Source organism: Streptomyces corchorusii (genome assembly GCF_001514055.1).
Taxonomy (GTDB): Bacteria; Actinomycetota; Actinomycetes; order Streptomycetales; family Streptomycetaceae; genus Streptomyces; species Streptomyces olivaceoviridis.
In genome coordinates this window covers 331,307-387,523 of record NZ_KQ948360.1, presented here as the reverse complement: position 1 = coordinate 387,523, position 56,217 = coordinate 331,307, and the positions used below count along the sequence as shown (strand labels likewise).

General features: G+C 72.2%; 51 protein-coding genes and 1 tRNA gene (2 of these 52 only partly in view). 24 read left to right on the top strand and 28 right to left on the bottom strand.

The genetic code is table 11. The features are described 5' to 3' along the window. Window positions 1-1,448, top strand: the 3' portion of a protein-coding gene (locus AQJ11_RS27260; protein ID WP_059264734.1) for an MFS transporter. The gene continues 49 nt to the left of window position 1, outside the view; only the last 1,448 of its 1,497 coding nucleotides appear in the window; the start codon falls outside the window, past its left edge; the stop codon is at window positions 1,446-1,448. Window positions 1,449-1,490: 42 nt separating this feature from the next. Here AQJ11_RS27260 and AQJ11_RS27255 read toward each other — a convergent pair whose 3' ends face one another. From AQJ11_RS27255 to AQJ11_RS27245, 3 genes are all read right to left on the bottom strand, one after another. After that, a complete protein-coding gene (locus tag AQJ11_RS27255) occupies window positions 1,491-2,378 on the bottom strand; it encodes a coiled-coil domain-containing protein (protein WP_015493267.1) in 888 nt (295 codons plus the stop codon). Between the two features lie 238 nt (window positions 2,379-2,616). Then, window positions 2,617-5,577 (bottom strand): SUKH-4 family immunity protein, encoded by a 2,961-nt coding sequence (locus tag AQJ11_RS27250; RefSeq protein ID WP_059264732.1) that lies wholly within the window; start codon window positions 5,575-5,577, stop codon window positions 2,617-2,619. A gap of 10 nt (window positions 5,578-5,587) precedes the next feature. Beyond that, complete coding sequence (locus tag AQJ11_RS27245) at window positions 5,588-6,628, bottom strand: SMI1/KNR4 family protein (protein WP_015493269.1); 1,041 nt, start codon at window positions 6,626-6,628, stop codon at window positions 5,588-5,590. A gap of 288 nt (window positions 6,629-6,916) precedes the next feature. Here AQJ11_RS27245 and AQJ11_RS27240 point away from each other — a divergent pair, with 288 nt between their 5' ends. Next, window positions 6,917-7,432: a YwqJ-related putative deaminase gene (locus AQJ11_RS27240; protein ID WP_041665256.1), complete on the top strand. Its 516-nt coding sequence runs from the start codon at window positions 6,917-6,919 to the stop codon at window positions 7,430-7,432. Window positions 7,433-7,490: 58 nt separating this feature from the next. After that, a complete protein-coding gene (locus AQJ11_RS27235) occupies window positions 7,491-7,985 on the top strand; it encodes an SUKH-3 domain-containing protein (RefSeq protein ID WP_014673188.1) in 495 nt (164 codons plus the stop codon). 108 nt (window positions 7,986-8,093) lie between these two features. Here AQJ11_RS27235 and AQJ11_RS27230 read toward each other — a convergent pair whose 3' ends face one another. Then, complete coding sequence (locus AQJ11_RS27230; RefSeq protein WP_041665257.1) at window positions 8,094-9,404, bottom strand: sensor histidine kinase; 1,311 nt, start codon at window positions 9,402-9,404, stop codon at window positions 8,094-8,096. A gap of 166 nt (window positions 9,405-9,570) precedes the next feature. On the opposite strand from AQJ11_RS27230, the gene AQJ11_RS27225 reads away from it, so the two are divergent. The 7 genes from AQJ11_RS27225 to AQJ11_RS27195 all read left to right on the top strand — a co-directional run bounded on the left by AQJ11_RS27225 (window position 9,571) and on the right by AQJ11_RS27195 (window position 15,315). Next, window positions 9,571-10,428: a helix-turn-helix domain-containing protein gene (locus tag AQJ11_RS27225; protein ID WP_059264730.1), complete on the top strand. Its 858-nt coding sequence runs from the start codon at window positions 9,571-9,573 to the stop codon at window positions 10,426-10,428. A gap of 29 nt (window positions 10,429-10,457) precedes the next feature. Continuing rightward, window positions 10,458-10,529, top strand: a tRNA-Gln gene (locus AQJ11_RS27220). A 116-nt stretch (window positions 10,530-10,645) separates the two neighbouring features. Further along, window positions 10,646-12,094, top strand: a complete 1,449-nt coding sequence (gene glmU / locus AQJ11_RS27215) for a bifunctional UDP-N-acetylglucosamine diphosphorylase/glucosamine-1-phosphate N-acetyltransferase GlmU (protein ID WP_078611754.1) — start codon at window positions 10,646-10,648, stop codon at window positions 12,092-12,094. Window positions 12,095-12,248: 154 nt separating this feature from the next. Beyond that, window positions 12,249-13,229, top strand: coding sequence for a ribose-phosphate diphosphokinase (locus AQJ11_RS27210; protein ID WP_014673192.1), 981 nt, complete (start codon window positions 12,249-12,251; stop codon window positions 13,227-13,229). 255 nt (window positions 13,230-13,484) lie between these two features. Then, window positions 13,485-14,078 carry a 50S ribosomal protein L25/general stress protein Ctc gene (locus AQJ11_RS27205; RefSeq protein WP_059264728.1) on the top strand — a complete coding sequence of 198 codons (594 nt, stop codon included), beginning with the start codon at window positions 13,485-13,487 and terminating at the stop codon, window positions 14,076-14,078. 75 nt (window positions 14,079-14,153) lie between these two features. Next, the gene (gene pth, locus AQJ11_RS27200) at window positions 14,154-14,756 is read left to right on the top strand and encodes an aminoacyl-tRNA hydrolase (RefSeq protein ID WP_041665259.1); all 603 of its coding nucleotides are present in this window, start codon (window positions 14,154-14,156) and stop codon (window positions 14,754-14,756) included. 52 nt (window positions 14,757-14,808) lie between these two features. Further along, entirely contained in the window at window positions 14,809-15,315 is a 507-nt protein-coding gene (locus AQJ11_RS27195; RefSeq protein WP_175252171.1) for a hypothetical protein, read from the top strand. 85 nt (window positions 15,316-15,400) lie between these two features. Here AQJ11_RS27195 and ppc read toward each other — a convergent pair whose 3' ends face one another. After that, entirely contained in the window at window positions 15,401-18,133 is a 2,733-nt protein-coding gene (gene ppc / locus AQJ11_RS27190) for a phosphoenolpyruvate carboxylase (protein ID WP_059264726.1), read from the bottom strand. A gap of 304 nt (window positions 18,134-18,437) precedes the next feature. Here ppc and AQJ11_RS27185 point away from each other — a divergent pair, with 304 nt between their 5' ends. Both AQJ11_RS27185 and AQJ11_RS27180 read left to right on the top strand, forming a co-directional pair. Then, entirely contained in the window at window positions 18,438-19,445 is a 1,008-nt protein-coding gene (locus AQJ11_RS27185; RefSeq protein ID WP_014673197.1) for an acyl-CoA desaturase, read from the top strand. Continuing rightward, window positions 19,442-20,119, top strand: coding sequence for a TetR/AcrR family transcriptional regulator (locus AQJ11_RS27180; RefSeq protein ID WP_014673198.1), 678 nt, complete (start codon window positions 19,442-19,444; stop codon window positions 20,117-20,119). Before AQJ11_RS27185 ends, AQJ11_RS27180 begins: the two co-directional genes overlap by 4 nt. Here AQJ11_RS27180 and AQJ11_RS27175 read toward each other — a convergent pair. Together AQJ11_RS27175 and AQJ11_RS27170 are read right to left on the bottom strand one after the other, a co-directional pair. Further along, window positions 20,104-20,487 carry a VOC family protein gene (locus AQJ11_RS27175; RefSeq protein ID WP_059264723.1) on the bottom strand — a complete coding sequence of 128 codons (384 nt, stop codon included), beginning with the start codon at window positions 20,485-20,487 and terminating at the stop codon, window positions 20,104-20,106. The genes AQJ11_RS27180 and AQJ11_RS27175 overlap by 16 nt on opposite strands. A gap of 2 nt (window positions 20,488-20,489) precedes the next feature. Continuing rightward, the gene (locus AQJ11_RS27170; protein WP_059264721.1) at window positions 20,490-21,302 is read right to left on the bottom strand and encodes a trans-aconitate 2-methyltransferase; all 813 of its coding nucleotides are present in this window, start codon (window positions 21,300-21,302) and stop codon (window positions 20,490-20,492) included. Between the two features lie 89 nt (window positions 21,303-21,391). Between AQJ11_RS27170 and tamR the strand changes: the two genes are divergently transcribed. Then, complete coding sequence (tamR, locus tag AQJ11_RS27165; RefSeq protein ID WP_014673201.1) at window positions 21,392-21,889, top strand: MarR family transcriptional regulator TamR; 498 nt, start codon at window positions 21,392-21,394, stop codon at window positions 21,887-21,889. On the opposite strand, the gene AQJ11_RS27160 is transcribed toward tamR, so the two are convergent. Then, on the bottom strand, window positions 21,848-22,615 hold the full coding sequence (locus tag AQJ11_RS27160; RefSeq protein WP_058080835.1) for a LuxR C-terminal-related transcriptional regulator: 768 nt from the start codon (window positions 22,613-22,615) through the stop codon (window positions 21,848-21,850). The two genes, tamR and AQJ11_RS27160, sit on opposite strands and share 42 nt — an antisense overlap. Before the next feature lie 310 nt (window positions 22,616-22,925). On the opposite strand from AQJ11_RS27160, the gene AQJ11_RS27155 reads away from it, so the two are divergent. Then, entirely contained in the window at window positions 22,926-23,381 is a 456-nt protein-coding gene (locus AQJ11_RS27155) for a GNAT family N-acetyltransferase (protein ID WP_203348936.1), read from the top strand. A gap of 6 nt (window positions 23,382-23,387) precedes the next feature. Here the strand turns inward: AQJ11_RS27155 and AQJ11_RS52160 are convergent, their stop codons facing one another. From AQJ11_RS52160 to galT, 4 genes are all read right to left on the bottom strand, one after another. Further along, window positions 23,388-23,855: a hypothetical protein gene (locus AQJ11_RS52160; protein ID WP_059264719.1), complete on the bottom strand. Its 468-nt coding sequence runs from the start codon at window positions 23,853-23,855 to the stop codon at window positions 23,388-23,390. Between the two features lie 172 nt (window positions 23,856-24,027). Then, window positions 24,028-25,182, bottom strand: coding sequence for a galactokinase (gene galK / locus AQJ11_RS27145; protein WP_059264717.1), 1,155 nt, complete (start codon window positions 25,180-25,182; stop codon window positions 24,028-24,030). Beyond that, entirely contained in the window at window positions 25,182-26,144 is a 963-nt protein-coding gene (galE, locus tag AQJ11_RS27140) for a UDP-glucose 4-epimerase GalE (RefSeq protein ID WP_014673207.1), read from the bottom strand. Before galE ends, galK begins: the two co-directional genes overlap by 1 nt. Next, window positions 26,141-27,202 (bottom strand): galactose-1-phosphate uridylyltransferase, encoded by a 1,062-nt coding sequence (gene galT / locus AQJ11_RS27135; protein ID WP_059264715.1) that lies wholly within the window; start codon window positions 27,200-27,202, stop codon window positions 26,141-26,143. Before galT ends, galE begins: the two co-directional genes overlap by 4 nt. Window positions 27,203-27,396: 194 nt before the next feature. Between galT and AQJ11_RS27130 the strand changes: the two genes are divergently transcribed. Together AQJ11_RS27130 and AQJ11_RS27125 are read left to right on the top strand one after the other, a co-directional pair. Continuing rightward, window positions 27,397-29,088 carry a sodium:solute symporter family protein gene (locus AQJ11_RS27130; protein ID WP_059264712.1) on the top strand — a complete coding sequence of 564 codons (1,692 nt, stop codon included), beginning with the start codon at window positions 27,397-27,399 and terminating at the stop codon, window positions 29,086-29,088. A 20-nt stretch (window positions 29,089-29,108) separates the two neighbouring features. Continuing rightward, complete coding sequence (locus AQJ11_RS27125) at window positions 29,109-29,462, top strand: hypothetical protein (protein ID WP_014673210.1); 354 nt, start codon at window positions 29,109-29,111, stop codon at window positions 29,460-29,462. Window positions 29,463-29,649: 187 nt separating this feature from the next. Here AQJ11_RS27125 and AQJ11_RS27120 read toward each other — a convergent pair whose 3' ends face one another. From AQJ11_RS27120 to AQJ11_RS27105, 4 genes are all read right to left on the bottom strand, one after another. Beyond that, window positions 29,650-30,336: a helix-turn-helix transcriptional regulator gene (locus AQJ11_RS27120; RefSeq protein WP_079082415.1), complete on the bottom strand. Its 687-nt coding sequence runs from the start codon at window positions 30,334-30,336 to the stop codon at window positions 29,650-29,652. Window positions 30,337-30,495: 159 nt separating this feature from the next. Next, window positions 30,496-32,301 (bottom strand): outer membrane protein assembly factor BamB family protein, encoded by a 1,806-nt coding sequence (locus AQJ11_RS27115; protein ID WP_059264708.1) that lies wholly within the window; start codon window positions 32,299-32,301, stop codon window positions 30,496-30,498. Window positions 32,302-32,404: 103 nt separating this feature from the next. Then, window positions 32,405-34,294, bottom strand: coding sequence for an outer membrane protein assembly factor BamB family protein (locus AQJ11_RS27110; RefSeq protein WP_059264705.1), 1,890 nt, complete (start codon window positions 34,292-34,294; stop codon window positions 32,405-32,407). Between the two features lie 235 nt (window positions 34,295-34,529). Continuing rightward, complete coding sequence (locus tag AQJ11_RS27105) at window positions 34,530-36,338, bottom strand: ABC-F family ATP-binding cassette domain-containing protein (RefSeq protein ID WP_059264703.1); 1,809 nt, start codon at window positions 36,336-36,338, stop codon at window positions 34,530-34,532. Between the two features lie 183 nt (window positions 36,339-36,521). Between AQJ11_RS27105 and AQJ11_RS27100 the strand changes: the two genes are divergently transcribed. Next, entirely contained in the window at window positions 36,522-37,115 is a 594-nt protein-coding gene (locus AQJ11_RS27100) for a Uma2 family endonuclease (protein ID WP_059264701.1), read from the top strand. Between the two features lie 6 nt (window positions 37,116-37,121). On the opposite strand, the gene AQJ11_RS27095 is transcribed toward AQJ11_RS27100, so the two are convergent. The 6 genes from AQJ11_RS27095 to rsmI form a co-directional block, all read right to left on the bottom strand. Further along, entirely contained in the window at window positions 37,122-38,015 is an 894-nt protein-coding gene (locus AQJ11_RS27095) for a 4-(cytidine 5'-diphospho)-2-C-methyl-D-erythritol kinase (RefSeq protein ID WP_059264699.1), read from the bottom strand. Beyond that, the gene (rsmA, locus tag AQJ11_RS27090; RefSeq protein ID WP_059264697.1) at window positions 38,012-38,881 is read right to left on the bottom strand and encodes a 16S rRNA (adenine(1518)-N(6)/adenine(1519)-N(6))-dimethyltransferase RsmA; all 870 of its coding nucleotides are present in this window, start codon (window positions 38,879-38,881) and stop codon (window positions 38,012-38,014) included. Before rsmA ends, AQJ11_RS27095 begins: the two co-directional genes overlap by 4 nt. A 48-nt stretch (window positions 38,882-38,929) precedes the next feature. Then, the gene (locus AQJ11_RS27085) at window positions 38,930-40,279 is read right to left on the bottom strand and encodes a resuscitation-promoting factor (protein WP_059264695.1); all 1,350 of its coding nucleotides are present in this window, start codon (window positions 40,277-40,279) and stop codon (window positions 38,930-38,932) included. Between the two features lie 176 nt (window positions 40,280-40,455). Next, entirely contained in the window at window positions 40,456-41,355 is a 900-nt protein-coding gene (locus AQJ11_RS27080) for a TatD family hydrolase (RefSeq protein WP_014673219.1), read from the bottom strand. A 47-nt stretch (window positions 41,356-41,402) separates the two neighbouring features. Beyond that, the gene (locus AQJ11_RS27075; protein WP_014673220.1) at window positions 41,403-41,816 is read right to left on the bottom strand and encodes a hypothetical protein; all 414 of its coding nucleotides are present in this window, start codon (window positions 41,814-41,816) and stop codon (window positions 41,403-41,405) included. 238 nt (window positions 41,817-42,054) lie between these two features. After that, window positions 42,055-42,903, bottom strand: a complete 849-nt coding sequence (gene rsmI, locus AQJ11_RS27070; protein WP_059264693.1) for a 16S rRNA (cytidine(1402)-2'-O)-methyltransferase — start codon at window positions 42,901-42,903, stop codon at window positions 42,055-42,057. 148 nt (window positions 42,904-43,051) lie between these two features. Between rsmI and AQJ11_RS27065 the strand changes: the two genes are divergently transcribed. Then, window positions 43,052-44,809 carry a dolichyl-phosphate-mannose--protein mannosyltransferase gene (locus tag AQJ11_RS27065; protein ID WP_014673222.1) on the top strand — a complete coding sequence of 586 codons (1,758 nt, stop codon included), beginning with the start codon at window positions 43,052-43,054 and terminating at the stop codon, window positions 44,807-44,809. Here AQJ11_RS27065 and AQJ11_RS27060 read toward each other — a convergent pair. Beyond that, entirely contained in the window at window positions 44,806-45,858 is a 1,053-nt protein-coding gene (locus tag AQJ11_RS27060) for an RICIN domain-containing protein (RefSeq protein WP_059264691.1), read from the bottom strand. The two genes, AQJ11_RS27065 and AQJ11_RS27060, sit on opposite strands and share 4 nt — an antisense overlap. Window positions 45,859-46,063: 205 nt before the next feature. Here AQJ11_RS27060 and AQJ11_RS27055 point away from each other — a divergent pair, with 205 nt between their 5' ends. After that, complete coding sequence (locus AQJ11_RS27055) at window positions 46,064-47,698, top strand: penicillin-binding transpeptidase domain-containing protein (protein ID WP_059264689.1); 1,635 nt, start codon at window positions 46,064-46,066, stop codon at window positions 47,696-47,698. Window positions 47,699-47,794: 96 nt separating this feature from the next. Then, window positions 47,795-49,462 (top strand): penicillin-binding transpeptidase domain-containing protein, encoded by a 1,668-nt coding sequence (locus AQJ11_RS27050; RefSeq protein ID WP_059264687.1) that lies wholly within the window; start codon window positions 47,795-47,797, stop codon window positions 49,460-49,462. 21 nt (window positions 49,463-49,483) lie between these two features. On the opposite strand, the gene AQJ11_RS27045 is transcribed toward AQJ11_RS27050, so the two are convergent. Beyond that, on the bottom strand, window positions 49,484-49,822 hold the full coding sequence (locus tag AQJ11_RS27045; protein ID WP_041665262.1) for an SsgA family sporulation/cell division regulator: 339 nt from the start codon (window positions 49,820-49,822) through the stop codon (window positions 49,484-49,486). Window positions 49,823-49,971: 149 nt separating this feature from the next. Here AQJ11_RS27045 and AQJ11_RS27040 point away from each other — a divergent pair, with 149 nt between their 5' ends. From AQJ11_RS27040 to AQJ11_RS27025, 4 genes are all read left to right on the top strand, one after another. Next, a complete protein-coding gene (locus AQJ11_RS27040) occupies window positions 49,972-51,015 on the top strand; it encodes an energy-coupling factor ABC transporter permease (RefSeq protein WP_059264685.1) in 1,044 nt (347 codons plus the stop codon). Window position 51,016: 1 nt separating this feature from the next. Beyond that, window positions 51,017-51,814, top strand: a complete 798-nt coding sequence (cbiQ, locus tag AQJ11_RS27035; RefSeq protein WP_208616623.1) for a cobalt ECF transporter T component CbiQ — start codon at window positions 51,017-51,019, stop codon at window positions 51,812-51,814. Continuing rightward, window positions 51,814-52,572: an energy-coupling factor ABC transporter ATP-binding protein gene (locus AQJ11_RS27030; RefSeq protein ID WP_058080857.1), complete on the top strand. Its 759-nt coding sequence runs from the start codon at window positions 51,814-51,816 to the stop codon at window positions 52,570-52,572. The genes cbiQ and AQJ11_RS27030 overlap by 1 nt, the downstream gene beginning before the upstream one ends. A 149-nt stretch (window positions 52,573-52,721) precedes the next feature. Continuing rightward, on the top strand, window positions 52,722-53,882 hold the full coding sequence (locus AQJ11_RS27025) for a serine hydrolase domain-containing protein (protein WP_059264683.1): 1,161 nt from the start codon (window positions 52,722-52,724) through the stop codon (window positions 53,880-53,882). Between the two features lie 34 nt (window positions 53,883-53,916). Here the strand turns inward: AQJ11_RS27025 and AQJ11_RS27020 are convergent, their stop codons facing one another. The 4 genes from AQJ11_RS27020 to AQJ11_RS27005 all read right to left on the bottom strand — a co-directional run. After that, window positions 53,917-54,192: a DUF1876 domain-containing protein gene (locus tag AQJ11_RS27020; RefSeq protein ID WP_014673231.1), complete on the bottom strand. Its 276-nt coding sequence runs from the start codon at window positions 54,190-54,192 to the stop codon at window positions 53,917-53,919. Window positions 54,193-54,432: 240 nt separating this feature from the next. Then, complete coding sequence (locus AQJ11_RS27015; RefSeq protein WP_014673232.1) at window positions 54,433-55,278, bottom strand: EamA family transporter; 846 nt, start codon at window positions 55,276-55,278, stop codon at window positions 54,433-54,435. Further along, entirely contained in the window at window positions 55,275-55,763 is a 489-nt protein-coding gene (locus AQJ11_RS27010; RefSeq protein ID WP_059264681.1) for a YbaK/EbsC family protein, read from the bottom strand. Before AQJ11_RS27010 ends, AQJ11_RS27015 begins: the two co-directional genes overlap by 4 nt. An 87-nt stretch (window positions 55,764-55,850) precedes the next feature. Further along, window positions 55,851-56,217: the end of an MMPL family transporter gene (locus tag AQJ11_RS27005; RefSeq protein ID WP_059264679.1), read on the bottom strand. It continues 1,835 nt past the right edge of the window; 367 of the gene's 2,202 nt are visible here — the last part of the coding sequence; the start codon falls outside the window, past its right edge; the stop codon is at window positions 55,851-55,853.

Here is a 56,217-nt window from a genome sequence, read left to right as displayed (position 1 = left end):
ACACCCGGCGGCGGGGCGCGGTGGTCGCCGCGCTCATGCTGACGATGGCACTGGCCGCGCTCGACTCCACCGTCGTCTCCACGGCCGTACCGCAGATCGTCGGCGACCTCGGCGGGTTCTCCGTCTTCTCGTGGCTGTTCTCCGGCTACCTGCTCGCCGTCACCGTCACCCTGCCCGTGTACGGCAAGCTGTCCGACACCTTCGGCCGCAAGCCGGTGCTGGTCGTGGGCGCGGCCGTGTTCCTGCTCGGCTCGCTGCTGTGCGCCCTCGCCTGGAACATGGGGGCGCTGATCGCCTTCCGGATCGTGCAGGGCCTGGGCGGCGGGGCGTTGCAGGGCACCGTGCAGACGCTGGCCGCCGATCTGTACCCGCTGGCGGAGCGCCCGAAGATCCAGTCCAAGCTCTCCACGGTGTGGGCGGTCTCCGCGGTGGCCGGTCCCGGGCTCGGCGGGGTGCTCGCCGCCTACGCCGACTGGCGCTGGATCTTCCTGGTCAACCTGCCGATCGGCGCCGCCGCCCTGTGGCTGATCGTGCGTCACCTGCACGAGCCGGAGCGGGAGGAGACGCGCCACGCGCGCGTGGACTGGGCCGGCGCGCTCGCGGTGTTCGCGTGCGGCGGGGTGCTGCTGACCGCGCTGGTGCAGGGCGGGGTGGCGTGGCCGTGGCTGTCGGCGCCGTCGCTGGCCCTGTTCGGCACCGGTCTGGCGCTGGTCGCCGTGGTGGTGCGGGTGGAGCGGCGCGCGGCGGCGCCCATCATCCCGGGCTGGGTGTGGCGGCGCCGGACGATCGCGGCCGTCAATCTGGCGCTGGGCGCGCTGGGGCTGCTGATGGTGGCGCCGAGCGTGTTCCTGCCGACGTACGCGCAGTCGGTGCTCGGGCTCGCACCGGTGGCCGCCGGGTTCGTGCTGTCGGTGTGGACGCTGAGCTGGCCGGTGTCCGCCGCGCTCAGCCAGCACGTCTACCGGCGGATCGGCTTCCGGGACACCGCGCTGCTCGGCATCGGCCTGGCGACGCTGATCCTGTTCGCGTTCCCGTTCCTGCCGTACCCCGGGTCGTGGTGGCAGCCGACGCTGCTGATGCTGCTGCTGGGCGGGGCGCTGGGACTGTTCCAGCTACCGCTGATCGTCGGGGTGCAGTCGACCGTGGGCTGGTCGGAGCGGGGCACCACGACCGCGTCGGTCCTGTTCTGCCGGCAGACCGGCCAGACCCTGGGCGCCTCCCTGTTCGGCGCCGTCGCCAACGGCGTGCTGGCCGCGCGGCTCGGCGGGGCGGGCGACCTGGACTCCGTCACGCGCGCGCTGGACGACGGTACGGCCCCCGAGGCGACCCGGCGGGCCATCGCCGGCGCGGTCCACGCGGTCTACCTCGGCGCGGCGGGCGCGGCGGCCCTGGCCTTCGTGGTGCTGCTGGTGGTGGCGCCCCGGCGGTTCCCGGTGCTCAAGGACTGAACCCGGGCGGGTGGACGCGGGCGCGCGCGCCCGGCCGGACGGCTACTCCAGGACCACCCTGCCGGTCAGCGAGACGAGGGTTTCGCGCACGGAGTCCATGTGCGCCTGCATCTCGTCCCACAGCTCGCCGTGCTCGCGCAGCACCCGTTCCGTCTCCCCGGCGATGCGCTCCTCCTGCGCGCGCGCCTCGGCGATGATCTCCGCGGCACGCGCGCTCGCCTCCTCCGGGGAGCGGCGCTCGTACTCCTCGGCCTCCGCGAGGGCACGCTCGCCCTCGGCCAGCGCGGCCTCGGCCCGGCTCGCCCGTTCGGCGTGCCCGGCGTCCAGCTCCGCCATCCGCTCGGCCTCCTCCCACTCGGCCCGGGCCCAGCGCGCCGCGTGCTCCCGGGACTGCTCGGCGAGCATGTCGTCCGTGCGCCGGCGCGCCTCACGCAACTCCGCGAGCGCCTCCATGCGCCCCGACTTCACCGCGCGCCGGGCGGCCACCCGGATGCCCTCGGCCTCGGCCTGCACGACGAGCAGCCACTGACGGGCGTCTTCGTCGGCCTCCGCGCGGACCGCGTCCGCCGCCTCCCGCGCCTCCTGGAGTACGCGCTCGGCGTCCGCCTCGGCCCGCGCGACCTCCTCCGCGGCCTCGCGCCGGGTGCGTTCCAGCAGGTCCGCCGCCTCGTCGAGCACGAACTGGTACAACTGCCGGGCGCCTTCCCCGAGCTCCTCGTACGTCTGCGGCGGGAGCTCGGCGACGGTCTCGCGCAACAGCGCGGCCTCCGCCCCCATCTCCCTGGCGAGCACGGTCAGCCGGGCGGCACGCTCCCAGGCGGCGTCCCGGTCCTCGGACAGCGCCTCCAGGTACGCCTCGACCTGGTCGGGACGGTAGCCACGCCCCCGGACGGTCATGAAGCCGTGCGGGGGCATCGATGCGCTGCTCACCCTGGGGACCCCTCTCCACCGGACCTGCACGACAGGATGATTTCGTGCATATCTTGATGGATGGGAAGTAAGGGTTCATAACGCGACACTCCGCAGACCCGTCACGCCACCGCTCCGAACGGCCCCCTCACGGCCAACGCGCCGGCCCCCGTACGGCTCTCACCGAGAACGCGCCGGGCCCCGCACGCACGCGTGCGGGGCCCGAATGCTCACACCCGGCGGCCGGGCGGCGACTGCGCTACAACAACCCGTCCCACATCTGCTCCAGCAGCACCGACCACCAGCTCTCCGGCGAACCGAGCGCCGCCGGGTCGAGGGCGGCCAGCTGCGCCTGGAAGTCGACGGTCCAGCGGCCCGCCTGCTCCTGGTTCAGCCCGTACCTGAGGCGCCACATCCGGCCCAGCAGCGCCAGACACCGGGTGAACTCCGGCAGCCCCGTGTTCACGAACTGCGGCGGCACCGGCGCACCGCCCGGCCCCGCCTCCACCGGCACGGCCACGATGTTCGCCGTCCCGTACTGCACACAGATCGCCTTGCCGAAGTCGGTGCCCATGACGAGGTACGACCCCGCGTCCGCCGCCGGCCGCACCCCGCGCTCCGCCGCCAGCTCCGCCAGCGTCGGCACCGGGCGGCCCGGCTGCGCCTGCGCCCAGAAGAACGGGCCCATGTCCAGCGGCAGCCCCGCCACGACCAGGGTGTGCGCCACGATCGGCGGCACGCCCTGCCGGGACACCGCCTGCTGCTCGAACCGGAAGATCCCCGGCCCGAACGCCCCGGCCAGCTCCTGCGCGATCCCCTCCGGGGGCACCGGCGGCGCCACCTGCACCGGCGGCAGCGGCGCCCGCACCGGCGCGGGCCGCGCGGGACCGTCCGCCACCTGGTGCAACTCGCCCTGGTGCGCCAGCAACTGCCGCATGCCCTGCTGCCGGCTCGCGTGGTCCGTGCCGTACGGCGCGATGCTCGCGATCCTCGCCTGCGGCCACTGCTCCCGGATCATCCGCGCGCAGTACGCCCCCGGCAGCTCGCACGACTCCAGCTCCGTGTGCAGCTCCAGCACCTGGTCCGGCGGCACGTTCATCGCCCGCAGCTCGTGGAAGATCTGCCACTCCGGATGCGGCGTCCCCGGCGCCGAACGCCGGATCAGCTGCTGCTCGGACCCGTCCTGCGCGCGGTACCGCAGCACGGCCTGGTAACCGGGCCCGACCGTCGGCTGCCCCTGCTGCGGATACCCGTACGCCGCCCCCTGCCCGGGCAAGGGCCCACCCGGCGGCATGCCGCCCGCAGGCATGGGGGGCTGGACGCCGGGGGCACTGGGGGGCATGCCGGGAGTGCCCGGAGCGCCGGGGGGCATGCCGGGGCCCGGAGCCATGGGCGGCTGGGCGCCGGGGGGCATGCCGGGACCCGGCGGCACGGGCGGCTGACCGCCCGGAGCGCCGGGAGGCATGGCGGAGGCGCCCGGTGCCGGGGGCACACCTGGGGCGCCGGGCGGGTTGGACGTGCCCGGGGCGCCCGGCACGCCGGGGGCGGGCGGCGGGGGTGCGCCCGGCCCGGCCACCGGCGGACCGGCCAGGACGGTCGCCGCGTGGTGCACGGCACCGTGAGCGGAGGGAGTTCCGGGGGTTCCGGGAGCGCTCGGAGGCTGCGGAGCGCCGGGGGCGGCCGGACGGCCGGGCGCAGCCGGGGGCTGGGGCGCGCCGGGAGTCCCCGGGACGCCGGACGGGTTCTGCATACCCCGAGCGCCCGGAGCCCCGGAGGCACCGGACGGGTTCGGCGCACCCGGCGCGCCCGGATGCTGCGGTGCCGGCCCGCCCAGCCGGCTCGGGTCGGCCAGGACCGTGGCCGCGTGGTGCACCCCACCCGGCGCCTGCGCCCCGTCCGCGTTCCCCTCGCCGCCCTGCGCCTCGGGGCCCTCCGGCCCGAGCGACGACACGAGCCGCGTCGGCACGTACCCGCCCGCGGGCGGGGGCGGCGTGGCCGCGCTCCCCGGCCGCGCGCCCGGCGTACCCGGCGTACCCGGCGGCGGAGGCGGCGCGCCCGTACCACCGCGCGCCTTCTTCGGCGGCGCCGCCTTGCTCGTCGCGGCGTCCGCGATCTCCCCCGCGTTCGGCGCGAGCCGACGCGCGGACTCACCCGGGGCCGCCGGAGGCTGCGGCGCCTGCGGATAGCCGTACGCCGGGGCACCCGGCGCACCGGCGGGCGCGGGGGGCGGAGGCGGAGTGCCCTGCGCCGGCGGGTAGGGCGGGGCACCCGCCGGGGGCGTACCCGGGGCCGGTGGAACGTGCGGATGGCCGTACGCCGGCGTGCCCGGCGGCGGTGGGGGCATGCTGCCCTGTCCGACGCCCGGCGCACCCGGCACATCGAGCGCCGGCGCGACCGCCGTCGGCGGCAACTGGCTGCCGCCCGACATCAGCGCGGTCGGCGCGTCCGGCGCGACCGCGGGCGGACGCGGCGCCTCGTCCGCGTCGCCCAACGGCGGAGCGAACACCGTCGCGGGCAGCGGCACGGAACGGTCGTCCTCACCGGACCCGGCGTTCGTGTCGGTACCGGCCCACGGCGTGGCCCCCGCGGGCACATCCGCTCCCACGGGCACCCCGGCCCGCGCCCCGGCCGGTCCCACCCCGCCGGAGGACGCCGCACCCGACGCCGCACCACCGGCCGTACCCCCGTCAGGGGCCAGGCCACCGGCCGTACCCCCGTCAGAGGCCGCGCCACCGGCCGCAACCCCGTCAGAGGCCAGGCCGGCAGCCGGAGCCGGACTCCGGTCGGGGGACGCCTCCGCGGCCGGGCCCGGCGAACCCGCGTCCTCCGTCCGCCGCTCCACCGGCCCCAGCTTGTCCGCCGCCTCCTGCAACCACTCCGGAGGAGTCAGCAGGAACGACGTCTGGTTCAGGTCCAACCGCGCGGGGGCAGGCGCCGGCACCGCGTCCCGCGGCTCGCCGGCACGGCCGTACTCCTCCTCGTACCGGCGGATCACCTCACCCACCGGCAGCGCGGGCCACAGCGTCGCCTCCCCGCTGTCCCGGGCGATGACCAGCCGCTGGCCGCCCGCGTCCGACCGCGGACCCTCCGCCCGGTCCTCGCCCCACACCACGAACCCCAGCTCGAACTCCCGCACCCGCACCTCACGGTGCTGGTACGCGGGCACGTCGCCGTTGATCCACTCCTCGGCGCGCTCCTGCGCCTGCGCGTACGTCACCATCGCTCGCAGCTCACTCCCCCACCGGGCCCGAAGACGCCGAGCCGGAAGACACCGGGACGACACGGGCGAAACCGCCGTCCACCATCAGATGGGCCACCGTCTCCAACTCCGGCGGGCTGCCGGCCAGCCGGGACAGGAACGCGTCGAAGTCATCGCCGCACGGCAGCAGCAGACGCTCCACCCGCTCCCCCGGCGACCACGACGGATCGACGTCCCGCACGTCGTCGTACGCGCAGAACCACACCGAACCGACCCGCTCGCCCCTCACCTTCACCGCGAGCAGCCCGCCCTGCACGAAGGTCACACCGAGGTAGTCCTTCGTCAGGTGGTCGCGCAGGCACTTGTTCACGTACACCAGATCATTGACCGCGGCCTCGTCCCGCACCGTGAAGAACGGCTGGTCCAGCAGCAGCCCCAACTCGGCGTCCAGCGCCGTGCCGACCGGCGCGCACCCGCCCGCCGCCTTCAGGAACGAACGGTAGGCGCCCGGCAGCCGGTAGCCGAGGTCCTCCTCGACGCCCTGCACCTGAGCCTCCGTCACCGCCACACCCGACTTCGGCAGCCCGAAATGCGCCGGCCGCGACTCCTGCAACGGCCGCGTACCGCGCTTGCCGTGGTCCACCGGCGCCGTCGCCACCCCGCCGTGATGCCGCAGCAACGCCTTCACCTCGACCGGCACCAGCTCCAGCCGCCGCGTACCCGCCACGTGATGCCACGTCCAGCCGTGCGGCGTCGCCACATCCGGCACCGTGTCCCACAGCGCGTGCCGCGCCGCCGCCAGCGCCGCGTTCGCCGACACGTAGTCCGTCAGCCGCAGTTCGTCGACCCCGAAACCCTCCGGCGGCTCCGCGATCTCCACCGCCACGCGCGCGTACGGCGAGAAATCCGGGTAACCCCGCTCGTCGACCCGTACCCCTCTCGGGTGACGTGCCGCCCGGACCGGATCCGGAAAGTGCACGACCTGCCCGGCGTAGGCCGCGTTCGGCGGCGCGGCTTGTCCACCGGCCTGGCCGCTGGGCGGCACACCCAGCCCGAGCCGACCTGTCGTCATGGCGGTTGCCCCCTGCGGCGTTCTCTCTGGCCTGAACGGCGGTGTCGATCGCGGATGGCGACAGCCTATGCGGTACGCCACCCCCGGTCACCGGCCCACCGCATCCCCACCCCGGCACCCCCCGGCCCCCACCGGCACCCCACGCCCCGCACCACCGTGACCAGCCGTCACCCCACCGTCACAGCCCGCCCGGACACGGGCGTGTCGCACCGCCCCAGCTTCCCCACCAGCCACGGCATTTGGCACCCTGTGTCCTTCGGGGGGATGCCCGGGGAGGGAAGAACGACCATGAATGCTCTGCGGACCGGAGGTACCGACGTGCGGGCCGGCGACCCTCGCATCGACTGGAGCAGCACCGACACACCCCCCGCCCCCACCCTCCGGCACCGACGCGACGGCATCCTGCCCGCCGTCGCCGCCGCCCTCTCCGTCCGCGGCGCCACCCTCACCGGCACCGCCGCCCGCAGCGACCAGCCCCCGGCCCTGCACCCCCTCGTCCAGGACTTCCTCGACACCCTCACCAGCGACCAGCGCGACCGCTTCACCGGCCGCTGCGCCGAGACCATCCTCATCTCCCGGCACATCGCCGCCGCCGACGCCGCCCGCAGCAAACGCGCCGCCCGCAGACCCATGACCAACGGCGAAGCCCGCAAAGCCCTCAAACACGCCAAACTCACCGCCCGCCGCATACGCGAGGACGGCGACCCCCTCCACGGCAGCTTCGCCGCCCCCTGCCGCGCCTGCACCGCCCTCAGCGCCCACTTCGGCGTCCGCATCGTCGACTCCACCGCGACCGGCGACTGACCCCCGGCGACCACCGGCACCACCGGAACCACCAGCACGCACGACGATCGAAGGGCAGATGCACCCCGACCGCACCTCCACCACCCGCTTCCCCGTACCCGTCGACGCCGCCCTGCGCGCCGCCGGCTGGCAACCCGGACGCTGGGACATAAAGCAGGCCGAGATCTGGGCCGACGCCCTGCGCGCACACACCTCACCCGCCGGACACCGGCACACCGTGTTCCCCGCCGCCGTCGAAGCCTGGGCCGAGTTCGGCGGCCTGAGCATCACCCCCGCCGGCCCCGGCCGCCAGATCGCCCCCGCCGGCCTCCACGTCGACCCCCTCCACGGCCTCCACCACGCCCGCACCCTCGGCGACCTCGGCCGCGCCCTCGGCACCGAACTCAGCCCCCTCGGCGAAGAGACCGACAACGCCGCCCTCGTCGCCATCGACGCCGAAGGCCGCGTCTACACCATCGACCACACCGGCGACTGGTACCTCGGCCCCGACATCGACCACGCCCTGGCCACCCTCATCACCGGCATCCAACCGATCCGCCTCACAGCCGGCTGACCCCACGGCACACGCAACGACCCACCGCCACCCCGGCACACCCCACCCCGCCGGCCGGCGCCCGGTCCACCGCCCGTGACCGCCCCGGTACGCCCCACCGCCGGCCCCCTACGCCGGAATCACCGCCGACACCCGGAAACCCCCCGCGTCCGTCGGACCCGACACGAACACCCCGCCCAGCGCCACGACCCGCTCCCGCATCCCCACCAGGCCGTTCCCACCCGACGGCAGCCCCACCGCCGACGCCGACGCCGGCTCCGGCGGCGGCCCGTTCTCCACCTGCATCGCGATCTCCGACACCCGGTGCGCCAACCGCACCCGCGTCTTCGCACCCGCCGCATGCTTGTGGACGTTCGTCAACGCCTCCTGCACCACCCGGTACGCCGTCTGCTCGACCTCCGCCGGATACGACCGCACCTCCCCCTCGACCGACAGATCCACCACCATCCCCGCCGCGGCCGACTGCCCGATCAACTCATCCAGCTCCGACAGGCACGGCCCCTCCACCGCCCCCTCCGCCTCGGCCACCCGGGACGCCGCCGCGGCAGCCGCCTCCCCCACCACCGCCAACGGCGCCGACGCCGCACGCCGCCCCGCGTCCTCCCCCGCCCGCAGCACCCCCAGCATCTCCCGCAACTCCGTCAACGCCTGCCGCCCCATGTCCCCGACCAGCGCGGCGTTCCGCACCGCCTTCTCCGGATCCTTCCGGGCCACCGCCTGCAACGCCGCCGCGTGCACCACCATCAGACTCACCCGGTGCGCGACCACGTCATGCATCTCCCGGGCGATCCGCGTCCGCTCCTCGTTGCGCGCCCACTCCGCCCGCTCCTCCGCCCGCTCCGCGAGCAACTGCAGCTCCCGCTCCAGACTGTCCGCCCGCTCCCGCAAGCTCTCCATCAACCGCCGCCGCGCCCCCACGTACAGCCCCAGCAACACCGGCGGAGCCGTCAGCCCCAACGCCGTCGTCACCGCCGCGAACGGCACGAACCAGTCACCCAGCGTCAGATCCCCGCGCGACATGCCCTGCCGCACCCGCACGAACGTCACCACCGCCGTCCCCAGCAGCGACATCCCCGTCAACGCCCCGATGATCCGCCGCGGCAGCTCACACGCGGCCAGCGTGTACAGACCGACCACGCCCATCAGGAAACCCATCTGGGCCGGCGTGATCGCGATCGCCACCAGCACCACCGCGATCGGCCACTTCCGGCGCACCAGCAGCACCGAACCGGCGACCAGACCGAACACGATCCCCACGGACGCCGGGATCCCCGCGTCCCGCGCGAACGGAATCCCCTCCGCCGCGCACTCCAGGGCGGACACCAGCGCGAGGCCCCCGTCGAACACCGCGCTGCGCCGCCTCACCCACCACCAAGGGCCGGTCAGCGCCCTTCCGTGGTCTTCCCCCGTCGTGGTCATGGCTCCAGCCTACGGGCGCCGGGTGCGGCATTTCCGGTGACTTTCGCCTACCTCCACACGCCACCCTTGGTAACCGAACGACCTCGAAACCACCCGCTATCCCTCGAACTGGTGAACCTCCGCCGTTCGACCCCGGAACCCGGCATTCCGTCCGGACGGTATGCGTATGGCACATTCACCAGGCAAATACGCCGACTTCGAGACCCTGCGAGAGCAGGCGATCACCCTCCGCCGCGCCGGCCACAGCCTCCGCCAGATCCGGGACGAGCTGAAGATCTACAACAACGACATCCTCAACCAACTGGTGAAGGGCGAACCGCCGCCGGAGTGGACGAAGCGCCCGAGGGCGAAGGACGACCTGCGAGCGCGGGCACGGGAGCTACGGCTCCAGGGCTGGACGTACGACCAGATCGAGGCGGAACTGGGCTGCTCGCGCAGCTCCGTGTCGCTGTGGGTGCGGGATCTGCCGAAGCCGGAGCGCCGACGAACCCCCGAGGGGGCGGCGGCCATCGCCCGCAAGGGCTGGGAGGAGAAGCTGCGCATCCGGGACGAGGAGCGGCAGCGGACGAAGGAAGAGGCCGAGCGGTCGGTCGGCGGGATGTCGACGCGCGAGCTGTTCCTGCTGGGCGTAGGTCTTTACTGGGCCGAGGGCACCAAGGACAAGCCGTACGACCGCCGCGAGAACGTCATCTTCGTCAACAGCGACCCTGGCATGATCAGGGTGTTTCTGGCGTGGCTCGACCTGCTCAAAGTGGAGCGGGAGCGCTTGCGGTTCACCGTGATGATCCACGAGAACGCCGATGTGGGCGGAGCCGAGCGCTACTGGGCCGACCTGGTCGACGCCGACGCCTCCATGTTCAACAAGACGACGCTCAAGAAGCACAACCCGAAGACGGTGCGCAAGAACACCGGTGACGGTTACCGCGGCTGCCTCGTGATCAAAGTCCTGAAGGGCGCCGACTTGTACCGTCGCATCGAGGGCTGGTGGTGCGGCATAGTAGGTGCCGCGACCTCAACGGACTGACGAAATGTCCGTTTAGGGAGCCTATACACTCCCCTGTGGTGTAATTGGCAACACGGGTCACTTTGGATGATTTGTTCCAGGTTCGAGTCCTGGCAGGGGAGCTTCACACCACTCGGGCCCTGACACCACCGTCAGGGCCCGCACTCATGTCCCCCTCAACCCGCCCCGGTATCCTGCGGCTGTCACCCCCACCCATCCACAGCCGAAGGGCAACCCCGTGAGCGCCATTCGCCCGGCAGCCGTCGTCGTTCTCGCAGCGGGTGAGGGCACCCGTATGAAGTCGGCCACACCGAAGGTCCTGCACGACATCTGCGGCCGTTCCCTGGTCGGACATGTGCTGGCCGCCGCCCGCGAGCTGGACCCGCAGGACCTCGTCGTCGTCGTGGGCCACGCCCGTGAGCAGGTCGGCGCGCACCTCGCCGAGATCGACCCGGCCACCAGGACCGCCGTGCAGGCGGAGCAGAACGGCACCGGGCACGCCGTGCGGATGGGGCTGGAGGAGCTGGGCGGGTCCGTCGACGGGACGGTCGTGGTCGTGTGCGGGGACACCCCGCTGCTCACCGCCGACACGCTCCGGCGGCTCACCGGGACGCACGAGGCCGATGGCAACGCCGTGACCGTGCTGACGGCCGAGGTCCCGGACGCGACCGGTTACGGCCGGATCGTGCGGGACGAGGCGACGGGTGCCGTCACCGCGATCGTGGAGCACAAGGACGCGTCCGAGGTCCAGCGGGAGATCCGGGAGATCAACAGCGGTGTGTTCGCGTTCGACGGGCAGTTGCTGGCGGACGCGCTGAAGAAGGTGCGGACGGACAACAGCCAGGGTGAGGAGTACCTCACGGACGTGCTGGGGATTCTGCGGGAGGCCGGGCACCGGGTGGGGGCTTCCGTGGCGGCCGACCACCGTGAGATCGCCGGGATCAACAACCGGGTGCAGCTCGCGGAGGCGCGGCGGATCCTGAACGACCGGCTGCTGGAGCGGGCGATGCTGGAGGGGGTGACGATCGTCGACCCGGCGACCACGTGGGTGGATGTGACCGTCACCTTCGAGCGGGACGCGGTGGTGCATCCGGGAACGCAGCTGACGGGGTCGACGCGGCTGGGTGAGGGTGCCGAGGTGGGGCCCAACAGCCGGCTGAAGGACACCGAGGTGGGCGCGGGGGCGCGGGTGGACAACACGGTGTCCGACGGGGCGGTCGTGGGGCCGCGGGCGTCCGTGGGGCCGTACGCGTATCTGCGGCCGGGGACCCGGCTGGGTGCGAAGGGCAAGATCGGGACGTACGTCGAGACGAAGAACGCGTCGATCGGGGAGGGCACCAAGGTGCCGCACCTGTCGTATGTCGGGGACGCGCGGATCGGTGACTACACGAACATCGGCGCGGCGAGCGTGTTCGTGAACTACGACGGTCAGGACAAGCATCACACGACGGTGGGGTCGCATTGCCGGACCGGTGCGGACAACATGTTTGTGGCTCCTGTCACGGTCGGGGACGGTGCCTACACCGCCGCCGGGTCGGTGATCACGAAGGACGTACCGCCGGGTTCGCTGGCCGTGGCCCGTGGTCAGCAGCGGAATATCGAGGGTTGGGTGGCCCGGAAGCGTCCGGGGAGCGCGGCGGCGAAGGCGGCCGAGGCGTCGTCCGGGCAGGGTGAGAACGAGGACTGACCGGAAACGCGTACGCCAAACACGGCGTACCGTGATAAGTGCACATCCGCACGTGTGCACCCCGCACCCTTACCAGCTGATTCGGCCTCTCATGCCCAGCCGAGAGGTCGCCGAGCAGCCGGCTGGCTGAGACAACCTCTGAGGAGACTGTGCTGTGACCGGGATCAAGACGACCGGCGAGAAGAAGATGATGTTCTTCTCCGGCCGCGCCCACCCCGAGCTTGCCGAGGAGGTCGCCCAGCAGCTGGGTGTCGGGGTCGTCCCGACGAAGGCCTTCGACTTCGCGAATGGTGAGATCTACGTCCGTTACCAGGAGTCGGCTCGTGGTGCGGACTGCTTCCTGATCCAGAGCCACACGGCTCCGATCAACAAGTGGATCATGGAGCAGCTGATCATGATCGATGCGCTGAAGCGTGCTTCGGCGCGGTCGATCACTGTGATCGTGCCGTTCTACGGTTACGCGCGGCAGGACAAGAAGCACCGGGGTCGTGAACCGATCTCGGCGCGTCTGATCGCGGATCTGATGAAGACGGCGGGTGCGGACCGCATCCTGACCGTGGATCTGCACACCGATCAGATCCAGGGTTTCTTCGACGGTCCGGTGGACCACTTGTTCGCGCTGCCGCTGCTGGCGGACTACGTGGGCGGGAAGGTGGACCGGGACAAGCTGACGGTCGTGTCGCCGGACGCGGGCCGGGTGCGGGTGGCGGACCGGTGGTGCGACCGGCTCGGTGCGCCGCTGGCGATCGTGCACAAGCGGCGTGACAAGGACGTGGCGAACCAGGTGACGGTCCACGAGGTCGTGGGTGAGGTCAAGGGTCGTGTGTGTGTCCTGGTGGACGACATGATCGACACGGGTGGCACGATCTGTGCGGCTGCTGACGCGTTGTTCGCGCACGGTGCGGAGGATGTCATCGTGACGGCGACGCACGGTGTGCTGTCGGGTCCGGCGGCCGATCGGCTGAAGAACTCGCGGGTGAGTGAGTTCGTGTTCACGAACACGCTGCCGACGCCGGGTGAGCTGGCGGCGGATCTGGACAAGATCAAGGTGCTGTCGATCGCTCCGACGATCGCGAGTGCGGTGCGTGAGGTGTTCGAGGACGGCTCGGTGACCAGCCTCTTCGACGAGCAGTGAGGTTTCTGCACTCCCTTCCGCACCTCCTTCCGCACCTCCTTCCGCACCTCCTTCCGCACCTCCTTGCGAGCCCCCTCGGGCGCCCGTAGGTGATCGTTTTGGGTATGGCCTCCCCTGCCGAGTAGACTGCTGCAGTTGCTCGGCGAGGGAGGCCGTACTCGTGTACGGCGGTCCGTTATCGACGCGCTCTTCGTAGCAGGCCGTTCGTGGCCGGGTGACCACGTCCGTTCCGAGTTCCTACGAGGAGTGATCCATATGTCCGAGGTGAAGCTCAGCGCCGAGACCCGCACCGAGTTCGGCAAGGGTGCGGCCCGCCGCATCCGCCGTGACAACAAGGTGCCGGTCGTTCTGTACGGCCACGGCTCCGACCCGCTGCACCTGACCCTGCCGGGCCACGACCTGCTGCTGGCGCTGCGTACGCCGAACGTCCTGATCTCCCTGGACATCGACGGCAAGTCCCACGAGCTGGCGATCCCGAAGGCCGTGCAGCGCGACCCGCTGAAGGGCTTCCTGGAGCACGTCGACCTGCTGCTGGTCAAGCGTGGCGAGAAGGTCACGGTCGAGATCCCGGTGCACGTCGAGGGCGAGCTGGCCCCGGGCGGCAACCTGCTGGAGCACGTCCTGGACGCGCTGCCGGTCGAGGCCGAGGCCACGCACATCCCGGAGCAGGTCACCGTCTCCGTCGAGGGTCTGGCGGCCGGTGCCTCCATCCACGCCAAGGACATCGCGCTGCCGAACGGCGCGTCCCTGGCCGTGGACGAGGACGCCGTGGTGATCCAGGTCCTGGCCGCGCAGGCCGAGGAGACCGAGGGCGAGGGCGCCGAGGGCGAGGAGGCGGCGGAGGCCTGATCCTCGCCGTCGTCATCATCTGTTCAGCCGCCGCCTCCCTCGCCGGGGGCGGCGGCTGGCGCGTATCAAGGAGACATGGACGTGACCACCGCCGCCAGTGATCCCTGGCTCATCGTCGGGCTCGGCAATCCCGGGCCGGAGTACGCCATGAACCGGCACAACGTCGGGTTCATGGTGGCCGACCTGCTCGCGGAGCGGATCGGGGGGAAATTCAAGCGGGCGGGCAAGGCGCAGGCGCAGGTGCTGGAGGGGCGGATCGGTCCGGCGGGGCCGGGGAGCCGTCGGGTGGTGCTGGCGAAGCCGATGTCGTACATGAACCTGTCCGGTGGTCCGGTGAACGCGCTGCGGGACTTCTACAAGGTTCCGCTGGGGAACGTCGTCGCGGTCCATGACGAGCTGGACATCGACTACGCGACGCTGCGGCTGAAGCTGGGCGGCGGTGACAACGGGCACAACGGTCTGAAGTCGATGACGAAGGCGATGGGTCCGGACTACCACCGGGTGCGGTGCGGGATCGGCCGGCCGCCGGGGCGGATGCAGGTGGCGGACTTCGTGCTGAAGGACTTCTCCTCGGCGGAGCGCAAGGAGCTGGACTGGTTCGTGGACCGTGCGGCGGACGCGGTGGAGTGTCTGGTGACGGAGGGTCTGGAGCGGGCGCAGAGCGCGTACAACTCCTGACTTGTCCGGGCTTGGTGCTGCGGGGAGTTGACCGGTCGTAGGGATATGGCCAATGATCCCGGCCATGCCTGCCTCAGCCAGTACCGCTCGTCAGACGTCCGTGTCCGCGTTGCGTTTCGGGCGGGTCGCGGCGATGGGTGCGCTCGCCGCGCTGATCCTGTTCGCCGGGGTGCGGGGGTCCTGGGGGACCGCCCAGCACGTGATGCTGGCGAAGGGGCGTGAGTCCGGCACGGTGAAGGTGACGCGGTGTGCCGGGGACACCTGTACGGGGCCGTTCACGCCGACGTCGGCGGGGGCGCGGCCACGCGCGCGTGTGGAGATCGAGAAGTCGGTGGCGGTGCGTACGGGGTCGACGTACGCGGTGGTGCTGAAGCCCGGTACCGCGGAGGCGGTGCGGTCCGGTGCGGCGGGCGTCCTGTACGCCTGGCTGCCGCTGGGCGGGGCGTTGCTGCTGGCCTCGGTGGTGGTGGCGGGCGGGATGCGGCTGGCCCGGGTGGCGTGGGTGCTGGGGCTGTCCGGCGCGGTGCTGCTGACGGCGGCGTTCGCGGCGTCGCAGTGACGTGCGCGGTGTCGCGGTGGGGTGAGCGAAGGAGGGTGCCCCCGGGGTCGTACGGCCTCGGGGGCACCCTCTGTTCCGCAGAGGGTCAGCCGGTGTTGCGCAGGCCCGCCGCCACGCCGTTGACGGTGAGGAGCAGGGCGCGGGAGAGCAGCGGGTCGGGGTCGGTGCCGGCCGCGGCGGCGTCGCGCTGCCGCTTGAGCAGGGCGACCTGGAGGTAGGAGATCGGGTCCAGGTAGGCGTCGCGGATGGCGAAGGTCTGCTTGAGGACCGGCTGGGCGTCCAGCAGTTCCTGCTCGCCGGTGATCCGCAGGACCTCGTGGACGGTCAGCTCGTGTTCGGCCTTGATGGTGTCGAAGACGTGCTTGAGCTCGTCGGGGACGAGGGTGTCGACGTAGTGCTGGGCGATCCGCAGGTCCGTCTTGGCGAGGGTCATCTCGACGTTGGAGATGAAGTTGCGGAAGAAGTGCCACTGTTCGTGCATCTCGCCGAGCACGCTGTCCAGACCGGTTTCCCGCAGCGCCTTGAGGCCGGAGCCGACGCCGAACCAGCCGGGCACGATCTGCCGGGACTGGGTCCAGCCGAACACCCACGGGATGGCGCGCAGGCCGTCGAGCGAGACGCCCGAGCCGGGGCGGCGGGAGGGCCGCGAGCCCAGGTGCAGCTCGGCGAGCTGGTCGACGGGCGTGGAGGCGAGGAAGTACGTCGGCAGGTCGGGGTCCTCGACCAGGCGGCGGTAGGCGGCGTGGGCGGCGTCGGAGACGACGTCCATGGCCGCGTCCCAGCGGGCGAGGGCCTCGTCGGACTGGCGGGGTGCGGTGTGCAGGGCGGAGGCCTGGAGGGTGGCCGCGACCGTCAGTTCCAGGTTCTCCCGGGCGAGGGAGGGGATGAGGTACTTGTCGGAGATGACCTCGCCCTGTTCGGTGACCTTGATCTCGCCCTCCAGGGTGCCCCAGGGCTGGGCGAGGATGGCGTCGTGGGAGGGGCCACCGCCGCGGCCGACGGTGCCGCCGCGGCCGTGGAAGAGGCGCAGGCGTACGCCGTAGCGGTGGGCGACGTCGCGCAGCCGGCGCTGGGCGCGGTGGATCTCCCACTGGCTGGTGGTGATGCCGCCGAACTTGGAGGAGTCGGAGTAGCCGAGCATGACCTCCTGGACGTCGCCGCGCAGCGCGACCAGGCGCCGGTAGGACGGGTCGGAGAGCATGTCCTCCAGGATGGTGTCGGCGGCCTTCAGCTCGTCGGTGGTCTCCAGGAGGGGGACGATGCCGATCTTGGCCCAGCCGGCGTGCAGGTCCAGCAGTCCGGCTTCGCGGGCGAGGACGGCGGCGGCGAAGACGTCGTCGGCGCCCTGGCACATGGAGATGATGTAGGACTCGACGACCTCGGGGCCGAAGACCTCCAGGGCCCTCTTGACGGTCTCGAAGACGCCGAGGGTCTTCTGCGCGGCGGCGTCGACGGGGGCCGGGGTGGGGGCGAGCGGCCTTCTGGAGCGCAGTTCCTTGGCGAGGAGCCGGGCGCGGTAGTCGCGGGGCATGTCGGCGTAGCGCCAGGACTCCTCGCCGAGCCGGTCGAAGAGCTGGCCGAGGGCGTGGTGGTGGGCGTCGGCGTGTTCGCGGACGTCCATGGTGGCGAGCTGGAGGCCGAAGGCGGCCAGGGTGCGGATGGTGCGGGCGAGGCGGCCGTCGGCGAACAGGCCGCCGCGGTGCTCGCGCAGGGAGGCCTGGATGATGCGCAGGTCCTTCAGCAGCTCGCCGGTGCCGAGGTAGTCGCGGCCCTCCTCGTGCGGGGTGCCCTTGGCGAGGCGCTGCTTGGTGTTCTCCAGCTTCTGCCGGATGCAGGTGGCCTTGAGCCGGTAGGGCTCCTCGGCGTTGAGGCGCTTGTAGCGGGGGCTGATCTCGGGGAGCAGCTCCAGGTCGGTCTTGAGGGAGTCGAGGAGCTCTTCGGTGGCGCCGGTGTAGCGGATGGAGTTGGAGAGCAGTCCGCGCAGCTCGTCGATCATCTCCAGGGCGTCGTTGATGCCGTGTTCGTGCTGGAGGATGAGGACGTCCCAGGTGACCTGGGGGGTGACGTTGGGGTTGCCGTCGCGGTCGCCGCCGATCCAGGTGCCGAAGGTGAGGGGGCGGGTGTCGTCGGGGAGCTTGACGCCGACGCGCTCCAGTTCGGCGGTCAGGTCCTCCAGGACGTCTCCGACGGCGTCGGCGTGCAGCTCGTCGAGGTAGTAGATCGCGTTGCGGGCCTCGTCGGCGGGTTCGGGGCGTACGACGCGCAGCTCGTCGGTCTGCCAGACGAGGTCGATGTTCTCGGCGAGGCGGACGTCGTGGCGGCGGCGGTCGGTGTCGAGGACGGGGGTGTCCAGGAGCGCGGCGATGCGCCGGAGCTTGTTGAGGACGGAGCGGCGCGCTGCCTCGGTGGGGTGCGCGGTGAAGACCGGGCGGACGTTGAGGTTCTGGACGGTCTGCCGCAGGTGCTCGGGGTCGGCGTCCTTGAGCCGGTCGGCCGTGCGGGCGAGCAGGCCGCCCTCGGCGGCGCGCCGGGCGCGCAGTTCGCGGCCCCGGTGCACCTGTTCGGTGATGTTGGCGAGGTGGAAGTAGGTGGAGAAGGCGCGGACCAGCTTGGCCGCGGTGTCCAGTTCGGTGCCGCGCAGCAGCTCGGCGGCGGCGTCACCGTCTTCGCGGGTGAGGCGGCGGACCTTCTCGACCAGTTCGAGGAGCTCGGGGCCTTCCTGCCGGACGAGGGTCTCCCCCAGGAGATCACCCAGCCGGCGGATGTCGGCGCGCAGCTCGCTGCTGGTCGTGGTGGTCTGGTCGTCGGCACTGCTCACAGGTGCGGCTCCTTGCAGTGTTGAAGCTCGTCTGGGAGGGAACCCGGCCGGCTGCCACACACGGCGGGTGCCGCATACGGGCCGGAGGGTCCGGGAAGGAAACTTCAGCGGACCGCGCTGTCCGACCGAGTCCAAGGATAGGTGGCCATGTGGACGCGCAGGCTCTGGGGCTCTTGCCGCCGCGCGACACGCTGCCATACTTACGATGCCGTAGGTTACGGAACCGTAGGGAAGCACCGTCGACTCCCGTACGGTCCCCGCGGCCCGGCATCTGCCTCGACCATCGACCCCACAGGGGACGCGCATGACCTCAAGTTCCGATGTGATCGACGAAGCCCGTAAGGCCACCGACACACCCCCTCCCTCCGCCACGCTGGGCGGCGAGCAGAAGCGTTCGATCGAGCAGATCACGCTGCTCCTGTTCATCACCGTGCCGTTCCTGGCACTGGTGGCGGCCGTGCCGCTGGCCTGGGGCTGGGGGGTGAGCTGGCTCGATCTGGGCCTGCTGGTCTTCTTCTACTTCCTGGGCTGCCACGGCATCACGATCGGTTTCCACCGGTACTTCACCCACGGTTCGTTCAAGGCGAAGCGGCCCCTGCGGATCGCGCTCGCGATCATGGGTTCGCTGGCGGTCGAGGGGCCGCTGGTGCGCTGGGTGGCCGATCACCGCAAGCACCACAAGTTCTCCGACGCGGAGGGCGACCCGCACTCCCCGTGGCGGTTCGGCGAGACGCTCCCGGCGCTGATGAAGGGCCTGTGGTGGGCGCACATCGGCTGGATGTTCGACGAGGAGCAGACCCCGCAGGACAAGTACGCGCCGGATCTGATCAAGGACCCGGCGATGCGGGCGATCTCCCGGCAGTTCGTGCTGTGGACGGCCGTGTCCCTGGGGCTGCCGCCGCTGATCGGCGGTCTGGCGACGATGTCCTGGTGGGGCGCGTTCACCGGGTTCTTCTGGGGTTCACTCGTCCGGGTGGCGCTGCTGCACCATGTGACGTGGTCGATCAACTCGATCTGCCACGCGGTCGGCAAGCGGCCGTTCAAGTCGCGGGACCGTTCGGGCAACGTGTGGTGGCTGGCGGTGCTGTCCTGCGGTGAGTCCTGGCACAACCTGCACCACGCCGACCCGACGTCGGCGCGGCACGGTGTGATGCGCGGCCAGATCGACTCCTCGGCCCGGTTCATCCGCATCTTCGAGCTGCTCGGGTGGGCGTACGACGTGCGCTGGCCGTCACGCTCGCGTATCGATTCGCGGCGTCACACCGGGGAAGGCGGCTCCCGGCGCCGGGGGGAGACGGCCGAGGCGGCATGATTGACGCCGTGGCGACCGACTCCAGCAGCACCTCAGGCAACGACAAGCAGCGGCGGACCCGCCGGACCCGTATGACCGGTGCCGAGCGCCGCCAGCAGTTGCTGGAGATCGGTCGCACCCTCTTCGCCGCCAAGGGTTTCGAGGGCACGTCGGTGGAGGAGATCGCGGCGAAGGCCGGGGTGTCCAAGCCGGTGGTGTACGAGCACTTCGGCGGCAAGGAGGGGCTGTACGCGGTGGTGGTGGACCGCGAGATGCGGCGCCTGCTGGACATGGTCACCAGTTCGCTGACGGCCGGCCACCCGCGTGAGCTGTGCGAGCAGGCGGCGTTCGCCCTCCTGGACTACATCGAGGAGTACACGGACGGTTTCCGCATCCTGGTCCGCGACTCCCCGATCCCGCAGTCCACGGGCTCCTTCGCGTCCCTCATCTCGGACATCGCCACCCAGGTGGAGGACATCCTGGGCCGCGAGTTCAAGTCGCGCGGCTTCGATCCCAAGCTCGCCCCCCTCTACGCCCAGGCGCTGGTCGGCATGGTCGCGCTGACCGGCCAGTGGTGGCTGGACGTGCGCCGCCCGAAGAAGGCGGAGGTGGCGGCCCATCTGGTGAACCTGGCGTGGCACGGCCTGGACGGCCTGGAGCAGAAGCCGCGCCTGATCGGTCACCGCAAGAGCTGAGCGGCCTGGGGGGCCGGCTCCAGGAACTCCAGGCGGTTGCCGACGGGGTCCTCGCAGAAGAAGCGCCGGTGGCCGGGGAGGCCGTCGTCCCAGGTGACCTCGGCGCCCTGCGCGGCGAGGCGGGCCGCGTACGCCTCGATGTCCCGCACCCGCAGCCCGGGGTGGGCCTTCTCCGCGGGCCGGAAGCCGTGCTGGATCCCTAGATGGAGCCGGACGGAGCCCGCCTCGAACCAGCATCCGCCGCGCGCGGCGAGCGCCGGCGGCTTGGGGACCTCGGTCATGCCGAGGACGCCGGCGTAGTACGAGCGCAGCGTGTCCTCCGACCCGAAGGGGGCCGCCAACTGCACATGATCGATCGCCACCAGCACGCTCAACCCTCCTTCACGGCCACGGCGAACAGCCGGCGGAAGGGCAGCACCGTGCCGTACGGCGCGCTCGGGTAGGCCTTCCGCAGCAGGTCCCGGTACTCGGTCAGGAACGCCTCGCGCGCCTCGGGGTCGTCGGCGAGGGCGGTCAGCGCGGGCCTGAGGCCGGTGCCCTTCACCCAGTCCAGGACCGGGTCGTCGCCCTCCAGGACGTGGAGGTACGTCGTCTGCCAGACGTCGGCCGTGCAGCCGAGGCGCGCCAGCCGGTCCAGGTAGGCGCCGGGGGCGTGCACGGAGTCCGTGCGGCGCAGGACGTCGGCGAGGCGGTCCCGCCAGCGGGGGGTGGCGGCGAGGTCGCGCATGAGGGCGTGCAGCGGGGCGTCGATGTTGTCCGGGACCTGGAAGGCGAAGGTGCCGCCGGGGCGCAGGGCGGCGATCCAGTCGGCGAAGCGGTCGGCGTGGCCCGGCACCCACTGGAGGGTGGCGTTGGAGACGATCAGGTCGTACGGCTCCGTGGGCGTCCAGGTCCGCACGTCGGCGTGGGCGAAGTCGAGCCGGCCGCCCTGGGCCGTGGGTCCCTCATGGTCGACGTGGGCCTTGTCGAGCATCTCGGGCGAGTTGTCGTAGCCGGTGATGCGGGCGGTGGGCCAGCGGTCGGCGAGCAGGGCGGTGACGTTGCCGGGGCCGCAGCCGAGGTCGGCGATGCGGGGTGCGTCGCCCGGCAGGCGCGGGATGCGGGCGAGGAGGTCGGCGAAGGGCCGGGCCCGGTGCCCGGCGTGGCGGAGGTACTGGGCGGGGTCCCAGCTGGGCGTCGTCATACCCTCCACTCTCCCCGCCCGTTTCTCTCGATGTCAAGAGACTCGACATCAAGAGACTTCACATCGACACAACCACTACACTGATCTCTATGGAGGACGAGGTCGATCGGCTGGTCGCAGCGTGGCGCCGGGAGCGTCCGGACCTCGACGTGGAGCCGCTGGAAGTGCTCAGCCGGGTGAGCCGACTCGCCCGGCACCTCGACCGCGCCCGCCGGCTCGCCTTCGCCGAGCACCAGCTGGAGCCCTGGGAGTTCGACGTGCTGACCGCGCTGCGGCGCGCGGGCACGCCGTACCAGCTCTCCCCCGGCCAGCTGCTCACCCAGACACTGGTCACCTCGGGCACGATGACCAACCGCATCGACCGGCTGGCGAAGAAGGGCCTGGTCGAGCGGCTGCCCGACCCCAGCGACCGGCGGGGCGTGCTGGTCCGGCTGACCGACGAGGGCCGCGACCGCGCGGACCAGGCGCTGGCGGGCCTGCTGGAGCAGGAGCGGGCGATCCTCGCCGAGCTGTCCCGCGCCCAGCGCGCCGAACTGGCCGGTCTGCTACGCCAGCTGACCGCCCCGTTCGACAACATCCCCGGCTAGGTCCACCGGCCCCACCCCGGCCCGCCGGGCCAGCGCGACGGCGGCCAGCGTGGAGTGGACGCCCAGCTTGCCGAGGACGTTCTGCATATGGGTGCGGACGGTGTGCGGGGAGAGGAACAGCCGCTCGGCGACGGCCTTGCGGCCGAGCCCCGCGACCATGCAGCGCAGCACCTCCCGCTCGCGCGGGGTGAGGGACTCCACCAGCCGCTCGCTCTCGGTGCGGTGCTTGCGCGCCGCCGTCAGCTCCTTCAGCACGCCGGTGAGCAGCGCGGGCGGCAGGTGCGTCTCGTCGCGCAGCACCCCCCGGATCACCGTCAGCAGCCGGGACAGCGAGCAGTCCTTGGCGACCCAGCCGGACGCCCCCGCCTGGAGCGCGAGGGCCGCGCGGCGCGGGTCGTCCTTCTCGGCGAGGACGACGATCCGTACGGCGGGGTGGGCGGCCCGGACCCCGGTGACGAGCGAGATCCCGTCGACCAGCCCCTCCTCGTCGCCCTCGTGCACCGGCACGGCCGGGCGGGCGCCGGGCAGCCGGCCGCCCAGGTCGGCGTCGACCAGCAGGACGTCGTAGCGCCGGCCCTCGCCGGCCGCGCGCTCCAGGCAGCGCAGCGCGGCCGGACCGCTGCCGGCGGCGAAGACGTCGACGTCGGGCTCGGCGGCCAGGGCGGCGGCGAGCGACTCGGCGAAGATGCGGTGGTCGTCCACGACCAGGACTCGGATGCGAACCACGTAACCCCCTTCCCCAGGCTCCGCGCGGAGCAGGGGATACCCAAGGTCCGGAAAGCTCCGGAACTGGTCGGTCCGGAAAGGCCCGGAAAGGATCCGGAGAACGACGACCGGCGCGGGTACGACACCCGCGGAGAGGGGACGCGCGCCGCACGGCCGCCGCCGTTGCGAACACTGCTACCCCCACCGCGGGCGCCGTACCCGCCTGTCTCGCCCCCTGAGCGGCACCGGCCCCCACCGGTGCTGCTCCACAGAGTACGGATGGGAGCACGCGACGGAAGGCGAATCGCAGAACTGGCCGTCCGGCGCGTTTATGGTGTGCCGCATGTTTCGTATTGAGGCGGAAGTCGACAAAGAGCGACGTGATCTGCTCCGCGCACGGCTGCGGGACACCAACACGGCGGCGTCCCCGGTCCTGGCCGCACTGCGCGGCACGCCCGCCGAACGCGAAGCGCCCCTGCACCTGTGGGCACTGGACACCGCGGGCGACCTGGCGGGCGGCCTGGTCGGCCACACCTGGACGACCTGGCTGCACGTCACCTACCTGTGGGTGGACGCCGCACACCGCGGCGCGGGCCTCGGCACCCGCCTGCTGGCGGAGGCGGAACGCATCGCCGCGACCGACCGCGGCTGCACGGCGTCCCGCCTGGAGACCTGGAGCTTCCAGGCCCCGGAGTTCTACCGGAAACAGGGCTACGAGGTGGTGTGCGTGATCCCCGACTACCCGCCGGGGATCACGGAGTACACACTGACGAAGCGACTGGTCTGACGGGGCTCACTCCACCGCTGCGGGCGGGGGCGGGGGCGGAGGCGGATAGGGCGGTCGGGGCGGAACCCGGGGGCCGGGCGGGCCCGACGGCGCGGGCGGCGGCGGCTGAGGTTCCATCGAGCGCCGGGGGCGGGGTGCCGTGGACCTGGGAGTCAGGGGCGGAGCCGGGGCCGGCGGAGGCGGGGGCGGCAGTTCCTCGCCCCCGAGCACCGGGCCGCCCGCTCGCAGCCGCTCGACGGTCCGCTGGGCCCGGCGGCGGGCCCGGGGGTCGTCGTCGCGCCGGAAGAGCAGCCGCACGCTGAGCGGGGTGCGATACCCGAACGCGAGGCCAGCGCCGCGCGACTCCTCCGTGGCGATCAGCCGGTAGCCGAGCGCGTGCGCGATCTCCTCGGCCCGAGCCTTCACGGACACCGGGCCCCGGATCTCGACGTGCCCCCGGCCGTCGAAGCGTGAGCGGATCTCGTCGTCCTTCATCAGCGGCCCCCGTAGCGCGGCAGTCGGGCGGGAAAGCCCCCCGACCTGCACCTTACCGGTCATGCCAAATCCGAGGCGGAGGAGGGCACTTCGCCTTCGGGAGCACGGGGTCGGCGATGACGCCGGCCCCGTACACGGTGACCGTGTACGGGGCCGGTCGGGACGACGGGCGTCAGCTCAGCCGCCGGGCCCCCGCCGAAGGGACCGCCTCGAAGACGCGCGGGGTCTTGAAGTCCGCCGCCGCGAAGGCCTCTTCGACCGCCTTGGTCAGGGTGTCGACGTCGGCCGCCTCCGCCAGGACGATCGCCGAGCCGCCGAAGCCGCCGCCGGTCATGCGGGCGCCCAGGGCGCCGGCGGCGAGGGCCGTGTCGACGACCAGGTCCAGCTCCGGGCAGGAGATGCGGAAGTCGTCGCGCAGGGAGGCGTGGCCCTCGGTGAGGACCGGGCCGATGGCGCGGGTGTCGCCGGCGCGCAGCAGGGCGACGGTGCGTTCGACCCGTTCGTCCTCCGTGACCACGTGGCGGACCAGACGGATGACCTCCTCCTCGTCGCCGAGGCGGGCGAGGGCCGCGTCCAGGCCGTCGTAGGGGATGTCCCGCAGGGCGTCGACGCCGAGCAGGGCCGCGCCCTTCTCGCAGCCGGCCCGGCGCTTGCCGTACTCGCCGCCGCTGTGGGCGTGCTTGACCCGGGTGTCGACCACCAGCAGGCGCAGGCCCTCGGCCACGAGGTCGAAGGGGATCTGCTGTTGGGACAGGTCACGGGTGTCCAGGAACAGCGCGTGGCCCTGCTCGCAGCAGGCCGACGCCGTCTGGTCCATGATCCCGGTCGGCGCGCCGACGTAGACGTTCTCGGCGCGCTGGCACAGGCGGGCCAGCTTCCAGCGCTGGAGGCCGAGGTCGTACAGGTCGTTCAGCGCCAGGGCGATCACGACCTCCAGCGCGGCCGACGAGGACAGGCCCGCGCCCGTCGGGACCGTCGAGGACAGGTGGACGTCGGCGCCGGTCACCTCGTGACCCGCCTCGCGCAGCGCCCAGACGACGCCCGCCGGGTACGCCGTCCACTCCCGGTCGGTCTGCGGGGCGAGGGCGTCCAGCCGCAGCTCCACGACCCCGCCCTCGACGTCCTCGGAGTGCAGGCGCAGGACGCCGTCGTCACGGCGGGAGACCGCGGCGACCGCCTGGTGCGGCAGCGCGAACGGCATGACGAAGCCGTCGTTGTAGTCGGTGTGCTCACCGATGAGGTTGACCCGGCCGGGCGCCGCCCACACGCCCTCCGGCCCGGCCCCGTACAGCTCGGCGAAACGCTCCGCGACCTGCTGTGCACCCACTAGTGCTCCCTTGTGATGCTCTGCGCGAACTCCCACGCGTCCGCGACGATGCCCGCGAGATCCGCGCGGGTCGGGTTCCAGCCCAGTTTCTCGCGGGCGGTGTCCGCGGAGGCCACCAGGACCGCCGGGTCGCCGCCCCGGCGCGGGGCCACCACCTCGGGGATCGGGTGGCCGGTGACCTCGCGGACGGTCTCGATGACCTGGCGGACGGAGAAGCCGTTGCCGTTGCCGAGGTTGCAGATCAGGTGCTCGCCCGGGGTGGCGGCCCGGACGGCCAGCAGATGGGCCTCGGCCAGGTCGGCGACGTGGATGTAGTCGCGGACGCAGGTGCCGTCGGCGGTCGGGTAGTCGTCGCCGAAGACCGAGATCGCGTCGCGGCGGCCCTGGGCGACCTGGAGGACCAGCGGGATCAGGTGCGACTCGGGGTCGTGCCGCTCGCCGTACGCGCCGTACGCGCCCGCCACGTTGAAGTAGCGCAGGGAGACCGCCGCCAGGCCGTGCGCGTGCGCCTCGCCGGTGATCATGTGGTCGACGGCGAGCTTGGAGGCGCCGTAGGGGCTGGTGGGCCGGGTCGGCGCGGTCTCCGGGATCGGGGTCTGCTCCGGCTCGCCGTAGGTCGCGGCGGTGGAGGAGAAGACCAGCTTGCGGACACCGGCCTCGCGCATCGCGGCGAGCAGGGCCATGCTGCCGCCGACGTTGTTGTCCCAGTACTTCTCGGGCTTCACCACCGACTCGCCGACCTGGGAGAACGCGGCGAAGTGCAGCACGCCGTCGAAGGAGGGGTCGAGCCACTTGCCGGCGTCGCGGACGTCGCCCTCGACGAAGGCCGCGCCGGCCGGGACGCCCGCGCGGAAGCCGGTGGAGAGGTTGTCGAGGACGGTGACCTCGTGGCCGGCCTCCAGCAGGTGCTGGGCCACGACACTGCCGACGTATCCCGCGCCACCCGTCACCAGGTACTTCATGAACTCGCTACCTCTCGCAGTCGCTCGGCCGCGCGCTCCGGCGGCACGTCGTTGATGAACACGCTCATGCCGGACTCGGAACCCGCGAGGAACTTCAGCTTGCCGGAAGTACGGCGGATGGTGAAAAGCTCTAGGTGGAGCGCGAAGTCGTCGCGCGTGACACCGTCGAACTCCTCCAGCGCGCCGAACGGGGCCTGGTGCCAGCCCGCGATGTACGGCGTGGGCGGCTCGCCCTCGCCGAAGATCCGGTCGAAGCGCTTCAAGAGTTCCAGATAGACCTGGGGGAACTCTGTGCGGGCCGCCTCGTCCAGGGCGAGCAGGTCGGGCACGCGGCGCTTGGGGTACAGGTGGACCTCGTACGGCCAGTGCGCCGCGTACGGCACGAAGGCCGCCCAGTGTTCACCCTCAAGGACGACCCGCTCGCCGGCGAGTTCCCGTTCGAGGACGGCGTCGAACAGGTTCTCCCCGCCGGTGGCCTCCTTGTGCGCCGCGAGCGAGCGGAGCATCAGCGCGGTGCGCGGGGTGGTGAAGGGGTAGGCGTAGATCTGCCCGTGCGGGTGGCCGAGGGTCACGCCGATCTCGGCACCGCGGTTCTCGAAACAGAAGACCTGCTCGACGGCGGGCAGATGCGACAGCTCCGACGTGCGGTCCGTCCACGCGTCGAGCACCAGCCGCGCCTGCTCGACGCTCAGGTCCGCGAAGGAGGCGTCGTGGTCGGAGGTGAAGCACACGACCTCGCAGCGGCCGGAGTCGCCGGCGAGGGAGGGGAACCGGTTCTCGAAGACGACGACGTCGTACGAGGAGTCCGGGATCTCGCTGAGCCGGTCGCCGCGGGTGGGGCACAGGGGGCACTCGTCGGCCGGCGGGTGGTAGGTGCGGCCCTGGCGGTGCGAGGCCACGGCGACCGAGTCGCCGAGCAGCGGGTCGCGGCGGATCTCGGAGGTGGTGACCGTACGGTCCAGCGGGCGCCGGTCTACCGCGTCGCGCACGGTGTCGTCCCGCAGGTCGTAGTAGATCAGCTCACGACCGTCGGCCAGCCGGGTCGAGGTCTTCTTCACGCCGGACTCCTTGTTCGGGCCCTACGGGTGTGTCCGCACCCAATCACTCAACACAAACAAACATAACAGACCACAAGTCCACAACACCTCGGTCGATCACAATCAAACAAAGAACACCAGCTGGAGTGTTCAAATAACGAACACGGCGGCGTAGGTTCCGCTCTGGATCAGTTCGCGCAACGAAGCGAGTTCTCATGCAAACCCCCACATACGCCCCCACCTATCTGGCGGCGGAGCTACGGCTCCCCACCAACTGGCTGGACTACACGATCCTGGCGATCTACTTCGTCGTCGTCCTGGGCATCGGCTTCGCGGCCCGCCGCTCGGTCAAGACGAGCCTCGACTTCTTCCTCTCCGGACGCTCGCTGCCCGCCTGGATCACCGGCCTCGCCTTCATCTCGGCGAACCTGGCGGCCACCGAGATCCTCGGCATGGCCGCGAACAGCGCCCAGTACGGCGCCTACACCGTCCACTGGTACTGGATCGGCGCCATCCCCGCCATGGTCTTCCTCGGCCTGGTGATGATGCCCTTCTACTACGGCAGCAAGGTCCGCTCGGTCCCCGAGTTCCTGCTGCTGCGCTTCGACCGGGGCGCCCACCTGCTCAGCTCGATCCTGTTCGCGTTCGCCGCCATCCTGATCGCGGGCGTCAACCTCTACGCCCTCGCGATCGTCGTCGAGGCCCTGCTCGGCTGGCCGCAGTGGGTCGCCATCGTCGTCGCCGGCGCGTTCGTCCTCGCGTACATCACCCTGGGCGGCCTGTCCTCGGCGATCTACAACGAGGTCCTCCAGTTCTTCGTGATCCTGGCCGCGCTGATCCCGATCACCATCCTCGGCCTGAAGAAGGTCGGCGGCTGGGGCGGCCTGACCGACAAGCTCACCGCCACCCACGGCGCCGACTTCACCACCGCGTGGGGCGGCACCGGCATCGGGCACGCCAACCCGCTCGGCGCGAACTGGCTGACCATCGTCCTCGGCCTCGGCTTCGTGCTCTCCTTCGGCTACTGGACCACCAACTTCGCCGAGGTGCAGCGCGCCCTGTCCGCGAAGAACCTCTCGGCGGGTCAGCGCACGCCGCTCATCGCGGCCTACCCCAAGATCTTCATCGTCTTCCTGGTGATGATCCCCGGCCTGGTCGCCGCCGCGATCGTCCCGAAGTTCGGCAGCGCCGGCTCCGGCTACCAGTACAACGACGCCATCCCCTTCCTGATGCAGGAGCTGCTGCCCAACGGCGTGCTCGGCATCGCCGTCACCGGTCTGCTGGCGGCCTTCATGGCGGGCATGGCGGCGAACGTGTCGTCCTTCAACACCGTGTTCACCAACGACATCTGGGCGAAGTACGTGGTGCGGGGGCGCGAGGACGGCTACTACGTCCGCTTCGGCCGGCTGATCACCGCGATCGGCGTCTGCGCCTCCGTCGGCACGGCGTTCCTGGCGTCCTCGTTCTCGAACATCATGAGCTACCTCCAGACGCTGTTCTCCTTCTTCAACGTGCCGATGTTCGTCGTCTTCATCGTCGGCATGTTCTGGAAGCGGGCGTCCGCGAAGTCCGGCTTCTGGGGCCTGCTCGCCGGCACCGTGACCGCAATGGTCAACTACTTCGTCCTCTACAAGAAGGGCATCATCTCCATCCCGACCGACCAGGGCGCCAACTTCGTCTGCGCCATCGCCGGCTTCGTCGCCGGCGCGGTGGTGATGGTCGCGGTGTCCCTGTTCACCAAGCCGAAGCCGGTGGAGGAGTTGCAGGGCCTGGTCTACGGCACCAGCTCCCCCGGTATGTCCGAAGCGCCCGCCGCGGGCGACGACGCGTGGTACCGCAAGCCGGCCCTGCTGGGCTGGGGCGCGGTCGTGCTGGCCGCCGTCTGCTACATCCCGTTCTCGCTCTGACGCGGGAGGATCGAGGAACCATGACCGAGCATCCTGACCACCCCGAGCAGGCCCGTCGCCCGCTGCACTACACCGAGCAGGACGTCCTGCGGGAGGTCTCCGAGCTGGAGACCAAGTCGGCGACCGCGGCGCGCATCTTCGACCTGCGGCGCATCATCGGCGGACTCTTCGTGGTCTACGGCGTCATCGTCACGATCACCGGGATCACCGACTCGCAGGCCGCGATCGACAAGGCCGAGGGCGTGAACATCAATCTCTGGACCGGGATCGGCATGCTGCTCCTGGGCATCTTCTTCCTGGCCTGGCTGAAGCTGCGGCCCACACCGCCGCCGCTTCCTCCGGAGGGCCTGCCGGAGGAGAGGGCGGGCGAGTAGGCGCCGCCTTTCGTCTGCGGGCGCGCGGGGGCTGGTCGCGCAGTTCCCCGCGCAGCGACTCCCGGCCGCGGGCGGTAGCGCCGCAGGGCCTGCGGGCAGTCGTGTCGCTTGGGGCGGCACGGGTGGGCGCAGGCGGCACCCCGTCAGCGCGGGCAGGCGACCCCACCCCGGCCCCAGCGGAGGGTGCCTATTCGGCGGACGCGCCCCGCAGGGGGCTCGCGCGGTCCAGTAAGCCTGTGCGGGCTGCCAGGGCCGCCGCCTCCAGCCGGGAGCCCACGCCCAGTTTCATCAGCACCCGTTGGACGTGCGTACGCGCCGTGCTCGGTGCGATGCCCATCCCCGCCGCGATCCGCCGCGTGTCCTCGCCGTCGGCCACCCGCACCAGCACCTCGACCTCCCGCGGCGTCAGCATCTCCAGCAGCCGCTGGGCCTCGTCATCGGGCTGTGCGGCGGGATTCAGCAGCTCGCCGAAGGCCCCCTGGAGCAGTTGCGGAGCCACCGCCGCCTCCCCGGCCCGGGCCTTCATGATGGCCCGCTCGACCCCCTCGATCCGCTCGTCCTGCCGCACGTACCCCGACGCTCCCGCGGCGAAGGCCGCCGCGATGCCGCGCGGTGACGGCACGGGGCCCAGCACCAGCACCGCCACCTGCGGACGCTCCCGCTTGATCTTGACCACCGGGTCGAAGATCCCCGGCTCGGCCGGTGCCGCCGTGCCCAGCAGGCACACCTCGGGCGCCCGCGCGATCACGAGGTCCGCCGCGCCCGCGGCCGGCGCCGCCGCGGCGAGCACCCGGTGCCCGCGCAGCTTGAGCGCGGACGCCAGCGCCTCCGCGAGCAGCCGATGGTCGTCCACGACCATGAGCCGCACTCCCATAGAGCAACCCCCCAGTCCCCCGGGCACCCCCGCCCTTCATGCCCCCGGAAGCTACACGCTTGTTCGACGTAGCGCTGCCCCTCTTCATGAGAAGTGCCCCGGATCGATGAAATCCGGGGCACTTCTCGGCAAGTCACTCATTCGGGTGGGGCCGGCGGATCAGCCGTCCGCGCCGAACGCCATCACGAGGTACTCCTTGCTGTACGACGACATGTCCCGCTCCTTGGCGAAGACGGCGGACATGTACAGCCGGCCCTTGCCGAAGCGGAGTTCCGCGTACTCCGGCAGCAGGTTGACCTCGGAGTCCCGCACGCTCTTCGTGGACGGGTTCTCCAGCAGCTTGGTCACCTTGAACGAACCGCCGTCGATGCTCACGACCTGGCCGCCCTTGTTGTACGGCGGCGCGTTGTAGGCGATCAGGCTGCCGCCGTCCATGCGCAGCGGGGAGAGCGTGTAACCGTCGCCGGCCTCGGCGCGCTGGCCGGTCGGCTTGCCGGTCTTCAGGTCGAAGGCGACGATCTCGTTGGTCCGGGTGTACTCGCCCTTGCCGTCGTGCGCCTCGGTCATCAGGTACAGCCTGCCGTTGCCCGCCACGATCTGCCGGCAATCCTCGATGCGGTTGGTGGCGTCGCAGCGGCCCCCGTAGGTGTCGCCGGGCGCGGGGATGCGGGCGAGCAGCTTGCCGGTCCTGTCGTCGATGGAGAAGTAGTCCGAGACGCCGCTGCCGTCGCCCGCGCTCTGGCCGACGTCGGCCGCGACCACCAGCGGATCGGTGGAGACGATGGACGCGTACAGGACGCCATCCGGCATCCTGTACTCGGAGATCACCTTGCCGCTGACCGGGTCGATGGTCTGGATGTTGAGCTGCGGGTCGTCGTACTGCCCGCACTTGCGCACCGCGACCAGCCGGGTGCCGCCGCCGTACCCCTCGTCGTAGCAGGTGTCGTTGGGTTTCGGCTGCCACAGCGTCTTGCCGGACTCGATGTCGAACGCGGCGCCGCCGTCGGAGCCGCCGACCGCGACGGTGTGCTGGGCGACCGTCACATTGGCGAACATGACGGGGTAGTCACCGGACTTGACCGACTTCGTCCACAGCTTCTTCCCCGCGGTGAGGTCGATCGCGGCGACCTGGCTACACCCCGCGGAGGAGCCCTTCTCCGGCATCTTCGGCTGGAAGGCGATCGCCGTCCGGCCGTCGTCATCCACGTGCTTGCTGGCCGCGCACACCGGACCGGGCAGCTTGATCGTCCACAACTCGGTGCCCTTGACCGGGTCGTAGCCGACGATTTTCGCGATGCCGCTCTTGGCGTACACCGTGTCCGTCAGCCACGAGCCTTCCACGCTGACCGTGTCGTCCGCCTTGGGCAGCGGCACCCCGAAGAGCAGCCGGGAGGACGGGTCGGCGGGCGCCTTCTCCTTGCCGCCACCGCCGGTCGTGCCCCCGGAGCCCTTGTCGTTCGAGCCGCCGGTGGCGCCGCCGGAGGACGCGGTGTCGTGCTTGCCGTGGTCCCCGGAGGACTTGGCGTACCAGATGCCGCCGCCGATGATCAACGCGATGGCGACGACCGCCGCGACGACGATGAGCAGCACGGCGTTGTTCCGCCCGCCGCCGCCCGCCCCCGGCCGGGGCGCCATCGGCACGGTCGGCGGCTGTCCCTGGCCGGGATGCCCGTAACCCGGCTGCATGCCCTGCATGGGCTGCGTGGGCTGGGCGTAGGGGTTGGGCGGCTGGGCGCCGTAGCCGGGGAACTGCGGGGCGGTGGGGGCCGGGGGCTGCTGCGCGTACGGGTTGTGCTGCGCGCCCGGGTAGCCGTAACCGGGCTGCGGGGGCGGGGCCTGCGGATAGCCGTAGCCCGGCTGCGGCTGCTGCGGCGGCTGGGCCGGCGGCTGCGGGGGCTGCGCCGGCGGCTGGCCGGGCGGCTGGTTCGGCGGCTGGTTCGGGGGTGGCGGGGGCGGCTGGGTCATGGCGCGGGTACCTCGGTGACGCTCGGAAGGCCGTACGGCGGACGGGACTCGGGAAGGACGGGCCGCGGCCGGCACGGGGGCCGGCCGCGGCGGTGCGCCGGACTCAGTTGCCGAACGCCATCATGAGCTTCTCCTTCGAGTCGTCGTCGCCGGACAGCCGGCCCGAGGAGATGAAGAACCGCCCGCCGGCCCAGTCGACGACCCCGTCGTAGAAGGTGTCCTCGACCTGGGCGGCGCCCTGCGGGTTCTGCAAGAGCCTGGTCGTGCGGTGGGAGGAGCCGGCGACCGGCACCGACACCACCTGGCCGCCCGCGTCGTACGACGGCTGCACGTACGCGATGAGCTTGCCGCCCTCCACCTTCACCGGCGCCATCGGCTGGTCCACCGGGGACTTCACCCGCCACTTCTCCTTGCCGTCGGAGAGGCTGATCGCGACGATCTCGTTGGCGCTGACGGTGGAGTCTGTGGGCAGGTAGAGCATGCCGGCGTCGACGGCGACGCCCTGGCAGCCCTGCAACTCGCGTTCGAGGACGGCCCAGCCGCAGCGGGGGGCGAACTTCTCGTTCACCTTCACCTCGGAGCGGAACGTGCCGTTCTTGGTGAACGTGGAGATGTTCCAGGCCTTCTTGTCCCGGTTGGTCAGGTAGACCACGAGCGGGTCGACCGAGTAGGTCCGGGTCACCTCCCAGCCCTTCTTGACCGGCTGGGTCCAGCGCACCTTGCCGGTGGCCGGGTCGAGTTCCTGGATCTCCTCGTGCTCCTTGGCGGTGCCGGCGCCGCAGGAGGCCACCTGGATCAGCCGGCCGGTGCCGCCCGCGAAGGCGGCCGGGAAGCAGGCCGCGCCGTACTTCTTCTTGTCGTACAGCTTCTTGCCGCTGTCGATGTCGTACGCCGTGCCCGACTGCGAACGGCCCACCATCAACGTCTTGCCGCTGAGCGTCAGTTCGACGGTGAGCGCGCTGTCGAACAGCCCGCCGTCGGCGACCTCGGCGCTCCAGCCCTTCTCCCCGGTGCGCAGGTCGAGCTGCTGGAGCTGGTTGCACTTGGCGCGGTCGCCGCCGCCGTTCAGGTACGCCACGACGATCTTGTCGTCGGCCGACTTCTGCGGGGTGACCGCGCAGATCTTCTGCGGGAGGTCGAGCGGCCCCCAGGCGGTGCCGCCGTCCCCGGTGCGGAAGGCGAAGACCTGCTTGTAGGCCGCCTTCACCGCCGTGTCGCCGGTGATCCACATGCCGGGCGCGTCGGCGCCGGAGGCCGGGGCGTCCGGCGCCGGCTTGTACCAGAGCACCTTCGCCTCGCCGGGCCTGCGGCCCTTGTTGAGGTTCTCCGGGTCCTCGCCGCCGGACGTGGCCGGCGAGGCGGTGGCGGAGTTCTTGGGGTCGTCGCTCTGCTGCGCGACCGGCTTCTTCTTCTCGCCGCCGCCGCTGTCGCCGCCGGTGACCGCGAACACCGTGCCGCCGATGACGAGCAGCGCGGCCACCGCGGACCCGACGATCAGCGCGGTCTTCTTCCGGCCGCCCGGCCTGCCGTCGAGGGGACCGCCGGGCGCGGCGCCGGGCATGGCCGGGTACGGCGGCTGCTGCGGGTGGCCGTAGCCGGGCTGCGGGGCGCCGTACGGGCCGGGCTGCTGCGGCGGTTGCTGCGGGTAGCCGTAGGGGCCGGGGGCGGAGCCGTACGGGCCCGGCTGCTGGGGCTGCTGCGGATAGCCGTAGCCCAGCGGGGGCTGCGGGGGCTGCTGCGGAGGACCGGAGGGCGGCTGGGGTGCGCCGAAACCACCCTGCGCCGGCGGGGTCTGGGGAGCGGGACCGAAGCCACCCTGCGCCGGCGGGGTCTGCGGGGCCGGACCGAAACCACCCTGCGCCGGCGGGGTCTGCGGGGCGGGGCCGAAACCGCCGGCCTGCGGAGGCCGGTCCTGCGGGGGCCGGTCCCCCGGCGACTGGTCCTGCGGTGGTCCGAATCCGCCCTGCGGCGGCTGGTTGGGCGGCTGAATCATCAGCGCTCTTCCCCCTCGTTCACTGATTTTTAGCCACGCCCTGAGGTTCGCGACGGACTCAAGGTCGTTCTCAGACAGTTCTCAGACGGCTCTTTCTATCACCCGGTACAGACAGCACACGGGGCCGTGCCCTCCCCTGTTCCCAAGGGACGACCGGCCCGTGATGCCGTCGTTACGCGCCTTCACGCCCCCTTCACGCGGCGCTCGCGCCCCCTGCGTGAGCGGGCGTGAAGGATCAGGCGTCCTCCGCCAGTTCCAGCCAGCGCAGCTCCAGTTCCTCGCGCTCCCCGGCGAGGTCCCGCAACTGGGCGTCGAGTTCGGCGACCTTCGCGAAGTCGGTGGCGTTGTCGGCGATCTGGGCGTGCAGCTTGGACTCCTTCTCGGAGATCCTGTCCAACTGGCGCTCGATCTTCTGGAGTTCCTTCTTCGCCGCGCGCTGGTCGGCCGCGCTCTTCTCCTGCGTGACCGGCTTGGGCACCGCGGCGGCGGCCTGCGTGGCGACCGCCTCCTCCATCCGCTGCCGCCGCTCCAGGTACTCGTCGATGCCGCGCGGCAGCATCCGCAGCGCGCCGTCACCGAGCAGGGCGAACACCCGGTCCGTCGTCCGCTCCACGAAGAACCGGTCGTGGGAGATGACGATCATCGAGCCGGGCCAGCCGTCGAGGAGGTCCTCCAGCTGGGTGAGCGTCTCGATGTCGAGGTCGTTGGTGGGCTCGTCCAGGAAGAGGACGTTGGGCTCGTCCATGAGGAGCCGCAGGAGCTGGAGCCGCCGCCGCTCACCACCGGAGAGGTCCCCGACCGGCGTCCACTGCTTCTCCTTGGTGAAGCCGAACGTCTCGCAGAGCTGCCCGGCCGTCATCTCGCGCCCCTTGCCGAGGTCCACGCGCTCCCGGACCCGCTGCACGGCCTCCAGCACCCGCCAGGCGGGGTCGAGCTCGGCGACCTCCTGGGAGAGGTAGGCGAGCTTGACGGTCTTCCCGACGGCGATGCGGCCACCGGCGGGCTGCTCCTCGCCCTCGGTCCGCGCGGCCTCGGCCATGGCCCGCAGCAGCGAGGTCTTCCCCGCGCCGTTGACCCCGACGAGGCCGATCCGGTCGCCCGGGCCGAGCTGCCAGGTGACGTGCTTGAGCAGCACCTTCGGCCCGGCCTGCACGGTGACGTCCTCCAGGTCGAAGACGGTCCTGCCGAGCCGGGAGGAGGCGAACTTCATCAGCTCGCTGCTGTCCCGGGGCGGGGGGACGTCCGCGATCAGCTCGTTGGCGGCCTCCACGCGGAAGCGCGGCTTGGAGGTGCGGGCGGGGGCGCCCCGCCGCAGCCACGCCAGCTCCTTGCGGACCAGGTTCTGCCGCTTGGCCTCCTCGGTCGCGGCGATCCGCTCGCGCTCGGCACGGGCGAAGACGTAGTCGGAGTAGCCGCCCTCGTACTCGTACACGTCACCGCGCTGCACGTCCCACATGCGCGTGCACACCTGGTCCAGGAACCACCGGTCGTGCGTCACGCACACCAGCGCCGAGCGCCGGTTCTGGAGGTGCCGGGCGAGCCAGGCGATGCCCTCGACGTCGAGGTGGTTGGTGGGCTCGTCCAGGACGAGCAGGTCCTGCTCCTCGATGAGCAGCTTGGCCAGCGCGATCCGGCGCCGCTCGCCACCGGACAGCGGGCCGATGACGGTGTCCAGCCCCTTCGGGAAGCCCGGCAGGTCCAGCCCGCCGAACAGCCCGGTCAGTACGTCCCTGACCTTCGCGTTGCCGGCCCACTCGTGGTCGGCCATGTCACCGATGACCTCGTGGCGCACGGTGGCCTGGGGGTCGAGGGAGTCGTGCTGGGTGAGCACGCCGATCCGCAGTCCGCCGGAGTGCGTGACGCGTCCGGTGTCGGCCTCCTCCAGCTTGGCGAGCATCCGGATGAGGGTGGTCTTGCCGTCGCCGTTGCGTCCGACGACTCCGATCCGGTCCCCTTCCTGCACACCGAGCGAGACACCGTCCAGCAGCGCACGGGTGCCGTACACCTTGCTGACGTTCTCGACATTGACCAGGTTGACGGCCATTTCACTCCTGTGCGCGGGGCTGTGACGGTGTGCGGCTCCGCCGCGTGGGTCAGCCTTCTAGCGTAGGGCCTGCGGGGGTGAGGGCGGGGCGCGAGGGGGTTGTCACTCTTCGTGATGACGTGATCGGGAAAGGGTCGCTACGGTGGGAAGGCAGGCCGCAGGATCCCGTCCATGGGAGGAACCATGACCGCCGAGCCCGCAGAGCACCGCCGTCAGTGGCCGGTGCCACCCCTGGACGGCTACACCGTGGACGACCTGTTCACGCTGCCGGATCTCCCGCCGCACACCGAGCTGATCGACGGGAGCCTGGTTTTCGTGAGCCCGCAGCGCTACTTCCACTTCGCCGCGATCCACCTGCTGGCGAACGGGCTGCGCAGCACCGTGCCGTCCGACTTGAAGGTCGTGTGCGAGATGACGGTGGTATTGGACCGGCGTAACGGTCCGGAGCCGGACATCTCCGTGGTCCGCGCCGAGGCCGTCACCGGTCCGCGCCAGACCCGATTCGAAGCGGCCGACGTCCTGCTCGCCGTCGAGGTGATCTCACCGGACTCCGAGGCTCGCGACCGCGACACCAAACCGCACAAGTACGCCGCAGCCGGCATTCCCCATTTCTGGCTGGTCGACATGGCGGGCCAGGATGACCACCCTGTCGTCCAGGTGTACGAACGCGGCGAGGCCACCGGTACCTACGCGTTGACAGGCATCTACCACGACCACGTCAAGGTGACCGTCCCCTACGACATCCTCATCGACCTGACCACCTTCAACGAGTACTGAACCTGCTCAGAGCACCGTCGCCCCCGCCACCGGCCCCGCCGCCACCCGCACCGCCCGGCACGTCCCCGACGCCCGCAGGGCCCCAACCACCGTCTGCGCCGACTCGGCGTCCCGCGCGAGGAACGCTGTCGTAGGACCGGAACCGGAGACCAGCGCGGCGAGCGCGCCCGCCCCGCGCCCCGCCGCCAGCGTGTCGGCCAGCTCGGGGAAGAGGGACAGCGCGGCCGGCTGGAGATCGTTGGAGACGGACGCGGCCAGCGCCTCGGCGTCCCCCTTCGCCAGCGCCTCCACCAGCTCCGCCGACGCCACCGGCTCCGGGATCTCCCGCCCCTCGGCCAGCCGGTCGAACTCGCGGAACACCGCCGGGGTCGACAGGCCCCCCTCCGCCATCGCGAACACCCAGTGGAAGGTTCCGCCGGCCTCCAGCGAGGTCAGCCGCTCCCCGCGCCCCACTCCCAGCGCCACCCCGCCGACCAGGCTGAACGGCACGTCACTGCCCAGCTCGGCGCAGATCGTGAGCAGTTCGGCGCGCGAGGCGCCCGTGCCCCACAGCCGGTCGCAGGCGAGCAGCGCGCCCGCGCCGTCCGCGCTGCCGCCCGCCATGCCACCGGCGACCGGGATGTCCTTGGCGATGTGGACGTGGACGTTCGGTTCGATCCCCCGGCGCGCGGCGAGCGCGATCGCGGCGCGCGCGGCGAGGTTGGTGCGGTCCAGCGGGACCTGGGCGGCGTCCGGGCCCTCGCAGGTGATCCGGAGTTCGTCCGCGGGGGTCACGGTGACCTCGTCGTACAGTCCGACGGCGAGGAAGACGTTGGCGAGGTCGTGGAAGCCGTCGGGGCGGGCGGCGCCGACCGCGAGCTGGACGTTGACCTTGGCCGGGACCCGTACCGTGACGCTCACGCGCCCGCCTCCTTGTGCTCGGCGATCCGCGCGAACTCCTCCACGGTCAGCGACTCGCCGCGCGCCTGCGGCGAGACCCCGGCCGCGACCAGGGCCGCCTCGGCCGCCGCCGCGGACCCGGCCCAGCCGGCGAGCGCGGCCCGCAGGGTCTTGCGGCGCTGGGCGAAGGCCGCGTCGACGACGGCGAAGACCTCGGCCTTGGAGGCGGTGGTCTTGATCGGCTCGGCCCGTCGCACCAGGGACACCAGCCCGCTGTCGACGTTCGGCGCGGGCCAGAAGACGTTGCGCCCGATGGCCCCGGCCCGCTTCACGTCGGCGTACCAGTTGGCCTTCACGGACGGCACGCCGTACACCTTGTTGCCGGGTGCGGCGGCGAGCCGGTCGGCGACCTCGGACTGCACCATCACCAGCGTCCGCTCGATGCTCGGGAAGGTGTCGAGCATGTGCAGCAGCACGGGGACGGCGACGTTGTACGGCAGGTTCGCCACCAGGGCCGTCGGCGCGGGTCCGGGCAGCTCGGTGACGTGCATGGCGTCGGAGTGGACCAGCGCGAAGCGCTCGGCGCGGTCCGGCATGCGCGCGGCGATGGTGGCGGGGAGGGCGGCGGCGAGGACGTCGTCGATCTCCACGGCGGTGACGCGGTCGGCGGTCTCCAGCAGCGCGAGGGTGAGCGAGCCCAGCCCCGGGCCGACCTCGACGACCACGTCGTCGGGGCGGACCTCGGCGGTCCGGACGATACGGCGGACCGTGTTGGCGTCGATCACGAAGTTCTGGCCGCGCTGCTTGGTGGGACGGACACCGAGCGCCGCCGCGAGCTCGCGGATGTCGGCGGGACCGAGGAGGGAATCGGGGGTGGGGCTACTCACGGGACAAGGGTACGGGGCCGTACCGGGCCGGGTCGCCAGGTGCCGGTCCTACCCCCGCAGCCTCACCCCGCAGTGCGGCCACGGGCTCGCCCCCCGCCGGATGTACAGCTTCTTCGCCCGGTACGTCTGTTCTTCCGCCGAGGCGTCCTGGGGGCGGCCCTTGCCGCCGAGGCTCTGCCAGGTGCGGGTGTCGAACTGGTACAGCCCGCCGTACGTCCCGGAGGGGTCGACCGCGTCGGGCCGGCCGCCGGACTCGCAGACGGCGAGCGCGCGCCAGTTCAGGCCGTCGGCGTCGCTCACGGAGGGCGGCCGGGGCTTGGTGCCCACCTTGATCACCTGTGCGCGCGGCTCGCGCACCACCTCCGACCTCTCCGGGCGCGGCTTCTGCCGTACCCCGTTGACGGTGCGCACGTAGTAGGTGGTCCGGCGCAGTCCCGGCTGCCCGGGCCGCGCGACGACCTCGGTGCCCTGGAAGACCGTGGGGTCCGCGGTCCGCTCCACCGCGAACGGGATCTGCTCCTCGTGGATCTCCCGGGTGCTGCTGACCCGCAGCACGGTCACCGTCTGCCCGTCGCGCGGGAAGCTGTCCGGCGGGACGGAGGTGGTGTCCTGGCCGCGCAGCGTGATCCCGGCCTCCTCGACCGCTTCCCGGACGGTGGCCGCGTTGGTGCGCACGGTGCGGGTCCGGCCGTCCGCCAGGACCGTGACCGCGCGTTCGGTGCGCACGTCGAGCGCGAGCCCGGCGCGGCCGATGCGCTGGGAGCGCGAGGTCGACAGATACGCGCCCTCGGCGCGCACCCCCAGCTCGTCCAGCGCGCCCTCCACCGTGCGCGCCGTCGTCCACACCTCGCGCCGTCGGCCGTCCAGGGTGAGCCGTACCGGGCGCCCGTAGCGCACCGCGACCGCGTCGCCGCTGGCGAGCGCCGTGCCGGGAGCGGGCGCGATCATGTCGTGCGCCCCCACGCGTACGCCCTCCTCGGCGAGCAGCTCGCTCACGTCGTCGGCGAACGTGTGCAGGCTGCGCTGCCTGCCGTCGACGCTCAGCTCGACCGCCTTGTCGTTGGCGACGAAGGCGGTGGTGCCGCCGGCCAGGAAGGCCACGACCAGCGCCTGGGGCAGCAGGCGGCGCACGGTGGAGTCCGGGCGGTCGCCGTAGCGCGCCCTGCGCCGGCGCGGGGCCTGCCCGCCGGTCTCCTCGAACGCCTCGAACGCCTCGAACGCCTCGGGGGCCGGCGTCTGCCGGGGCAGCGGCGGCGCCGGGTCGGTGACGAAGTACGCCTCGGCCTCATAGGCGGGCCGGTAGGTGTCCTCGGGGATGCCGTACGGCAGCGTCTCCGCGGTGGGGACGGAGGCGTCAGGGCCGTAGGGGTCGTACGTCTCGTACGGCGACGTGCTCACGCCGACACGCTCCAGGGGCCAGAGGGGTCCGGATCGGGCCCCCAGAACCTAGCGGAGCGTCGGTCACTCTCCAAAGCGACTCGACTACGGACTGTCGCGACTCGAACGGGCGGTCAGTGCCACGACCGGGCGGCCACCAGTGCTTCGGGCGGACGGCCGGTCACCCGGGCTGACGGTCAGTAGCCGAAGGCACGGGCCGTGTTCGCGGCGAGGGCCGTCGCCAGCGCGTCCTCGTCGACCCCGCGCACGGCGGCCATCGCGCGGACCGTGACCGGAATGAGATACGGGGCGTTGGGCCGTCCGCGGTACGGCGCCGGGGTGAGGAAGGGCGCGTCGGTCTCCACGAGGACCAGGTCCGGCGGGGCGACGGCGAGGGCGTCCCGCAGGTTCTGGGCGTTCTTGAAGGTGACGTTGCCGGCGAAGGACATGAAGTAGCCCTCGCGGGCGCAGATCCGGGCCATCTCGGCGTCGCCGGAGTAGCAGTGGAAGACGGTGCGCTCGGGGGCGCCCTCCTCCTTGAGGATCCTCAGGACGTCGGCGTGGGCGTCGCGGTCGTGGATGACGAGTGCCTTGCCGTGCCGCTTGGCGATCTCGATGTGGGCGCGGAAGGACCGCTCCTGGGCGGCCTTGCCCTCGGGGCCGGTGCGGAAGTGGTCCAGGCCCGTCTCGCCGACGCCCTTCACCTGCGGCAGCCCGGCCAGCCGGTCGATCTCGGCGAGGGCCTCGTCCAGCGCCGCGTCGCCGCCGGGCTCCCGGGCGCCCTGCCTCGACCACCCGTCCGGGTCGCCGTGGACGATGCGCGGGGCCTCGTTGGGGTGGAGGGCGACGGTGGCGTGCACGTTCTCGTGCGCCGCCGCGGTCTCGGCGGCCCACTGCGAGCCCTTGAGGTCGCAGCCGACCTGGACGACCGTCGTGACGCCCACCGAGGCGGCCTTCGCCAGGCCCTCCTCGACCGTGCCGGACTGCATGTCGAGGTGGGTGTGGGAGTCGGCGACGGGCACCGCCAAGGGCTGGGGCAGCGGCGGTGCCGCGTTCTTGTCGGCGTCCTTGGGGCTCTGACCGGCGTTCGAAGGCATGCTCCGATCCTACGGAAGGGGCATGCCCTCGACGGTCGGCGATCCGCTCAGCCCGCCTTGCGCTGGAACGGGTGCAGGAGATCGGACAGGTGCCAGTGGTGCGGCGTCCTGGCCGGTACGGCCCGCGCGGGCACCTGCGGCGTCTCGACCGGGCCCGCCTGCGGCACCCGGTGGTGCTGCCGCCCGGCCGGGCCGCACACCGCGGAGACCTGGCCCGCGCGCATGATCCGCACGACATGGCCGTCGCAGTTCTGGCAGGACGGCCGGCTCAGCGGCGACGGCACCACCTGGCCGTCGGCCACGTACAGCACGAACTCCTCCCCCTGCGCGTTCGTGTGGTGCTCTATCTCGTACGACTGCTCCCAGCCGTGCCCGCAGCGCATGCAGGCGAACGAGTACGACTCGTGAACGACGGCTGCGGCTGTGGCACGGAGGCCGGTCCGCCCTGCTATGTCACTCATGCCAGCTCCCTGTCGGACGGGTGCGTCCCTCTGGACGGGTGCGTCCCTTCGACCAGTGGACGCCTCCACCGGCGCGAGCGCAGCCGGCCTGTCGAGTGTTGGAGGCGATTTGGACATCGCTTGCCAAACGGTCGCGAATGAGACGGCTGTGCTTTGCCATCGACGCCAGCCTTTTGCTCCCCCATGGGGCGCGCGGAGGCGCTCCGAGGGGGCGCGGGGGCCTACGCGCGGACCCGCCTCACCCGGCGGCGCGCTTGGCCGCCACCACCGCGTCGAACACGACCCGCTTCGGCAGTCCCGCCTCCGCCGCCACCGCCGCGATGGCCTCCTTGCGGCGCTCGCCGGCCTCCTCCCGGACCCGCACCCGGCGCACCAGCTCCTCGGCGTCGAGTTCCTCGGGCCCGGTCTCGGGCGCGCCCTCGACCACCACGGTGATCTCGCCGCGCACGCCCTCCGCGGCCCACCGCGCCAGCTCGGCCAGCGGACCGCGCCGTACCTCCTCGTACGTCTTGGTCAGCTCCCGGCAGACGGCGGCCCGCCGGTCGGCGCCGAAGACCTCGGCCATGGCGGCGAGGGTGTCGTCGAGCCGGTGCGGGGCCTCGAAGTAGACGAGGGTGCGTCGCTCGCCGGCGACCTCGCGCAGCCGGGACAGCCGTTCGCCGGCCTTGCGGGGCAGGAAGCCCTCGAAGCAGAAGCGGTCGACGGGGAGCCCGGACAGGGCGAGCGCGGTGAGCACGGCGGACGGCCCCGGCACGGCGGTGACCCGGATGTCCTGCTCGACGGCGGCGGCGACCAGCCGGTAGCCGGGGTCGGAGACGGAGGGCATGCCGGCGTCGGTCACCAGCAGCACGCGCGCGCCGCCGAGCAGCTCCTGGACCAGTTCCGGGGTCCGGGCGGACTCGTTGCCCTCGAAGTACGACACCACGCGGCCCTTGGGCGTGACGCCCAGCGCCTGGGTGAGCCGGCGCAGCCGCCGGGTGTCCTCGGCGGCGACCACGTCGGCGCCGGCCAGCTCCTCGGCGAGCCGGGGCGGCGCGTCCGCGAGGTCGCCGATGGGGGTACCTGCCAGGACAAGGGTTCCAGTCACCCCCCCATCCTCCCAGGAGATCCCGGGCCGCTTCCCCGGCGTCCGGGACCGTCGCCGGGGCGGTCGTGCGCGCGACGGACCGGACCGTGTCCCGACCGGTACCGCGCATGCACGGGACTCGCACAGGACGTTTCCCTACGATGGCGCGGTGACCACTACCGCGTCCTCCATGGACCTCCGGCAGGACCAGGCACCGCACGACCGCCGGCCGTCGTGGCAGCGCCGGCTGCGCCGATTCGGGTACGCGCCGGCCGCGGACGAGCCCTCGGGCGACGTGCGCGACCGGCTGGTGCCCCCGTACGCCGAGCCGAGCCCCCGGCTGTGGCGGGCGCTCGGCGTGCCGCCGCTGCTCGCCGAGCGGCTCACGCGGTGGTCGGGCTGGGGCGGGCCGCTGCTGGTGACGCTGATGGCGGGCGTCATGCGGTTCTGGAACCTGGGCAGCCCGCGCGCGGTGATATTCGACGAGACGTACTACGCGAAGGACGCGTGGGCGCTCGTCCACCGCGGCTTCGAGGTCAGCTGGGACCGGTACGGCAAGAGCGCCAACGACATGGTCCTCCAGCAGCACGGGAACCTGGCGATCCCGACGGACCCGGCGTACGTGGTGCACCCGCCGGTCGGCAAGTACGTCATCGGCCTGGGGGAACTGGTCTTCGGGTTCGACCCGTTCGGCTGGCGGTTCATGACGGCGCTGCTGGGCACGCTCTCCGTCCTGCTGCTGTGCCGGATCGGCCGCCGGATGTTCCGCTCGACGTTCCTCGGCTGCCTGGCGGGCGCGCTGATGGCCGTGGACGGCCTGCACTTCGTGATGAGCCGGACCTCGCTGCTCGACGGCGTGCTGATGTTCTTCGTGGTGGCCGCGTTCGGCTGCCTGGTGGTCGACCGGGACCGGGCCAGGGAGAGACTGGCCGCCGCGCTGCCGGCCGGACCGGACGGGCGGGTACGGCCCGACGAGCGGGTCGCCGACGCCTTCCGCTTCGGGTGGCGCCCGTGGCGCTGGACGGCCGGGGTGATGCTGGGCCTGGCCGTGGGCACGAAGTGGAACGGGCTGTACGTCCTGGCCGCGTTCTGCGTGATGACGGTCCTGTGGGACGTCGGCACCCGCAAGGTGGCGGGTGCGCGCCGCCCGTACCTCGCCGTCCTGAAGTACGACACCGGTGCCGCCTTCGTGGCGACGGTCCCGGTGGCGCTGGCGGTCTACCTGGTCTCCTGGACCGGCTGGATCCTCTCCCCGGCCGACGGCACGGGCGGTTACTACCGCAACTGGGCGGCCACCGACGGCAAGGGCGGCACCTGGACCTTCCTGCCGGACTGGCTGCGCAGCCTGTGGCACTACGAGCACGAGGTGTACAACTTCCACGTCCACCTCGACCAGCCGCACACGTACCAGTCCAACCCGTGGAGCTGGATCGTGCTGGGCCGCCCGGTGTCGTACTTCTACGAGTCCCCCTCCCCCGGCGCCGACGGCTGCCCGGTGGACGCGGGCCAGAAGTGCGCCCGGGAGGTGCTGGCGATCGGCACGCCGCTGCTGTGGTGGGCGGCCTGCTTCGCGATCCTCTACGTGCTGTGGCGCTGGGCGTTCCGCCGCGACTGGCGGGCCGGCGCCATCGCCTGCGGCATCGCGGCGGGGTACCTGCCCTGGTTCCACTACCAGGAGCGGACGATCTTCCTCTTCTACGCGGTCGTCTTCCTGCCGTTCCTGTGCCTGGCGGTGGCGATGATGATCGGCGCGGTCATCGGCCCACGGGGTTCGACCGACATGCGCCGCGTGATCGGCGCCTCGGCGGCGGGGGTCCTGGTCCTCCTGATCGCCTGGAACTTCATCTACTTCTGGCCCCTCTACACCGGCCAGGCCATCCCGATCGACTCGTGGCGGTCGCGGATGTGGCTGGACACCTGGGTCTAGCGGGCGAAGTTCTGGGTCCAGTAGACGCGGGAGTTGCCGCCGTCGGCCCTGCCGACCCCGAGGACCGCGTAGGAGCAGTCGAGGATGGCTGCGCGGTGTCCCCAGTTGGACGCCTCGTCGTGGTGCAGCCAGTTGTCCATCGCCTGGGCGTACGTCTGGCCGGTGCCGTAACTCCAGTTCTCGGCGCGCTGGGCGGGAACGAAGCCGGCCGCTCTGATCCGGTCCGCCGGCATGGTGCCGTCCGAGCCGATGTGCCCCCGTCTGGGGTCACTCCTCGGATACGCGTCGATGAGGGCCGCGGAGTGGGCGGCCAGGTCCGCGCTGTGTCCGCGCGCCACCTCGCTGAGCCGCGGGTCGATGCGCACGTTCGCGCTCCGCTCGCCGCAGCCGCCCTCGTCACGTCGCGCCCGGACGACCAGGTCGACGAGCTGTCTGGCGTCGGCGGGCATCGGCGGGAGGACGACGGGCTCGTCCTCGATCCGCCATGCCTGGTTGACCCACCAGGGGTCCCCGGTGTTCCGTGCGCACGCCCATTGCTGAAGGCCGGCGCCCTGCCGGGGCGGGCTGGGGAAGTCGCCGTTGCCCGTGTCGAGGCACTTTCCGCTGTGTTGGGAGACGATCAGGTATCCCACGGCGTTCTCCGCACAACCGCCTGAGGGCGGGCACGACTTCGGGTCGCCGATGTCCACGAACTTCCACAGCTGGTTGGCGCCGCCGTGGCAGTCCCACTGGAAGACCTGGGCTCCGTCGGCCCCGGACCAGCCCGAGACGTCCAGGCACTTTCCCGAATGCCGCGCGACGATCTTGTATCCCCGTCCTCCGCCCGCGTCCACGAAGTCGAACTGCTGGTTGGCCGCGGCGCTGTTGGACGGCCAGAGGACGATCGCCTGCCCGTTGGCGGTTCCGGCGGCCGTGACGTCGGCCGCCAGCCCGGAACTCTGGTTGTAGAGGTGGGTGCCGCTGCTCCGGGCACCGGCCGGGGCCGGTGCCAGCAGACCTAATGCCAGGAGGAACGCGGCCAGAAGGGCACACCGGGACTTCAACCCCATGATGCCTCCCCGCAGATGAGGGAGCGTTCGACACCAGCCTAGGCGGGAGGTCCCGGGCGGGCCACCCGGTCAGCCGCGTACGGCGGCGTCTCCGTTCGGACAACAATCGGCAACTCCTGTCACATGGCGGAGGGCAACCGCTTACAGTGCTCCCACGACCTGTTTTGAACGCGTTCAACAGGCTGAACGGGAGGGGAAGCGCACCATGCGCAAGGGGGTCAAGGCGGCCGTCATCGGCGGCGTGTGCGTCACGCTGCTCGGCGGTGCCGGGTACGGGGTCTACAACGTCGCGTCCGCGCTGAACGGCGACGACGGCCCAGGAGGCTCGGCGGCCGTGCGGACCGGGCCGCCCAGCGGCTCCGAGGTGAAGGAGACGACCGGCGCGTTCTTCACCGCCTGGGAGAAGGGCGACGCCGCGGGCGCGGCGGCGTACACGGACTTCCCGGAGGCGGCCCAGGAACTGCTGTCCGCCTACGGCGGCACCGCGCACATCGGCGAGGTACGGATCACGCCCGGCCGGGCCACCGGCGACACGGTGCCGTTCACGGTGAAGGCGACGGTGTCGTACGCCGGCGTGTCCCGGCCGCTGTCCTACCGCAGCGAGCTGACCGTCGTACGCGGCGAGACCTCGCACCGCGCGCTGGTCGACTGGCAGCCCTCCGTCGTCCACCCGCGCCTGCGCAAGGGGGACACGCTCACCACCGGCGACTCGGCCGCCCCGGAGATCGAGGCCGTGGACCGCGACGGCAAGGTGCTCACCCGGGTGACGTACCCGTCCCTCGGTCCGATCCTGGACGAGTTGCGCCGGCGGTACGGCGACAAGACCGGCGGCCGGCCCGGGGTGGAACTCGCCATCCGCCACCAGGCGGCGGCGGACGGCAGCCAGGCGGCGGACACCCCGCTGCTCACCCTGGCCAAGGGCAAGCCCGGCAAGCTCCCCACGACACTCAGCGCGAGCGCCCAGTCGGCGGCCGAGAAGGCCGTGCTGAAGTACCCCGAGTCCTCCGTCGTGGCCGTCAAGCCGAGCACCGGCGAGATACTCGCCGTCGCCAACAACCGCGACGACGGCTTCGACGCGGCCCTCCTCGGCGAACGCGCCCCCGGCTCCACCATGAAGATCATCAGCGCGGCGACCCTCATCGACAACGGCTTGACCACGGCGAACGGGCCGGCGCCCTGCCCGCCGTCGGCCGTGTGGCAGAGCCAGACCTTCCAGAACCTCAAGGGTCTGGTGCCGGACGAGCACGCCACCCTCGCCGACAGCTTCGCCCGCTCCTGCAACACGGCGTTCGTGAAGTTCGCGGACGAGGTGAAGGTCGACTCCCTCACCCGGGAGGCCGAGGACCGCTTCGGGCTCGGGCGGAACAACTGGCAGGTCGGCGTGCCCACGTTCGACGGCCGGGTGCCGGCCTCCGGCGGCCCGGACACCGCGGCCAACCTGATCGGCCAGGGCCAGGTCCAGATGAGCCCGCTCAACATGGCGTCCGTGACGGCCACCGCGAAGACCGGCAGCTTCCACCAGCCCCTGATCGTGCCGCTGAAGCTGGACGACCGCGAACCGGCCCGCGCGCGCGGGCTGTCGCCGGCCACGGCCCAGCAGCTGCGTGCCATGATGAACCGCACCGCGCGCAGCGGCACCGCGGCCGGCGTGATGGCCGGGATGGGCGGGGACATCGGCGCGAAGACCGGCTCCGCGGAGGTCGACGGGGAGACCAGGTCGGACAGCTGGTTCTCCGGTTACCGCGACGACGTCGCCGCGGCGGCCATGGTCCAGGACGGCGGACACGGCATCGACGCCGCCGGGCCGATTGTCGCAAGCGTGCTACGGAACGCGGGCTGACGTCACCCGGGGAGACGGGGACTTTAAGGTGATTGCCGTCGTTGGGGAATGTGAGGGCTGCGGGGACCCTGGGAAAGGCGCGGAGGAACTGAGGCTGTGGGCAAGAGAAGGCGCGTCGCCGAGCGACGCAAGACCCGACCCGCCGTACTCGGCGGGATGATCGCCGTGGTGGTCGGCGGTGCCGGGTTCGGCGTCTACGCGCTGTACGACGGCGGTGCCGCGGCCGACGAGCGGTCCGCCGCCACGGCCGGCCACAGGACCGTCAGGACGGGCCCGCTCACCGCCACCGAGATCCACACGGCCTCCACCCGCTTCCTGACCGCCTGGCAGCAAGGCAGCACCGACCGGGCGGCGGACGCCACCGACGACCCCGCCGCCGCCGGGAAGACGCTCACCGGCTACACCAAGGACGCCCACCTGAAGGACGTCACGCTCGTCCCGGGGGCGGCGAAGGGCGCGAAGGTGCCGTTCTCCGTGAAGGCCACGGTGTCCTACCAGGGCCTCAGCAAGCCGCTGGCCTACGACAGTTCGCTCACCGTCGTGCGCCGGGCGAGCGACGGCAAGCCGCTGGTCGACTGGCACTCCGCCGTGGTCCACCCGGAGCTGCGGGACGGCGACACGCTCGTGACCGGCGCGTCCGGCACTCCGCCGGTCAAGGCGCTGGACCGCGACGGCGGCGAGATCACGAGCGCCAGGTACCCGTCCCTCGGCACGGTGCTGGACGGGCTGCGGGAGAAGTACGGCAAGAAGGCGGGCGGCACGGCGGGCGTCGAACTGCGCGTGGTGCGCGGCAAGGCGGCCAAGGCCGCCAAGCTCTCCGACAAGACGCTGGTCGAGCTGAGCAAGGGCACCCCGGGCACCGTGCGGACGACGCTCAGCCCCGCCCTCCAGGCCGCCGCCGAGCAGCAGGTGGCGAAGCGCGCGCGTGCCTCGGTAGTCGCGCTGCGGCCCTCGACCGGCGAGATCCTCGCGGTCGCCAACAGCGGGCACGGCTTCAACACCGCCTTCCAGGGCGCCCTCGCGCCCGGCTCCACGATGAAGGTCATCACGTCGTCGCTGCTGATCGACAAGGGCCTGGCGTCGGCGGACAAGCCGCACCCCTGTCCCAAGACGGTCACCTACGGCGGCTGGAAGTTCCACAACGACGACGACTTCGAGATCAAGGGCGGCACCTTCAAGGCGAGCTTCGCCCGGTCCTGCAACACCGCCTTCATCAGCCAGGCGAAGAAGCTGAAGAACGACGACCTGACCAAGCAGGCCCAGCAGGTCTTCGGGCTGTCCATGAACAACTGGGCGATCGGCGTGCCCACCTTCGACGGCTCGGTGCCGGTGCAGTCGGCGGCGCAGATGGCGGCCTCGCTGATCGGGCAGGGCGGGGTGCGCATGAACCCGCTGAACATGGCCTCCGTGGCGGCGACCGTGAAGTCGGGCACCTTCCACCAGCCGTACCTGGTCGCGCCGTCCGTGGACCACCGCACGCTGGCCACCGCTTCGCGCACCCTGTCGCCGAAGACGCTGTCCCAGCTGCGCGAGCTGATGCGGTACACGGCCGCGTACGGCACGGCCGCCGAGGCGATGTCGGGGCTCGGCCCGGACTACGGCGCGAAGACCGGCTCGGCGGAGGTCGACGGGCAGAAGAAGCCGAACGGCTGGTTCACCGCCTACCGGGGCGACCTGGCCGCCGCCGGCGTGGTCCAGGCGGGCGGGCACGGCGGTGACACGGCCGGCCCGATCGTGGCGAAGCTGCTGAAGCTCGGGAGCTGACCGGGCCCGGACCGGCTCCGGTCAGCTCCGTACGGGCTCGACGGTGTAGGTGCGGCGCAGGAACCGCACCAGCGTCTTCGACTCGAACTGCACCACTTCGACCCCGTCGTCGGTGTGGAACTCGACCACCGCCTGGACGCGCCCGCAGGGCCACACCCGGACGTCGCCGCTCTCGGCCGGCGCCCGCAGTCCCCGTTCGAGGAGCGCGCGGGAGAAGGTCCACTCGTGCGGTCCGGGAAGCCCGACCCGGACGGAGCGGGGATCGGCGTCCGGGTCGTACCGCAGCACGACGGGTACGGCCCCCGGGTCCTCCTCGTCCGTGACGATATGAGCGCGCGCGTACTGTTCGACTACAGACATCGGACCGCCCTCTCACGCACCGTGACCTATGCGAAAGCCGTGCATCCGCTTTCTCTCAAGAGTCGCACATTTCCCGGTTTGCGCCCTGGTGGAAGACGAGACTCGGTCTCTCTTGCAATAGGTTCGCAACAAGGGCCTAAAATCGTACGGTGCATGTACCTGACGGATTCATCGACGCCCCGACCTCCGCGGTCACCGGGGTGGTCGCCGCCGGCGCCCTCGCGGTGAGCCTGCGCGGCGCCCGCCGTGAACTCGACGAGCGGACCGCCCCCCTGGCCGGCCTGGTGGCGGCGTTCATCTTCGCCGTGCAGATGCTCAACTTCCCGGTCGCCGCCGGGACCAGCGGTCACCTCCTGGGCGGAGCCCTGGCCGCGATACTCGTCGGCCCCTACACAGCCGTCCTGTGCGTGTCGGTCGTGCTGCTCATGCAGGGCGTGCTGTTCGCCGACGGCGGGCTGACCGCGCTCGGCGTGAACATCACCGACATGGCGATCGTCACGACGGTCGTCTCCTACGCCGTCTTCCGCGGCCTGCTCGCCGTGCTGCCCCGCAAGCGGCGCTCGGTGACCGTGGCCTCCTTCGTCGCCGCACTGGTGTCCGTGCCCGCCGCCGCGGTCGCCTTCACCCTGATCTACGCGGTCGGCGGCACCACCGACGTCTCCATCGGCAAGGTCGCCACCGCCATGATCGGCGTCCATGTGCTGATCGGCGTCGGCGAGGCGGTCATCACCGCGCTGACGGTCGGCGCGGTCATCGCCGTACGCCCGGACCTGGTGTACGGCGCGCGCGGCCTGCGGCAGCGGCTCCAGTTGCGGGTGAACGGCGCGCTGGTGGACGCGCCCGCGCCCACGGCGCCCGTGGCGGCGCGCACCTCGCGGCGCACGCTGTGGGTGACCGGTCTCGTCACCTCCCTCGTCCTCGCGGGCTTCGTCAGCTTCTACGCCTCCGCGAACCCCGACGGCCTGGAGAAGGTCGCGCACGACAAGGGGATCGACAAGAAGGAGAAGGAGCACTCCGCGGCCGGCTCGCCGCTCGCCGACTACGGCGTCAAGGACATCTCCGACGCCCGGCTGTCCGGCGGCCTCGCGGGCGTGATCGGCGTCGGCGTCACGGTCGTCGCGGGCAGCGCGGTGTTCTGGTCGCTGCGCAGGCGGCGCGGCGACGACGTCTCCCCCGTGAACACCGGCGTCTGACGTGGGAGCGGATGGGGGTACCTCCCGCGCGAGCGTAGCCGAGCGTGGGGGAGCGCACCGGCTGTACCGGCACGGGCACTCGCCCGTGCACGGCCTGCCGCCGCACACCAAGCTGGCCGCCGCGTTCCTGTTCGTGGTGGTCGTCGTGTCGACCCCGCGCGAGGCGATGTGGGCGTTCGCGGGGTACGCCGTGCTGCTCGCGGTCGTCGCGTACCAGGCGCGCGTGCCCGCCCGTTTCCTGCTCGGGCGGCTCCTGATCGAGGTGCCGTTCGTCGCGTTCGCCGTGCTCATGCCGTTCGTGGCGGAGGGCGAGCGGGTGCACGTGCTCGGGCTCTCGCTCAGCGTGAACGGGCTGTGGGGCGCCTGGAACGTGCTCGCCAAGGGCACCCTCGGCGTCGCCGCCTCCGTACTGCTGGCGGCCACCACCGAACTGCGCGAACTGCTGCTCGGGCTGCAACGGCTGAAGCTGCCGCCGCTGCTCGTGCAGATCGCCTCCTTCATGATCCGCTACGGCGACGTCATCACCGACGAGATGCGCCGGATGCGGATCGCCCGTGAGTCGCGCGGCTTCGAGGCGAAGGGCGTGCGGCACTGGGGTGTGCTCGCCAAGTCCGCCGGCGCGCTGTTCATCCGCTCCTACGAGCGCGGGGAGCGCGTGCACCTCGCCATGGTGAGCCGGGGCTACGCCGGTTCCATGCCGGTCATCGACGAGGTGACCGCGTCCGGCGCGCAGTGGCGGCACGCCCTGGCACTGCCCTGCGCCGCCCTCGTCGTCTGCCTGCTGGGATGGATGCTGTGATGGTTCCTGTGACTGCTTCTCTGGAGGTCTCCGGCCTCGCCTTCGCCTACCCGGACGGACACCAGGCCCTGTTCGGCGTGGACTTCTCGATCGCGCGCGGTGAGCGGGTCGCCCTGCTCGGCCCGAACGGCGCCGGCAAGACGACCCTGGTGCTGCACCTCAACGGCATCCTGGGCGGCGGCACCGGCACGGTGACCGTGGCCGGGCTCCCGGTGTCCAAGCAGCACATGGCCGCGATCCGGCAGAAGGTCGGCATCGTCTTCCAGGACCCGGACGACCAGCTGTTCATGCCGACCGTGCGGGAGGACGTGGCGTTCGGCCCGGCCGCCGCCGGGATCAAGGGGGCCGCGCTGGAGGAGCGGGTGCACACCGCGCTGGAACGGGTCGGCATGCGGGAGTTCGCCGACCGTCCGCCGCACCACCTCTCCTTCGGGCAGCGCCGCCGGGTCGCGGTGGCCACCGTGCTCGCCATGGAGCCGGAGATCCTGGTCCTGGACGAGCCCTCCTCCAACCTGGACCCGGCCTCGCGCCGCGAACTCGCCGACATCCTGCGCTCCCTGGACGTCACCGTCCTCATGGTCACGCACGACCTGCCGTACGCCCTGGAGCTGTGCCCGCGCTCCCTCGTCCTCAGCGACGGCGTGATCGCGGCGGACGGCCCGACCGGCGCGCTGCTCTCCGACGAGGAGCTGATGCGGGCGCACCGGCTGGAGCTGCCGTTCGGCTTCGACCCGAGGTCCGTGACAACCGGCGCGTGACGGACGAGGACCCTCCCGGCGACGCCCACGGCGCCCGGCAACATCGACGTAACGATTCTGTCGGGCCGATCCCGCCGAGGAATCGCAGGCTCGTACCCCGTGTTGCACCCACTGTCGCAGGGGACTGACGAGCGGAAGGGGCGGCGGGCGTGGACGTGAACGGCACTGTGGCCGAGGGCTTCGAGCCGGTCAGGGAGGCGTTCGCCGCGAACTTCGCGCTGCTCGGCGAGCGCGGAGCGGCCGTCGCCGTCTACCGGGACGGCCACCGGGTGGTGGACCTGTGGGCCGGCACCCGGGACGTGGACGGAACGGCTCCCTGGCAGCCCGGGACCGCGCAGATCGTGCGCTCCGCCACCAAGGGCGTCGCCGCCGCCGCGCTGCTGCTCCTGCACCAGCGCGGCGAACTGGACCTGGACGCCCCGGTCGGCACGTACTGGCCGGAGTACAAGGCGGCCGGCAAGGAGCACACGCGGGTACGGGACCTGCTCGCGCACCGCGCGGGCGTGCCCGTGCTGGACCGCCCGCTGACCCCGGCCGAGGCCGCCGACCCCGCCCTGGGCGCCGCCGCCGTCGCCGCGCAGGCGCCGGTGTGGGAGCCGGGCACGGACCACGGCTACCACGCCCAGACCTTCGGCTGGCTCACCGGCGAACTGCTCCGCCGGGTCACCGGCCGCCCGGCCGGCGAGTGGATCGCGGAGGAGATCGCCCGGCCGGCCGGCGCGGACCTCTGGCTCGGCCTGCCGGAATCGGAGCACGCGCGCGTGGGCCGCGTCGGCCCGGTGGACGCGCCCGAGACCGCGGGCGGTCTGAAGACCCGCCCCAAGCGGGCGGTGGCCGAGGCGTACGCCGACCCGGACTCGCTGACCAGCCGCGCGTTCGCCGCGATCACCCCGCTGCCCGACGAGAACGACCCCGGCTACCGCGCCGCCGTCCTGCCCGCCTCCAACGGCATCGCCACGGCCGACGGACTGGCCCGCTTCTACGCCTCGCTCATCGGCGAGGTCGACGGCGGGACCCGGCTCTTCACCCCGCAGACCATGGAACTGGCCCGCACGGAGCAGTCCGCCGGACCGGACCGGGTCCTGGTGGTGGGCACCCGCTTCGGCCTCGGCCACATGCTGCACGGCGCCGCGTCCCCGCTGCTCAGCCCCGGCTCCTTCGGCCATCCCGGACGCGGCGGCGCGCTCGGTTTCGCCGACCCGGACACCGGCATCGCCTTCGGCTACGTCACCAACGGCTTCCGGCAGAGCGTGACGGCGGACCCGAGGGCGCAGGCACTGGTGCGAGCGGTCCGCACGGCGCTCGCCTAAGCCGTGCGCGCCCTCGGCGCACGCCGGGCGTGTGTCACACGTGGATCGGGTGCGAGGTCCGTCCGGACGCCTGGTCGATCTCCTCGTGGGCCTTGGTCAGCAGTTGCATGGCCAGTTCGTTGAGGGCGCGGGCACCGGCGATCTCCTCGCCGACCCGGGGCTGGTTCGCGTCGACGTTGTGCCGACTGGCACGGCCGTGGGCCCGCACCTCCGAACCGTCGGGCAAGCGCACCAGGGCCGCCGCCCGCGTGTGCTGATCGTCCTCCATGAACTCCATCTCGATGTGCCATCCCACAGCGGTGTGCATCATGACGACCACCTCCGAAAACCGCTGCTTCCAGGGTGCGCCCCGGCACCCCGGCCCGTCATGTCGGCGCCGTACGCCGCGCTAGGGCCTCTCGTTTGGATCATGCCGGGCTCGCGGGCCCTGGCACCGCGCCTCGCCGCGTTGTCGTCGGTTGCCATGGCTCCGCCATGGCGCCCTCCTCCGCCTTGCGATGCACGGCACCAGACCCCGCTCCCTGATCCGGCCTGATCCAAACGAAAGACCCTAACCGGCCCGCAGCATCAGCCCGATGCCCACGACCACCAGGCCCGCCGCCGCGATCCGGGGCGCCCCGAACCGCTCCTTGAAGAACAGCGCGCCGATGGCCGCGCCGACGATGACGGACGACTCGCGCAGGGCGGCGACGGGGGCGAGCGCGGCCCGGGTCTGGGCCCACAGCACCAGGCCGTACGCGGCGACGGACAGGGCGGCGCCGAGGAACCCGAGGGCGGCGTACGGCCGGAGCAGCCGGACCGTGCCGGCACGCGCGCGTGCGTACAGGAACGCGGGCAGCACCGCCCCCTGGACGGCCATGAGCCAGACGACGTAGCCGAGGGAGGTGCCCGAGGCCCGTACGCCCATGCCGTCGATGACGGTGTAGGCGGCGATGGTCAGACCGGTCGCGAGGGCCGCGCCGATCGCCGCCCAGTCGGGCCGCCTCCCGCGCGGCCCCCACAGCCCGACCCCGCCGAGCCCCAGGCAGGACACGGCGATGCCGGCGCCCGCCCAGGCGCCGGGCACCTCGTGCGCGAAGACGGCGGCGAGCACGGTGACCACGAGGGGGGCGCTGCCGCGCGCGATGGGGTACGCCTGCCCGAAGTCGCCCAGCCGGAACGAGGTCATCAGCAGCGCGTAGTAGGCGATGTGCACGGCGGCCGAGGCGAACAGGTACGGCCAGGCGGGCCCCGCCGGGAACGCGGTGAACGGTGTCGCCGCGAGCCCGATGAGCAGCCCGCCGCCGGAGATCAGGGCGAAGCCGACGAGCTTGTCGGTGATGCGGTGCGCGATGGCGTTCCAGCCGGCGTGCGTGACGGCGGCGAGCAGCACGGCCGTCGCGACCAGCGGTGTCACGCGCGCTGCTCGCGCACGTCCACCAGGGTCGCGCCCGCGTGGGCGACGAGTTCCTTCGGCTCGATCGGGAAGACGGTGTACGGCGTGCCGGCCGCCGCCCAGACCACGTCGTGGGCGAGCAGCGAGCGGTCGGCGAGGACACGCGTGCGCGTGCGGTGTCCGAAGGGCGGCACCCCGCCGATGGCGTACCCGGTGGTCTCGCGCACGAGCCCGGCATCGGCCCGGTTGACCTTCCCGGCCCCCAGTTCCTGCCGCACCCGCTCGACGTCCACCCGCGAGGCCCCGTCCATGAGCACCAGCACGGGCACCCCGTCGGCGGCGAAGACCAGCGACTTGCAGATCTGGCTCAGCTCGCACCCGATGGCGGCGGCGGCCTCGGCGGCGGTCCGGGTCGCCTCGGAAAAGCTCCGGACCCGGGGCAGCAACTCCCCGAGTCCCGATTCCTCCACGGCGGCGGCGAAACGAGGATGAGCGGTCGTCGTCATACGCGCACGCTAGCGGGAAAGCCGGTGAGGGTGCAGCCCCGTCCCCACGGGCACCCTCACCGGCGGCTCCGCGTCAGGAGCGGTACGTCAGGCGCGTACCAGCTCCTTCTCCTCCTCGGCGGCGTGGGCGCGCAGGCCCTCGCCCTCCACGTCCACGTTGGGCAGTGCGCGGTCCAGCCACTTCGGCAGCCACCAGGCCCGCTTGCCGAGCAGGGCGAGGACCGCCGGGACGATGGCCATGCGGACGAGGAACGCGTCGAAGAAGACGGCGATGGCGAGGCCGAAGCCGATCATCTTGACCATCGACTCGCTGGAGCCGATGAAGCCGGAGAAGACGGCGATCATGATGACGGCGGCGGCGGTCACCACCCGGGCGCCGTGCTTGAAGCCCGTCACCACCGCCTGGCTGGGCTTCTCGCCGTGGACGTACGCCTCCCGCATGCGGGTCACGAGG

What these genes read in the sequence shown, in the direction of transcription:
- AQJ11_RS27250 (WP_059264732.1), bottom strand. Translation starts at nt 5,577, where the DNA reads ATGGTGACGTACGCGCAGGCGCAGGAGCGCGCCGAGGAGTGGATCAAC.
- AQJ11_RS27245 (WP_015493269.1), bottom strand. Translation starts at nt 6,628, where the DNA reads ATGACGACAGGTCGGCTCGGGCTGGGTGTGCCGCCCAGCGGCCAGGCC.
- AQJ11_RS27240 (WP_041665256.1), top strand. Translation starts at nt 6,917, where the DNA reads ATGAATGCTCTGCGGACCGGAGGTACCGACGTGCGGGCCGGCGACCCT.
- AQJ11_RS27235 (WP_014673188.1), top strand. Translation starts at nt 7,491, where the DNA reads ATGCACCCCGACCGCACCTCCACCACCCGCTTCCCCGTACCCGTCGAC.
- AQJ11_RS27230 (WP_041665257.1), bottom strand. Translation starts at nt 9,404, where the DNA reads ATGACCACGACGGGGGAAGACCACGGAAGGGCGCTGACCGGCCCTTGG.
- AQJ11_RS27225 (WP_059264730.1), top strand. Translation starts at nt 9,571, where the DNA reads ATGGCACATTCACCAGGCAAATACGCCGACTTCGAGACCCTGCGAGAG.
- AQJ11_RS27205 (WP_059264728.1), top strand. Translation starts at nt 13,485, where the DNA reads ATGTCCGAGGTGAAGCTCAGCGCCGAGACCCGCACCGAGTTCGGCAAG.
- pth (WP_041665259.1), top strand. Translation starts at nt 14,154, where the DNA reads ATGGACGTGACCACCGCCGCCAGTGATCCCTGGCTCATCGTCGGGCTC.
- AQJ11_RS27195 (WP_175252171.1), top strand. Translation starts at nt 14,809, where the DNA reads ATGATCCCGGCCATGCCTGCCTCAGCCAGTACCGCTCGTCAGACGTCC.
- AQJ11_RS27185 (WP_014673197.1), top strand. Translation starts at nt 18,438, where the DNA reads ATGACCTCAAGTTCCGATGTGATCGACGAAGCCCGTAAGGCCACCGAC.
- AQJ11_RS27180 (WP_014673198.1), top strand. Translation starts at nt 19,442, where the DNA reads ATGATTGACGCCGTGGCGACCGACTCCAGCAGCACCTCAGGCAACGAC.
- AQJ11_RS27170 (WP_059264721.1), bottom strand. Translation starts at nt 21,302, where the DNA reads ATGACGACGCCCAGCTGGGACCCCGCCCAGTACCTCCGCCACGCCGGG.
- tamR (WP_014673201.1), top strand. Translation starts at nt 21,392, where the DNA reads ATGGAGGACGAGGTCGATCGGCTGGTCGCAGCGTGGCGCCGGGAGCGT.
- AQJ11_RS27155 (WP_203348936.1), top strand. Translation starts at nt 22,926, where the DNA reads ATGGTGTGCCGCATGTTTCGTATTGAGGCGGAAGTCGACAAAGAGCGA.
- AQJ11_RS52160 (WP_059264719.1), bottom strand. Translation starts at nt 23,855, where the DNA reads ATGAAGGACGACGAGATCCGCTCACGCTTCGACGGCCGGGGGCACGTC.
- galE (WP_014673207.1), bottom strand. Translation starts at nt 26,144, where the DNA reads ATGAAGTACCTGGTGACGGGTGGCGCGGGATACGTCGGCAGTGTCGTG.
- AQJ11_RS27130 (WP_059264712.1), top strand. Translation starts at nt 27,397, where the DNA reads ATGCAAACCCCCACATACGCCCCCACCTATCTGGCGGCGGAGCTACGG.
- AQJ11_RS27125 (WP_014673210.1), top strand. Translation starts at nt 29,109, where the DNA reads ATGACCGAGCATCCTGACCACCCCGAGCAGGCCCGTCGCCCGCTGCAC.
- AQJ11_RS27120 (WP_079082415.1), bottom strand. Translation starts at nt 30,336, where the DNA reads ATGGGAGTGCGGCTCATGGTCGTGGACGACCATCGGCTGCTCGCGGAG.
- AQJ11_RS27115 (WP_059264708.1), bottom strand. Translation starts at nt 32,301, where the DNA reads ATGACCCAGCCGCCCCCGCCACCCCCGAACCAGCCGCCGAACCAGCCG.
- AQJ11_RS27110 (WP_059264705.1), bottom strand. Translation starts at nt 34,294, where the DNA reads ATGATTCAGCCGCCCAACCAGCCGCCGCAGGGCGGATTCGGACCACCG.
- AQJ11_RS27105 (WP_059264703.1), bottom strand. Translation starts at nt 36,338, where the DNA reads ATGGCCGTCAACCTGGTCAATGTCGAGAACGTCAGCAAGGTGTACGGC.
- AQJ11_RS27100 (WP_059264701.1), top strand. Translation starts at nt 36,522, where the DNA reads ATGACCGCCGAGCCCGCAGAGCACCGCCGTCAGTGGCCGGTGCCACCC.
- AQJ11_RS27080 (WP_014673219.1), bottom strand. Translation starts at nt 41,355, where the DNA reads ATGCCTTCGAACGCCGGTCAGAGCCCCAAGGACGCCGACAAGAACGCG.
- AQJ11_RS27075 (WP_014673220.1), bottom strand. Translation starts at nt 41,816, where the DNA reads ATGAGTGACATAGCAGGGCGGACCGGCCTCCGTGCCACAGCCGCAGCC.
- AQJ11_RS27060 (WP_059264691.1), bottom strand. Translation starts at nt 45,858, where the DNA reads ATGGGGTTGAAGTCCCGGTGTGCCCTTCTGGCCGCGTTCCTCCTGGCA.
- AQJ11_RS27055 (WP_059264689.1), top strand. Translation starts at nt 46,064, where the DNA reads ATGCGCAAGGGGGTCAAGGCGGCCGTCATCGGCGGCGTGTGCGTCACG.
- AQJ11_RS27045 (WP_041665262.1), bottom strand. Translation starts at nt 49,822, where the DNA reads ATGTCTGTAGTCGAACAGTACGCGCGCGCTCATATCGTCACGGACGAG.
- AQJ11_RS27030 (WP_058080857.1), top strand. Translation starts at nt 51,814, where the DNA reads ATGGTTCCTGTGACTGCTTCTCTGGAGGTCTCCGGCCTCGCCTTCGCC.
- AQJ11_RS27020 (WP_014673231.1), bottom strand. Translation starts at nt 54,192, where the DNA reads ATGATGCACACCGCTGTGGGATGGCACATCGAGATGGAGTTCATGGAG.
- AQJ11_RS27010 (WP_059264681.1), bottom strand. Translation starts at nt 55,763, where the DNA reads ATGACGACGACCGCTCATCCTCGTTTCGCCGCCGCCGTGGAGGAATCG.